The organism is Brevundimonas bullata (genome assembly GCF_014207965.1).
Lineage (GTDB): Bacteria > Pseudomonadota > Alphaproteobacteria > Caulobacterales > Caulobacteraceae > Brevundimonas > Brevundimonas bullata_A.
On the sequence record NZ_JACHLM010000007.1, the window covers coordinates 1 to 52,097 of the forward strand.

The window sequence follows — 52,097 nt, forward strand, 5'->3', positions numbered from 1 at the left end:
AGATGACGGACGGGCGGCGCTTCCGCATCCTGACGGTGATCGACAACTGCACCCGCGAATGCCTGGCGCTGGTGGCTGATACCTCGCTGTCGGGCACGCGAGTGGTGCGGGAGTTGGACGCCGTCATCCGGCAGCGGGGCCGACCGGACACCATCGTCAGCGACAACGGCACGGAGTACACTTCGACGCCGTCCTGGCCTGGGCCGACGACACCGGCGTGGGCTGGCACTACATCGCGCCAGGCAAGCCACAGCAGAACGGCTTCAATGAGAGCTTCAACGGGCGCCTGCGTGACGAGCTGCTGAACGAGACGCTGTTCCGCTCCCTGCCGCACGCGCGCGCGGTGCTCGAGGCCTGGCGGCGTGACTACAACGAACGGCGACCGCACTCGAAGCTCGGCTGGCTGACGCCGCAGGCCTACGCGCAAGCCCATGCTGGAAACGCCGGGCGGCCTGCTGCGCTGGTTGACGGCTGCGCAGGCCGCCCTATTGCCAACCCAACCAATCTCTACCCAGATCAACCTCGGACTCTTGTTGTGGCTGGATGAGAAACGGGGGTCACGTCAGGCCACGCTCACTCGTCTGGCCGGAAGTAGGATCACCTGCATGCGAACTGGGCAAAGCTACCAGCGGGTGACGGCGATCTGCCACAACTCGTCAGGGGTCGAAATAAACTGCGCCATGGTAGAAAGTGGGGTGGCGTTAATCTGGGATCGATTCAATCGACAACAACCGATCTGTCGATCCTGATGCACGAGCGATCAATCCATTAAGGGCTTAGGCGAAAGGCTGTAGCCTCCCCGTGGTGCAGGGTCAGGCCCGCCCGGCTCCAGACGGTGACCCCCACCCGGGGGGTAGAGCAAGCGGGTCCGCGTATATTCGAGACGTCGAGAATGCGGCCCGAAACCATTTGGGCTATGGAGCGCGCTTGTTCAGCAGTTTGGCGATGGCAGTCACGATCTGCGCGGGAACGAAAGGCTTGTCGATCAGGATGCTGTCTGGAACTCCATATGCGGCCCATTCGTCGGCGCTATCGCCCGTCACATAGATCACCGGCAAGGTCGGAAATCTCTCGCGAGCCGTAAGCGCGATGTCCCACGCTTTGATTTCCCCGCCGAGGTTCACATCCGTCACCAAGGCTCGGCATATGTGACCATTGTCCTCGACAGCGCCAAACCTTTCTCCGCCGAGTGCGCTGTGTGCGGACGGAAGCCATTATCTTCCAGCGCAAGTTCGATGGTGGTCGCGACTAGAACATCGTCATCGACGACAAAGGTGCAAACTGAATCCATGGCTTAGCCCGAGCCGAGTGGAGTTCCCCGGAGCCAGAACACGCCCGCCGCAAAATCGATCCCGACTGGAAGCGTCAGTCGAGAGGGACGACGAAAACTCGCTCGTAGCCGTGCGATCCATCCGTTGTGGGGAACGCCACGAAGTCGTCTCCGCTGCGCTCCAAGATTTCTCGGGCAAGCTCGTTGAAACGATCCTCTGCACCATCCAGACGGACAAGCGACAGGCCCTGCTCTTCCACAACTACGGTGTGCGCGGATGAACCTTTGCGAAGACGTTCTAGGAACTGCCCCATGCGTCCAAAGAACATGAACACTTACTAATATGCAAGAAGGGCTGCGTGAAATTCGCGTGACAGGAGAGCCCCCTGCCTCGAAGGGAGGACTAGAACAATGTTCTTACGCCCGTGCCAGTGAAAGGTGCCGGAGTGCATCGACCCTTTGCGGTTATGGACCCAGCCGGTGTGATTGACAGCAGGAAGTAGCTTCCGCTCACACGGTCGATAGTGAATGTCCGTGCATGACCGGGTTGCAGTGCATCACCCCAGAGGATCAAAATTGTTGGCGAGATCTCGGCGATTGTCTGCACCGGCTTACAGGGGTGGGTGCACCATTTCATTGAAGCGGTGTCGATGCTCATCCGAATGGTGCGCTCGTTTTTGGTCTCGGCGCGGTCGTTGAGCTTCACCGACGTTTCGATGTCGCACGAGAGGTCGAAGCTCGCCGCCTGTTGAGCTTGGGCTGGCGTTGCGGCGATCAGGCCGAATAATCCGATTACTGCTGCGTGCATTTAGTGCCCCATTTCAGTGGTCCGTCCTATCCGCTGTGGACGATCCAACCAACCCGCTTGAAATCAGAACAAAACAAGAACGTTATTGCGGGATAGGTGCAGCCGCTCTTGGACTTCGTCCGGGGTGGGCGTGATCGCGATCTTCTTTCCCTTCTAGCGACTGACCACCGCGAAGGGAGAGGCTTGCCGATGCGGAGCTTCAAGGCGACTATGCCGCTGTGGCTAGGAAGTCGGCATAGGCGGTCGCCAGTACGGCCTTGTCGTTTTCGTTGACAAACAGGGCCTGCCCCTGCTCATCGGCGATACGCGCCTGGCGCCGCAGAACGTTCAGACGATGCAGGTCGGTCTCGACCGCGGCGACGGCGGTCAGGACGGTCATCAGGTGGATGAGAACCGTCGGCGAGGTCCCGGCGTTCTGTCTGATCATGTCGAACATCACGCCGGCCAGGGCGGCGTAGTCCAGCGTCGGCACATAGAGCCGGACGACGCCGTCCTGCTCATAAACCCCGTTGTGAAGATGGCGCGGCGCCAGCCAGGCCAGCGCCGCGCCCAGACGATTGAGCACGCTGATCGCCGTCCTCGGGTCGTTGACGCCCGGCGAGAGCGCTCTCACGGCCACCTCGACCAACTGGGCGACAGGAAAGGTGAAGTCAGCCGGAGATCCGCCCCTGCGGCTCAGCGCCACCCTGCCCCAGATCGCCGCCTCAGCCTCCTCTACTTCGTGCGAAACAAGGGCGAAAGGCGCATGGGGGAAGACGAACTCGCCCGGCCGCTTCAACAAGCGAACGCCACACCCATGGGTTTTCGCCCAATCCGCCAAGGCGCCCGTGTCGGTTTGCTGGAGATAGCCCGCCTGGCGAAGGCTGACCTTGGCCGCCCAGCTCCAGTCGACCGGATCCGGATATTCACGGCACGGTTCGTCCAGCGTCAACCGCTCCATGTCCCGCACCACGTCGTCGTGCACCAAGTCGATGACGGTGTCCACGTTGATGCGATTGGCCACGTGATGGATGAAATAGATCAGCAGGGCGACGCAGGCCCCCGCCAACACCAGTCCGATCGTGACGCCCAGGGCCGGGACGAAGGCGGTGTCCTCCCCGCCTCGCACGGAGCGCAGCACCACGAGAGCATAGGCGAAGGCGCCGAGAAAGACGCCCAAGGTCATCTGGTTTCCCCGGTCGCGCATGAAGTTGCGCAACAACCGAGGCCCCATCTGGCTCGAAGCCAGCGTCAGCGCCGCGATGGTGATCGAGAACAAGGTCCCGGCCACGCCGATGGCCGAGGACGCGATCGCGCCCAGCAGCGTGCGGGCGCCGGTATCGCCGCGGCCGTAAATCCAGGTTTCGGGTATCCAGCCGGGCAGTCGCCCCAGCATCTGGATATCAACCACCAGGACGCCAAGCCCCGCGAGCGCCGCGACGATCAAGGCGGGCAGGGCCCAGAAGGCGTCCGTCACATCCTGAATGAAACGAAGCAAGCGCGCCTTCATCTAGTCATCGGGACTTTCGATCGGGTCGGGCTGAGGCGTCAATAGATCAGCCGCCGCATCGTTGACGGCCCGCGCCGCGTCAACCGTCGGTGCGGAAGACTTCGCCTGCGACGCAGAAAGATGGTCGCCCAGCCCCAAGGCCGAGAACGCATCATCGCCTTCTCGGCCAAGCAGACTTCGGATCCTGAGGTCGGTCTGCGGGAAGGGAATCTCGATGCCCGCGGCGTCCAGGGCGTCAGCGATCGCCCAGGTGTAGGCCGCATGCATCGCTGCGGGTCTCTTGACCGCCTGAGGGCTGGGCCAGACCAGAAGCTCGAAGTTCAGGCTGCTGTCGCCGAACCCGACCAGCCAGACCTGGCTCTTTCTCTGATCGGTCTCAGGCATGGTGAAGGGCGAGGCGTTGGCGGCGGCCAGCACCGCCTCGCGCACCTCTGCCCGGGACGCGCCGTAGGCGACGGAAAAGGGAATGTGGATGCGACGGGTGTCGCCCTTCAACGTCCAATTGGTGACCGGCCCCTGGATCAGATGCGAGTTGGGGATGATGACGTTGACGTTGTCATTGGTGCGGATACGCGTGGCCCGGGGGCCGATCTCGGCGATCGCGCCGCGCGTCCCGCTTTCAAGTTCGACATAATCTCCCACCGACACCATCCGATCGAAGATCAGGAAGATGCCGGATACAAACTCTTTCACGACGCCTTGAAGACCCAGCCCCACGCCGATGCCGATGGCCCCGGCGAAAACCGCGAGAGAAGACAGGTTCAAACCTGCCGACGACAGCCCCACGATCACCCCAAATACGATCACGGCGTAGCCTGTGAGTTTCTCCAGCAAATACAGAGCCTGCGCGCCCCTTTGCGCTTTAAGCCGCAGCCTGCGGAGGCCGCGCGTGATGAACCAGGACACGACGATCGCGGCGGCGATGATGATGACCGCCGAAACCAGCCCGCCCAGCGTCAGCACGCTTCCGCCGATATCCACAATCCTGGCGTCGTCGAGCTTGCCCAGATCGCCGATCACATCACTCGCCGCCGTCATGCGGGTCAGCCCCCTCGCGCCGCAGCCCCGATACGAAGGCCGCGCGCTCCAACGTCTTCATGATCAGCCCTCAGCGGCCCAGCGAGCTGGAAGACTCCATCGCCAGACCCGCCGGGGATCAGCGGTTCACCAAATGAATGGTTCCGCTAGGGGAGGCTCGGGCGCCCCCGCTTCCTTCGCGCCCGCGTCAGATCGCGACCTATTTGAAGAGACTCGCCTGACCACGCCCGCAATCGTGCCGGCCTGGGCGATGACCGAGAAAAGCACCACGATATAGGTCGCCACCACCAGCAGGTCCTTCATCGGTCTGGCCGGAAAACTTCAGCTTCGAGGGCGCCAGAAAACGTAGGCGGATCACTAACCCGAGGACTCTAGCTCCGCGTGGATGAAAACTCAGGGGCACGTCACCTGCGTTCAGCTTGGATTTCATCATGCAGTTTCTGCGCAACATTCTGCCAGCAACCGTCTTGTGGGTAGGCGTGAACTACCTCTTTGACAGAATGGTCGGAATGCCACGCTAACGCTATCCCGATCTGCGTCAGGCCGCACGGAGCCACTCACCAGGACCGCTATTGCCACCGATCCTGCATCGACTATCCGATGACCTTCAAGTGGACCTATTATTCCTTCAAGGCCGAGGATCACTATGTTCGCGGAGCGACGGCGGCGGGTGTCGCCCGGGTAGGACGACACCTCCCCCAGCTTGAAGTCCGCGTCTGGTTCTTCCGTCCGACAGCCGCGCCGCCGTGGATGATCCCGAGAACTATTCGGCCTTGGTCGGCTGGGCCGCTTAGCGCCATGAACGGACATTGCCTGGCGGCCCGAAAGCGGACGTCCGGCCGTCGGCAACCTCAGGACCGCTTTCGCCCCAGAGGACACGTTCAGCCTTGGCCCAGTACTGCCTGCGCTAGAGATATCCAAAAACCCATCAACAGCGCTGAAACCGCTTTAGTTAGGCGTCCGATTAGGGATGAACCGTGAGGTACATCCGCAAGAGTTCGGACAAGCTTCCAGCCTGCATCTTGGCCATGAGGTTGGCGCGATAGACTTCCACGGTCCGCGCGCTGATCTCGAGATCATAGGCGATGACCTTGTTGGCGTGGCCCTGAACCAATCCTGCGAGCACGTCGCGTTCCCGTCCTGACAGGGCGTCGAGACGCGCCACCAGCATCCGCTTCTCGGCTTCTGCCGACGCCGTTTCGCCCGCTCGATCCGCCGCACGCTGGATCGAAGCCAACAGCAATTCGTCGTCGAACGGCTTTTCGATGAAATCCACCACGCCTGCGCGCAACGCCTCCACAGCCAGCGGCATGTCGGCATGGCCAGTGATGACGATCACAGGTTCCCCCGAACCGTCCGCCTGTAATCGGCGTGCCAGCTCTATCCCGGTCATGTCAGGCATGCGCACATCGGTGATGATGCATCCGGGATGTCGGTCTTTCACGGCGAGAAAGGCGACGGCGGACTCGTGGGTTTGCACGCATAATCCGGCTGTACTCAGGAGGAAGGCGATCGAATCTCTCACAGCGGCGTCGTCGTCGATGACGTGCATGATCGGAGCGTTTGTCATGCGAGCTCTTCCTCAAGTCGGGCGCGATGTAGCGTGAAGTGAAAATCCGCGCCTCCAGCGGCGTTGGCCTCGAACCACAGGCGCCCGCCATGGGCTTCCATTATGGTCCGCGATATCGAAAGCCCAACCCCCATGCCGGCCCGCTTCGTCGTGATGAAGGGCTGGAACAACTGGACCGCCACATCGGGATCAATCCCCGCCCCCGTATCGGAAACCGTGACCTGGACATGATCCTCATCCAGCGTCGAGGCGGATATGGCCAGGTCCCGTGTCCCGCCGTCCTGCATGGCGTCCATGGCGTTTCGGATCAGGTTGAGCAGGACCTGCTGGATTTGAACCCTGTCAACGATGACGAGGTCAGCGGACGGATCGAGGGCGAACCGCACCTGAACGCCGTGCTCCCGCGCCCCGACCAGCGCCAGGGCGCTGGCCTCCTCGATGAGCGAGTGCAGGTTCTCGATCCGCCTTTCAGTCTCGCCCCGGGCGACGAACTCTCGCAGGCGCCGGATGATCACGCCGGCGCGCAGCGCCTGGTCAGCCGCCCGGTCCACGGCGTCGGAGACGCGATCGACCGACGCATTCTCCAAGCGAAGCAGTCGCCCCGCGCCCTTCAGGTAGTTGGTGATCGCGGTCAACGGCTGGTTCAGCTCATGGGCGAGCGCTGACGCCATTTCGCCGAGGGCCGTCAGACGCGACACCCGGATCAGGTCTGCCTGAAGCTCCTGCATCCTGGCCTCAGCCTGTTGGCGTTCCGTCAGATCCCGCACAAACCCGGTGAAGAAACGCCCCTCCTTGGTCCGCATCTCCCCGACTGCGAGTTCCAGAGGGAAGTCGGACCCATCCTTGCGACGACCGACCACGACGCGCCCTACGCCGACAATCCGGCGTTCTCCGGTTCGATAATAGCGTTCAAGATAGCTGTCGTGCGCTTCGCGATGAGGTGCGGGCATCAACAGGCTGACATTCTGCCCGATGGCTTCGGCCGCAGTCCAGCCGAATAGCCGTTCTGCAGTGGGGCTGAAGGCTCGCATGGCCCCCTTCTCGTCGATGAGAATCATGGCGTCGGGCACGGTGTCCAGGATCAACCGTAGATGGGTCTCACGGGAGGAAAGCTCCTTCAGAACCCGTTGGAACCACTCGCCGCCCCAGGTCACGGCGCCCGCGACGACAAGGAATAGCGCGGCCTCCGCCACCTGCGGCTGAGCGTCGCCCAGAAGCAGTCCCGTCGCGACGCCCAGGCCGGCGGCCAGGGCGCCGGGCCAGACGCCGCCCAGGGCTGAGCCCGCCACCACGGCCGGCACAAAGACCAGAAAGGACAGCCGGGCGTCGAAGAGGGACGGCAGGCCTGCTCGCGCCCAAGCGCCCATGAGGATCAGTACCAGAACCGTGGCGACTGCTAGCCAAGGCGAAGAGGGCCTCACAAGGGGAGAAGACGAATGAAAGACGCGCATCGTCCGCTTTCTAGCCTTGTTCACCAATGGGCCGCGCCTCCGGAATTCCCCCTAGGGTCAAGACCCGGATACCGCGTTCAGCCCGCCTCTTCTACATCGGCCTCATCCTCTTTCGCCGGACGAACCGGCCCGGGACTCCCCGGTTTCAAGGACCAAGGCCATGAGCGCCCCACTCGTCGATCTCTCCGTCCACCATCAACCCAAAGGGTTGTCGGACCGCGTCGCCTTCGGCTTCACCAAGCTGCTCCGCTTCTGTGCGGATACCTTCTTCGCCAAGCGATACGGACATCGCGCTGTCGTGCTGGAAACGGTCGCGGCTGTGCCGGGCATGGTGGGCGCCACCATCAACCATCTGAGCTGCCTGCGTCGGATGTGCGACGATCGGGGCTGGATCAAGACCCTGATGGACGAGGCCGAAAACGAACGCATGCACCTGATGACTTTCATCGAGATCTCGAAACCGACGCTGTTCGAGCGGTTCGTCATCGTCTCGGTCCAGTGGGTCTTCTACCTCTTCTTCTTTGGTCTCTATCTCGTGTCCAACAAGACGGCCCACCGGGTGGTCGGCTATTTCGAGGAAGAAGCCGTGATCAGCTACACCCACTACCTCGCCGAAATCGACGAAGGGCGCTCGCCCAATGTCCTGGCCCCAGAGATCGCCAAACGCTACTGGAACCTTCCTGACACTGCGACCCTGCGCGACGTTGTCCTCGTCGTTCGTGCCGACGAGGCCCACCACCGGGACGTCAACCACGGCTACGCCAACGAACTCGGGGGATTGCCGGTCCAGGCCGTGGCGCCCTGCCCGCCTCACGCTGCGCTGGAGCCGACCTGGAAGACTGCGGCCTGAAGCCTCGCCGTCTCCACCGAACCGTCTGCCCCCTCACGCGCGTGGACATCTAAGAAGCGCCGCGCGCGTCCGACCGACCTGACCCGGCTTGGCCACGCCGCCAAAAAATCCCGCGGCCTGAACGACCGCGTTTTCCAGTTTCCAGTTTACCGAGGACACCTACTGATGTCGCAAGCCCTCAGCGAGCGGACGGTCACGATCGTCAAAGCCACAGTTCCAGCCCTTCAGGCCCATGGCTTGGACATTGTCCGGGAGATGTACGCCCGGATGTTCCAAAATCCGGAAATTCGCGATCTCTTCAATCAGTCGCATCATGGGGATTCTGGCTCTCAGCCCCGCGCGCTCACAGGCGCAATCCTCGCCTATGCCGCCAATATCGACAATCTCGGCGCCCTGACGGCCGCAGTTGAACGCATTGCGCAGAAGCATGTCGGACTGCAGATCATGCCAGACCATTACCCCCATGTCGCCAGCGCCTTGCTGGGCGCCATCGGCCACGTCCTGGGCGAGGCTGCGACCGAGGACGTTCTCACCGCCTGGGGCGAGGCCTACTGGTTCCTCGCGAACATCCTCATCACACGCGAGGCGGCCCTGTACGAGAATCTCGCCGCCGCCGAAGGCGGATGGAACGGCTGGCGCGCCTTCGAGGTGGCGGAAGTTCAACCCGAGAGTACGGTCATCACCTCCATCATCCTGCGGCCGGTCGATGGTGGCCCGGTGCTGGCTCACAAGCCTGGACAATACCTCACGTTCTGGCTTGACCTACCCGGGCATTCGCCGATCAAGCGTAACTATTCGATCTCCTCCGCACCAAACGGGGAGACCTATCGGATCTCGGTGAAGCGGGAGCCACATGGTCTCGCCTCGACCTGGCTCCACGAAAACGCCCGCCCCGGCCGAATCCTCAAGGTCGGCGCGCCGGCGGGCGACTTCTTCCTGCCGGATGATCCGCAACGTCCCATCGTGCTCCTGTCCGGCGGCGTCGGCCTGACCCCCATGGTTTCCATGCTGGAGGCGCTGGCGGCCCGACAACCACAAGCCCGGGTTCACTATGTTCACGGCGCGCGCGATGTCGCCTCCCACGCCATGGGCGATCATGTTCGCCGACTCGCCGCCGCCATTCCTGCCAGCCGCAACACTGTCTTCTACGAAAGCGTGCCGGAGGCCGCGAACCTGGCCGACCACGAACGAACTGGACGGATCTCAGGCGCCTGGCTGGCCTCGGAAACACCGGTGAAAGAAGCCGACTACTACTTGTGCGGCCCCCGCCCCTTCTTGCGAGCCCTGGTCTCCGACCTGGTCGCCATCGGGGTGTCCGCCGATCGCATCCACTATGAGTTCTTCGGCCCTGCCGACGAAGCCCTGGCGGCCTGAGGGCCGCCCCCTCGTGGTCTGCCGATGTCAGACGTCCTCGACCCGGCGCTTTTCCGATTCATGCGCCGGTAATCGGACGACTGACAGGCCGTCGAGCCCCATGCCGACAGCTGCGTCAAGTCGATGCTCGGTTACAGGGCGTCGGCGCCTGCTGTTACTCTCGCCTCAATCATAACGATACTCTTCGAGTTAGCGTTGAGGGCGAGCGAACATGACCGCTTGCCATACGTCGAAGGAACGATTGGAAAGCGGGAGTTGGGTCGCCTACGCGCCAGATGCGGACATTCCGAAATCTGCAGCAACAGGACATTCAGCTGGCGGCGCGGCCTTGGCCAGCCGAGATAACAGATCGAAGCTTGGCTCGGCGAGGGCCGCCGCCCCCTGATCGAGCCGCCGCATAAAGGGCGGGTATCTGTAAAGTCCCACCCCGAGCTGGCATCTGGGCAAAGCTATGCGATCACTGGAAGGCGTTCATGAACGCCGACGTCCTCAAAAGTGAGGCCCGCACACTTGCGAAGAAAGGAGCGGACTTTGAGAAGAAGCTATTCTCGGTCACGCCGCTGGCGCGGTCGTTCGACCGCGGTCCCAAACTCGGTTAGGGAACGACCTGTGGGACGTCGCTAACACGCCTCTTTTGAATACGTCGAACGGAGTTACACTGTGCGTTGTTGAACTGCTTCGGGGCCGCACACTTTGCCGACTGATCCGACCTACCTCGGTCTCACCGCCACCAATTGGATTCTGGTCGCTGCGACCCTGATCGGTCCTATCGCGGCCGTCGTCATCACCATGATGGCAGAGCGAAGACGGGCGAAACATCAGCACAGATCGAACATCGTTCAAACCATCCTGAACACCCGCATGCGGGCGAACGACGTTCAGTATCAAATGGCGATCATGGCGGTCGCAGTCGAGTATCGAGACGATGCTGAGGTCATGGCCGCCCATCGCGCCTACATGAACCACGTCGCCATCGAGCCCGGCGAAGGCCACGAACAAGCCCACAACACGCAGACGGGCCAGAAACTGGTCGCGCTGCTCAAGCTACTGTTCGACAGGATCGGGACTAAATTCTCGGAAGCCGATATCGACAAGATGTCCTACCACACCAAGGGCGTCGGGATGCAGGACGACCTGCTGCATGCCGCCCTCTTCGGGATGGTCCGGGTCGCCAATGCTCTGGAGCGTCAGGAGCAAATCTTGGCCGCGTCAGTCGGCAAAGACGACGAGCCGGAAACCAAGCAATGACCGACGAGTCCAACACCTTCCGCGAAGACTCGCTCTGGCAACGTCTGATCCATGACAGCCAAGGCTTGCTGGGAATGGTCGGGATGGGATTCGCGTGGTTGATCGCCCTTGGACCGCTGGGGATGCTGGGCTGGCAATGCCTAACTTGGCTCCAGAACGGCTACTGGGATCGCTGGCCGATCTCTCGCACCCTCGCCGGTTTTGACATCTATGAACCGGAAACCACATGGGGCGGCGTCCAGAAGATCACCCACTTCCTGTTCGAGTTGCCGACAGCCCTCGGGCTGATGTTCCTAGGGCTCGCCGGGATGATGGCCTTCGGCGGTTTACTGGTCCTGATCGAGAAATACGCGACCGCTGACGTGAAGGTCTCCTACACGCGAGACGGCCGGTCACAGTCTAGGCACTACAGGTCGGTTATCCGTAACAGCGAAGAGCAAGTCGTCCGGTTGCTCTACCGTGACATTCCCGATGGCCTGTGGCGGATCACGCAGATCGAATGGTTGCCCCGCGCATGAATTGGAATCCGTTCGCCAAGCTTAGGGCGACGCCTCTCTGTGACGCTCTGTCCAAGGTTACGACGGACAAGATCGCCAACGAGTTGGCAAAGCCTCCCGAGGATCACGCCGTCCTTGCCCGGATCATCGCCTACCGATCCATGCGAACGGCGAGCGGCTACCTCGAAATGTTCCCAAAGTCGGGCGTCAAAGTCCCCAATCTCGACGTCGTCGCTTTCGAGACATTGGCCTTCAATGCCTACGCGATCCGCCACGCCTACAACCCCATACCAAGGCTGGGAGCCGAGGATCACGACGAGGTCCAGGAGAAATACGAACAACTGTTCGACGAGGACGTGAGTGAAGCATTCAAGCTCGCGGCAGGAATTTGCGCCTCATTGGCAGAACGCGCCACTGGCTGGGATGACCTGATCGAGATCACGAACCGACGTCAGATGCACTACGCCATGGCCAAGTCGGACGACGACATGCACAGCCGGTTCCTCGGCTATGTCCGAAATTGCCAGACTTCGGCACGGGCCAAGATCACCTACGATGTCGCGCCGGTTCAGCCGGGCAAGCACGGAGACAAGCTGCTCATGCTGACGATGGGATACGCCTACGTGCACATCCCCCCCCAAGCTCGCGAGATCGACAAGGTTATCGAGGACCACGGATTCCGCGCTTACTAGCGGAATCGGAAAGCCCCGCTCCTCATGCCGCGCGCTGCCTAGCTAGGGCCAGCTGCAGATCGTCCCACGCGGACTTGAGGAAAGGCTCGAGGCGGGTTCTGGCCGCCAAAATGTTCACCTGAGACGTCAGGAGTTCTCGCGGCCCGGCCTGCAGTCGGTCCACGAGCTGCTTTCGCCGGGTCTCGATCATTTCCTCGACCCGACGGGTCTCGCGCGGATCGACAGGCGCAGCGGGGTTGAACCGGAACCGGCTTTCATGTTGCCGGCGCCAACCGACGAGCGCATCGCAGAGCGAGGGGCCGAACCCCCGCAGATTGAGGATCTTGTAGCGCTCGACATCGGCGGCGGTCTCGATGCCGAACGACGCCAAAGTCGCGGCCCGACCGGGACCGACGCCGGTAATCTGCGCCCGGTCGATGCGGAAGCGGTCAAGGTACTGAACCTTCTGGTGCGCTTCGCGCTTCGCCTGGAGCTCAGCCAGAAGCTTCACCCTGCGCGCGGGAAGACCCTTGTACTCGGTATGGGAGTCAGACAACTGACCCTTCAGGCTCAGGAAGGCGGCGACGGTCGCCTGGTCCCTCCACCGCCCTTCCAACTGGTTCCAGGTCGCCTGAGCTGCGTTGACGGCGGCGGCCAGCGCCTGGCGCCTAGCCGCCGATACGCGGGGCCAGACGGCGAACGCCACCCCTGCACCGATCATGCCGCCCATGGGCCCCACGCCGCCGTCGGATCCGCACGCGACAAGGCCGATGCAGGCCGCCGCCACCGAGGCCGCAATCCGCACCTGCTTCAGGAGGGGAGACGGGACGTCCATCCCGGCTGGCGACTTCCAGAGCCCGGCGGACGGGAGCGCCGGGTCGGGCGGCGGCGGCGCGACGCGCTCGATCTGGCTCCACAGTGCGGCGATGTTGATAGTCTGCCCGGCCTCACCCCGGATGCGCTGGCCAAAGAGACGCGCTCCGGTCTGGCCTTCAATCACGCACCAGGGGCATGCAGCCAGATGCGAAGGATAGAAATGCGCGCCTGAAGCGGTGCAGGGTTTGAGGGCGGCTTTCAGCGTGTCGAGCGCCGAGACCCAGTCCGCCGGGGTCGGCCGGGGGCGTCCCGGCGTCGGGGCGAACGCCGCATCGAACAGACCCGAGATCCTCGGGCCGAGGACCGCCAGGTCGATCGTGCCCGGCGGCCGGTCCATCATCATGGTCTTGCGGTGAGGGCCGTAGGCGAAGCGCCGCTCGGCGATCGCCCTTTCGATCGGCATCTCCCCGCGCCCGGACCAGACCCCCGCGTAGGGATGACGCCCCATGCAAAGCAGATGGAAGATCAGGACCGCCATTCCGAATGCGTCATGGTCCGGGGTGCGGACCAGACCCTTGAACGACCGGCCGTGGAGCTCGGGCGGCGTGAAGAGCGCGACCCCGACATCACAGGTGAGGACGCCGTTCGGCTTGGGCGTCTGGAACGAGTCGCAGTCGATAAGGACGACACGGCCGTCACGCCCGACCAGAAGATGGCCGTGGTTGACATCGCCGATGATGTAACCGGTCCGGTGAACCGCTCTGAAGGCTCTGGCGACGTTGGAGGCGACGTGAACTAGGAAGCGGAAATCGGCCTCCGGGAAGGACCCGGCCCTGCTCTTTGGACTGTAGAGCTCATGCGCATCGGAATGCGCCGCGACTCTGGGCATGATGAAGCCCGTCACCTCCCGGCAGCCATTGAGGACCAGATCCAGAGGCCAGGCCGCGACCTTGGACAGGTCTCCGCCGGGCATCGCCGCCATGAGCCGAAGCTTCTCCACCTTGGCGGGGCTCGGCGGCTTCAGATAGATCTTGGTGACGCGATCGGTTGCGTCGGAGAGCGACCACACCGCGCCTTCGCCGCCCTTGCCGATCTCCGCGAGGAGTCTCAGAGGCTTTCCGGTGCTGGCGACGACCAGGTTCGACATCGAACTTACGAGACCGTCCGGGTGGCGATGACCAGGGTCAGATCGTCATCGGCCCGCTCGCTGACGCGGGGCGAAGCCAGGAAGCCGGCCAGTCCCGTCGACAGACGCTCCACCTCGCCGACCGCCTCCGCCGACCGAAGCGGCGCCAGCACCCCTTCGAAGAAGGGATCGTGGGCGCTCCGCTCCGAGTAGTTGAGCGCCAGGGCTTCGAGACCGTCCGTCATCAGGGCGATCTCGAAGACGGACGGACGGATGCCGGCCAGGTCGGGCGGGCTTGCCCCTTCCGGATCGGTCAGAAACCGCGTCATGTTGGCGTACTCGCCCTTCTGGGGCCAGAAAACCCAGGACCAGCCCTCCTCCGCGTCGTCGCGCAGGGCAATGACGCCGTCGCCGATCTGCCCCGCCGCACCGCCATCGCGCGTCAGGGCGACAAGCAGCAGGGTGCAGGCGAAGTCACGCGCGGGCAGGTTTTCAGAATCCGCTTGGGCCAGCACGGCCGCACGGGCCTCATCGAAGGCGGAAGCCACCAGCGCCGGCCAGTCTGTCGCCTCCTGATGACCGGCGCGCATGGATGCGAGCGCCTGCCGGACAGCGACCTCGGCCCCGACTTCGGCGCGTTTCGCACTGCCCGCCCCATCAGAGACGGCGGCGAGAAAGACACCGTCGGCGGACCAGACCTCGAACCGGTCTTGGCAGACTTCGTCGCGCTTCAGATGGGACGAGCCCGTCGTCCTCGCCGCAGCATGGCGCCACATCAGCCGGCTACGGCCCATCCGTCTGGAGCCGTCGGGTTGTCGAGTGGGACCGCATCGCCCGGCTGTGACCTCGAGACGCTGCCCAGGGAGTTTGAAAGCCAGACGAAGAGCTCCCGGAAGGCCAGCCCTTTGAGCTTGAGGGGCGTGCGCGTGGTGAGAGCCTTCAGCCGCTCGACATCCGCCCCCTCGACCGCCACGGCATAGAACATGAACGCCTTGCTCTCCTCGCCGGCGCGGATCGCGGCTTTGGCTGCCGAGACGTCGTCAGTCGGTTCGCCGTCCGTGATCAGGAAGACCCAGGGGCGGTAGTAGCCGACCCCATTGGCCCGGTAGGCTGACTTCCGCTCTTCAATAAGGGAAAGGGCCGTCTGGACCGCGGCGCCCATGGGGGTGTCCCCGGTCGGCCGCAGATCATTAAGGTAGAACTGATCGGGCGTCACGAAGGTCTGGACCACCTCGACTGGGCCGAAGGTGACGACGGCGAGCTCGACCCGTTTAGCGGCCATGCTGTCGCTCTTCATCTCCTCGATGAAGACCTTCAGGCCCTCGTTGAGATGCTGGATCTTGGCGCCTGACATCGACATCGACGTGTCCAGCAGCAGCACGCACGGGCAGCGCGGTTCAGGATTGTCCGCGAACTCCACACCCGCGAATGGCACTTGATCATAGTCTGACATCAGATCCCCCGAACTGCAGTGACAACGTTGGCCCGACTTGCAGCCCCTCACCACCACACGTCATAGTGGGATTAGTGGGGAGATGGCGATGAAATTCGGATTGAGAAAGCCGAGCTTGCGCAAAAGCTTCGCGGCGCGGACATCCCTCAAGCGGGTCGTGCGACATAGTCTCGGCGTCAAGGCACCGCGCGTTGCAGCTGGCTAACGAATCCCAAGAAAGCTGCCTACAATCGCGTCTATGCTCGTTCGACGGTCAGCCTTTGGGCGCTGCTGTCGCGCCTATTCAAATAGTGTCAAACGGGTCGAAAAAGCCGTGCTCTAAAGCGGACCTTTGTAAATACCGATAGGAGTCATCCTCGGTCGTTCAGTAGCGTGGTTTAGCGCGCCTTAAGGGGCTCCAGCGTAGGCGCGCCCGGCGCGATTCGAACTTCTATATCGACATGTTGAATCTATCCGCGATCGACAGACGCTTGAGTCGCCCCGACCGCTGTGAACACCGTCTGCATGGAGCTCACGGTCAAAGGGACGGCACAACTAGAAAGCTACCGGGAGCAGCTGCCAACGGCAGCGGACGAAGCGCGGTCTCCGTGGGCCGCCGAGTCATTGACGTGGGAATTCGTGCTCGTTCGCGAGAACGAAAAGGAAAGAAAACCAGAACTGCGTGTGCAAATTTTGCACACGTCGCCCCACAACCTACTGATTACACACCATAATCAGCACCATCCATCATCGGGGCGACGGACAGCCTGTGGGCGTTATTCATCGGCATTTTTTAGCAAGATCAAAAAGTTGGAAGGCGGCGTGGGCACTCGAATTCGCGACGTCTTGCAACGTTTTTCCGGGTTCTCGACACCTCAGCGCGCACAGGACGCACACGAAATGGCGACGTACTCGAAACTCCCGTCAGGAACGTGGCGGGTCCAGGAGAGACCGAAGGGGCGCTATATAGGCGAGACCCTGCTCAAATGCGATGGCGCGCGCCGCTGGCGACCGGGGGCCGGGGGCCGGGGGCCGAGGGCCGGATGAATCGCCCCCTTCTGGAGCGCCCGATGAGAACCATCGTGCCATCCCGCCCTTACTCAAATCAAGTAATAAAAATCACTATCAATCACCCCGCTGAGCGAAAGCTAAAAACTAGCGGCAACTTTATTTATACTAATAAATAAAGCGGTAAACGGAACAAAACCGAATATCTATCGCTATACATGAAGGACGCATAATTTTACGCCTCCACCCCTTCAAGCGCCCAACCCGCCACGGCGCCTAGCCGCGGCTTTAGGCCCGAGTTTGGGCGTCTGTTCTGAAATCACATAGCAGGCGATCGCTCCCCTCCCTCACAGGCTCTCACCCGTCGCGACAACCTCGACGGCGCAGAGCAGAAGGCCGCACATGACTCCATTATCCGCCGATGTGTCGTTCCACGACCTGATCGATACCCTCCCCAGCGCCCTTGTGGTGCTGGACTCAAGCCTGCACGTGACCTCAGCGAACCGGTCCTTCTATCACCTGTTTCAGGTCCAGGCCGATGAGACTGAAAATCGGATATTCTTCGATCTTGGGGAGGGTCAATGGGACATTCCCTCCCTTCGCGACCATCTCGAAGGCGGCCTCACGCAGGATCGTGCAATGGGGGCCTTCGAGGTTGAGCATGATTTTCCCAGGATTGGGCGCCGCGTCTTTCGTTTGAATGCGGGAAAGCTCCCCCCAGTTGAAAACGGCCCCGCCAACCTTCTATTGGCGATCGACGACATCACGACGGAACGCGAAGCCTCGCGCGAGAGCGAGCGCGCCTGGCGTCTGGCGCAGACCATAGTCGACACCGTGCGCGACCCGATGGTGATCCTTGAGGGGGACATGAGAGTCGCGAGCGTCAATCGCGCCTTTCTGACCCTCTTCCAGGTCGCGGAGGCGGAGGTCATGGCCCGCCCGCTCAAGGATCTCGGCGAGGGCCAGTGGAATGTATCAGCGCTGGGCGCCTTGTTGGACAAGGTTGTGCCCGACGAGACGGCGTTCGACGGGTTCGAGATCGAAGACGAGTTCCCTGCATTGGGACGCCGCATCTTCAAAATAAACGCTCGCAAGGTCTACCGGCCGGGCAATCATGTCACCCGCCTTCTGGTCGTCTTTGAAGATGTGACAGAGGCCCGGCTGCTGGAACGCCACAGGGACATCCTGGCCGCTGAACTCGCGCACCGCATCAAGAACAGTCTGCAGATCATCACCTCCCTAGTCTCTTTCGAGATTCGAAGAGCGGCGGAACCCTGCATTGACGGCTATCGCGCGATGCAGGCCCGGATCGCCGCCGTTGCAGAACTGTACGACGTCATCTCCCAGTCTTCAGCCCTGGGCCCCGTTCCAGTTCAACCCTACTTGAGCGGCATCGCGGCCAGCATCCATTCCAGCCTCATTGGCAAGGCCGCCGACATTGAAATCCAGGTGGAGGCCGAGCCCCTGCTGATCGATGCCGACAAGGCCGTCTCCGTAGGCCTGATCGTCAATGAACTGGCGACCAACGCCGTGAAACACGCCTTTCCCGGCGGCGCGGGGCGCATCCTCCTGTCGTTTGAACGCCGAGACGACGAGGTTCTGCTGACCGTTCAGGACAATGGCGTGGGTCATGACCAGACCCGCAACAGCGGAGCGCGTTCCGGGCTAGGGTCCCGCTATGTCGAAGCTTTCGTGAAACAACTGGGAGCCACCTTGGCGCGCGCGACGGGCGCCAACGGCACAACAATGACCGTCAAGCTGCCAATGTCGATCCTTGCAGAGGCCGCAGACGAAGACGCGACGCCGCCGCTCACGCAGGCGATCAGACACGAGCATGAATGAACATCATCATGAAAACGATTTAGCATTCGCCCCAGCGATTGCTCGATCCGGATATCAAAAATCTGGAGAGAAACCAAAAGCAGGCCGATATTCGAGCCTAATTATATTTATATAAAGCAATACTATATTGCGCTTACCCTCGGCCGTCCCCATGTAGGCATTCTAGCGGGTCTGTCAGGACCTCACGCCCCGGCCTCGCCGAGACGCATCCCACCGAATCCGAGGTTCCAGATGATCGAAGACGCTTACGTCCGACTTTACGCCAATGACTTCGCGCAAATGGCAGGCCGCTCCGAGCTAGGCCAGGATGTAGAGGGGGCGGTTGAGAAGCGCCTTGCCGATGCGCGCGCCCACGCTGTCATTATGGACTCCCGCAAGGGGCCTGGCCATCTGGACGCCCTGATACGACGCATTCGAGACACGGCCCCTGAATTCACGGGGCGTGTGATGTTGAAGGATGCAAACCCGCAGGAGGCGGCTGCGCGCCGTTTTGTCTTCCTGACAAGAATCGCCGACGCTCTCACGGGTGGCGCCGCACCGCAAAGGGTGTGATGCACGCCTGTTTTCGCGCCCATTGAGCGCTTCAGCTATAGTTTGCCGCCGAGCGGTTTGGTTTTGAGTTCTTGATGTCTTCTCAGGTAAATTCGCCGCGGCTCGCGGTGCTGATCGATGCGGAAAACGCCTCCGCCCGTATAGCCGAGGCGCTTTTCTCAGAGATAGCCACGCTTGGAGATGCTTCGGCGCGCCGGATCTACGGCGACTTCTCCAGCGCGCAATTGAGCGGATGGACCAAGGTTCTGGCCAGGTTCGCCATTCAGCCGCAGCAGAATTTCGCCAACACCAAGGGCAAGAACTCCGGGGACATCGCCTTGGTCATCGACGCCATGGACCTGCTGCACTCGGGACGATTCGACGGCTTCTGCCTGGTGTCCTCGGACGCCGATTTCACCCGCCTGGCTTCGCGTATCCGCGAGGAAGGCGTAGCCGTCTATGGCTTCGGCGAGCAGAAGACCCCCGAGAGTTTCCGCCAAGCCTGCAGCCGCTTCATCTACACTGAAAACCTCAGCGTCGCGGCGGCCCTGGAAGGGCCTGCGCCAGCGGACAAGGCGTCCAGAAAGTCCACCGTTCGACGTCCGGCGTCTGAAGCCGCCCGCCTGGTCGCGACTGTCATCGCCGACATGGATGAGGACGGCGACGGCTGGGTGGCGGTCGGTGGTCTTGGTGATCGTCTGCGCAACGCCTACCCCGATTTTGACCAACGCAGCTATGGCTACCCCAAGCTGTCGGATCTTGTCCGCGCTACGGGACGCTTCGACGTCCAGACCAGCAGCGGCGGGTCCATGAGAATTCGCGACAAGGCCTAGGCGCCCCGCACCTACGACTGAGGCGCCGACCCGCGCGATATAGCGACAGCCGCCGGCCCGCGCAGCGAGCGGCGGCTGCTCCTTCTCATGTCTGTGTCTCAGTCCGCCGGAAGATGCTGGCGGATGGCGGCCATGGCGCAGCCCTCGTCGCCGGCCGCGCCGCCCGCGCCCGCCACGCCCAGGGCGCCGATGACCTGACCGTCGACGATCAGGGGCACGCCGCCGCCCAAAAGCAGCAGTTCGTTCAGGGTGTTGAGGTTCTGGGACGTCGGGTCATTGCGCGCCCGTTCGGCCATGACGCTGGTCGCGGTCTTGGTCGACAGCGCCGTATAGGCCTTGCGTTGCGCCGCCAGGGTGTTGTGCGGACCGACGACGTCGTCGCGCTGCAAGGCGACCAGGTTGCCGCTGCGGTCGACCACCGCCGCCACCGCCGACCGGCCTTGGGCGTGGCAGGTGGACAGCACGCCGTCCAGCAGCCGGTTGGCCAGGTCCAGAGACACGTCCTGACGAACCAGAACGCCGTTGGCCGCCGCCGGGGCGTCCTGCACCGGAGCCGCGCTGATGAAGGCGGCCGCCGCCAGAAGGGAAAGGGAAAAGGTCATTGTCTGGTCCTTTGAATCAGAGCGGCGGCCATGCCCCGCCATCAGGGTCAGGAATGAGGCAGGTCGGCGCGAATCTCGTGTCCGACCACGTCATTTGAGATCAGCAGCCCGTCGCTGAGCATCAGGCGGCGGGTGCAGCGGGCGGCGACGCCCTCGTCATGGGTGCAGATCAGGAAGGTCGCCCCCTCCTCCCGGTTCACCTCGCGCATCAGGTCCAGCACGCGGTCGGCCGAGTCGCGATCCAGGTTGCCCGTGGGCTCGTCGGCGATGATCAGGTCCGGCTGGTTCATCAGGGCGCGGGCGATGGCGACGCGCTGCTTCTGGCCGCCCGACAGGCGCGTGGCCGGATAGTCGATGCGATCCTCAAGCCCCACGCGCGCCAGAAGCCCCCGCGCGCGGTCGCGCATCTGGCGCGAAATGCCCCCGGCGGGCGCGGCGGCGGGGAAGGCGACGTTCTCCATCGCGGTGAAGTCGGGCAGCAGATGATGAAACTGGAAGACGAAGCCCAGCCGCTCGTTGCGGAACCGCGCCCGCCGGGTCTCGGACAGGCCGTCCACGGCTTCGCCGCTGATCGACAGGGCGCCCGCCGACTGGCGCAGCAACAGGCCAATGATCGACAGCAGGGTCGACTTGCCCGACCCCGACGCCCCCAGAAGGGCGACCAGCTCGCCCCGGTCCAGATCAAGGTCGACGCCTTTCAGCACACGGGTTTCTTCCTCTCCGTTGCGGAAGACCTTTTCGATCCCCCGCGCCTGCAGCACGCGCGTCATTGCTGAATCGCCTCCAGCGGATCGACCTTGGAGGCCGAACGGGCGGGCAGGATCGAGGCGATCACCGCCCCCAGGGTGGTCAGCACCAGGGCCGCGACATAGCCCCCCTGTTCCGGCGCGATGGGCAGGGCCGAGGTTCCGTCAGGCTTGACGATCCCTTGCAGCCAGAGACACAGGCCGTAGCCGCTGGCGCAGCCGATCAGGGCGCCGACCAGCCCGATGATCAGCCCCTGAAGCAGGAAGACCCACAGGATGAAGCCGCCCGGCACGCCGAAGGCGCGCATGATGCCGACCTCGCCGCGCCGTCGGTAGGCGGACAGGACCAGGGCGCTGGCCACGCCGATGATGATGGAGATCAGCGAAAAGATCTGGATCAGGGTTCCAGTCTGCCCCTGCGCCGTCAGCGCGTCCTCCAGGCTCAGGTTCTTTTCCTGCCAGGGCGTGGCGCGCAGCCCCGTCGCATCGGCCAGAAAGCGCGCGACCGCGCGGGCGTCGTCCGGGTTCTTCAGCTTGACCTCGATATTGGTCACCCCCTCGGGCAGGACGAACAAGGGCCGCGCCGTCTGCAACGACATGAAGGCCACCCGTTCATCCAGGCTTTGCAGGCCGGTGCGGAACACGCCCTTCACCGTCAGTTGACGCTCCACGCCGCGGTCGGTCCGCAGCAGGATGGTCTGCCCTGCGCTCAAACCCAGATCCTCCGCCATGCGCACCCCGATCAACAGGCCGTCCGCGCCCAGATCGCCGTCGCCGCTGACGATCTTCGGCGTGATCTGCGAGATGGCGTCGATCCCCTGCGGGTCCACGCCCAGGATCGAGACCGGCGACACCGCCTCGCTCTTCACCAGGAAGGCGCTGCCCGAAATCTGGGGGCTGATGGCCGAGACGGCGGGGTTGGCCCGCAGCAGTTGCACGATCATCGGCCAGTCGCGGATCTGCTTGCGCTGGAAGGTGGACACCAGGGCGACCGATTCCACCGGCAGGTCCGGCCCCGCCAGGACCCGCGCCACGCGCGTCGGCGGCTCCAGACTGACATGGGCGCTGTCGCCCGTGACCTGATCGGTCAGCCGCACGGCCAGGCCGGCGATCAGGGCGGTGATGAAGACGAACACCGTCACCCCCAACGCCACCCCCGCGATCAGCAGCAAGGTCTGGCTGGGGTTGGACAGCAGATACCGCCGCGCGACCTTGAGGGCGAACACGGCCTCAATCTTCCGTCTTGGGCGCCACGGGTCGAACGCGAGCGCCGACGCGCGCCGAGGCGGGGTCCAGAATCACGCGGTCTCCCGCCGTCAGACCGCGCTCGATCAGGGCGTTGACCGTGGGCCAGCGCGCCACCACGACCGCGCGTTCGCGCACGACGTCGTCGGCGTCGACCACATAGACCTTGGGCGCGGCGGTGGCGTCAGCCACGGCGCTGCGCGGCAGGACGACGGCGCCGGGTCGCTGGCCGACGACGATGGTCACGTCGATAGAGCGACCGGGAGACAGGGACGGGCCCGCCTCGGGCGCCAGCTTCACCAGCCGCCCCCCCGTGGCCGCATCGACCTGGGGCGAGACCTCGGTCACGCGGGCGGCGAAAATCGTCGAGGCTCCAGACAGGGCCGCGCGGGCGGACATGCCCGGCCGAAGGGCGTCGGCGTAGGCCTCCTCGACCTCGGCGCGGATTTCGACGCCTGTCGCCGATCCCAGTTCGAACAGGGTCTCGCCCGCGGCGACCACCTGGCCGTTGTCGATGGGCCGCACCAGCACCACCCCGCTCATCGGGGCGCGGATGGTGAACTCCCGCGCGCGTTCGGCGGAGGCCCGCACGGCGGCGGCGGCGGCGGCGACATTGGCCTCGGCGGCCTGCAGTGTGGTTCGGGCGGCGTCCAGAGCGGCTGGCGCGGCGAAGCCCCGCTCGCTCAGCGTTCGGGTGCGCTCGTATTTCAGGCGAGCGTCGGCGGCCTCGGCGCGGGCGGCGCGTTCACGCGCCAGATCGGCCTGGGTCTGGGCCTGCTCAACAGCAGCCAGGATAACGGCCAAGGGCTCGCCGGCCGCAACGCGGTCGCCGTCGTCATGCATCAGGCGCACCACCTGCCCCGGATTGGGCGACGCCACCTGAACCAGATCCATAGGCCGCGCCCGCCCCACCACCGACAGCGCCAGCTCCACCGTCTGCAGCTTGACCGTCGCCACCTCAACCTCGGGCGGTCGGCGCCAAAGGATCACAGCCGTCACGGCCAGTCCGACCAGGACTGCCACGGCGAGGACGATGAGTTGTTTTCGATTGGGCCGCATGAAGGATCTCTGACGGTCGCGATCCGCGACGAACCAATCCTGCGGCGGTCGCCATGGATCGGCAAGCCTGTGGAGCCCCGGAGCCGATCATCGACTCCGGGGCCTGGACTCAGAAGGTGAACTTGGCTCGCAGGGTCACGGGCACATAGGTACGGTCACCGACGCCGTTGATCGACGCCAGCCCCAGACCGCCGATGGCGCTGTCGTCGTCGTTCAGGCTGGAGATATAGCGAATCCCCGTCTCGGCCTGCACCGAGACCTGCTCATTGAAGGCATAGGACAGGCCGACATCGACACCCGCCGTGAAGCTGGTGGAGCTGTCATAGAAGGGCGCATCAGCGATGGTGATGGCGGCGTCCGGGATCTCGAACGTGGCGTTGATCTTGTCGGTGAAGACGGCGCCCAGACGCCCGGCGACGTAGGGCTTGAGCGCGCCGGAGCCAAAGTACTGGCGATAGCCCGCTTCCAGGGCATAGGCCTTGTACTCACCGAAGGTCCCGTACACCGGCAGGGTCGTAGCCAAGGCCGGCACGAAGGCGCCGCCCACCTGCACCCGGCCCTCGTCGGCCTGCATGTAGCGCACCGATCCGAAGACCTCGGCGTTGTTGCTCATGCCATAGGCGAACTCGGCGCCCAGGTTCATGCCCTCGCCATATATGTCGTCGAAGCTGCGCGACTGGATGCGCAGTTCGGCGTTCACGCCGGCCAGGTCGGGATTGAGCGGACCAAGGTCCGGCACGGCAGCGGTCGCCCCGCCATGCACGTCGCCCCCGGTCGGGAACTCGGCCCCGGCTTCCAGGCTGACGGTCCAGCGACCGGGCGCGGTCTGAGCCTGAGCCGCGCCGGCGGCCGAAAGCGCGACGACGGTGGAAAGCAAAATCGTCCTGAACATTCTTCATCCCTCTTTCATGGCGCCGACGGCGCCGCACCGGCGCCCGTTCGCCGCGAGGCGACGGCAGGACGCCATAGACGAGCCAACGTGACATCTCGTTGGCACACAAAACGAGCTGACCTTGTCAGACAGCGGCCGATTTACGCGGCATGGGGGCGAGCGGATCAGCCCCCACGGATTTTCTTGCACGAGGATGCGGCGGTCCAGCCTCGCCTAGACCGCAACGGCCAGCGGCTGATCGTCCGTGATCCTGAAGCGCCCGATCAGATCAGTCAGCTCGGCGCAGTCGGCGCGCAGGCTCAGGCTGCCCGATCTCAGCTGCTCGACCATGCCGGCGTTCTGGCGCGTCACCTGGTTCATGTCGGCGATGGCGCTATCGACCTCGACCAGGCGATGGGCCTGATCGGCGGTTGAGGCTCGCACCTCGGTCATCAGGTCGCTGACCTCCTTGATGCCGGAATTGATGGCGGTCAGAGCCTCGCCCGATTGCCGCACCAGGGCCACGCCGTCATCGACCTTGGCGGTGCTTGAGGAAATCAGCAGCTTGATTTCCCGGGCCGAGTCCGCCGAGCGCTGGGCCAGGGCGCGCACCTCCGCCGCCACGACGGCGAAGCCGCGACCGGCCTCCCCGGCCCGCGCAGCCTCGACCCCGGCGTTGAGGGCGAGCAGATTGGTCTGAAAGGCGATCTCGTCCATGACGCCGACAATATCGCCGATGTGGCGCGACGCCCGTTCGATCTCTTCCATCGCGCCCACGGCCCGGCCCAGCACCGCGATGCCGTTTTCCGCCAGGGCGCGTGTCTGCACGACCACGCCGTCGGCGGCGCGTGCATTGTCGGTCGTCTGGCGCACGGTCGCGGCGACCTGGTCCAGCGCGACGGTCGTCTTCTTCAGGCTTTCGTCCTGGCGCTCGGTGCGTCGCATCAGGTCTTCGGCCGAGCCGCTGATGTCGATAGCCCCGGACTGCATCGCCCCGGCGCTGGACCGGATCACCCCCATGGCCGAATCCAGCGACGTGATCGCCTTGTTGAAGTTCGTGCGCAGCAGACGGTAGTTTTCGGGGAAGGGCGTCGTGATCAGATAGGTCAGATCGCCCGCCGCCAGCGCCTCCAGCGCGCCGCCGGCGCCCGACACCGCCGCCGCCTGATTTTGCGCCGCCAGACGATCGCTCTCGGCGCGTCGCGCCCTCTCCTCTTCGGCGGCGGTCACGTCGGTCGCGAACTTGACGACCTTATAGGGCGCGCCCTGCTCGTCGAGGATCGGATTGTAGGTGGCCTCGATGACGACGCGCCGGCCGCCCTTGCCGAACCGGGTGAATTTGTCGGCGATGAACTCGCCGTTGTTCAGGCGCGCCCAGAAGGCGGCGTAGGCCGTCGAGCGCGCCTCGTCCTGATCCAGAAACATCCGATGGTGACGGCCGCGAACCTCGTCGAGGGCGTAGCCCAGCACGTTCAGAAAGTTCTGGTTGGCGGTCAGGACATGGCCCTGAAGGTCGAACTCGATGACGGCCTGGGAGCGTTGCAAGGCGGAGAGCATCGCGCGCATCTCGCGCATTTCCGTTTCAGCCAGCCGTCGGTCGCGCCTACGTGCAAACATGGTCGCCTCGAAACTTCAGCCCGCAGGGCGGACATGGGGCGCGGCTTCTAGGAGCGGGTTCGTTAAGGAAACGTGCTTGTTTCGTCTGGCGTTTCGGTCTGCATCCTGTTCATTTTTTCAGCCCGCCGCCGCCGACTGCAAGATTTCGTAAAGAGGCTCAGCCCTACGCATATATCCAACCAGTAGGGAGCGTGAGCGGATGGCGACGGGATGCGAGGGCTGCCGCGACGGCGCCGGATTCGATCTGCCCTTCTCGATGGCTTTCCAGCCCATCGTCGATATCGCCAACCAGACGATCTTCGCGCACGAGGCCCTGGTGCGCGGCGCGGCTGGCGAAGGCGCCTATTCGGTTCTGAGCCAGGTCGCGGACGACAACCGCTATGCTTTCGACCAGCAGTGCCGGGTCAAGGCCATCGAAATGGCCACCGCCCTGGACCTGCCGCGAGACGGCGCGCGGCTGTCGATCAACTTCATGCCCAATGCGGTCTATGAGCCGCGGGCCTGTATTCGCCTGACGCTGGCGACGGCCATGCGCACCGGCTTTCCGCTCGACCGGATCATCTTCGAGTTCACCGAGGACGAGAAGCTCGACACCAACCACCTGCTGAATATTCTGCGCACCTACCGCGCCATGGGGTTCAAGACGGCGATCGATGATTTCGGCGCCGGCTACGCCGGTCTGGGCCTGCTGTCGAAATTCCAGCCCGACATCGTCAAATTGGATATGGAGCTTATCCGCGACATCGACCGCGATCAGGCCAAGCAGAAGATTGTCAAATCCATGCTCGCCCTGATGTCCGACCTGGGCATCCAGACCATCTGCGAAGGGGTCGAAACCCAGGACGAACTGCGGGCGCTGGAAGACCTGGGCGCCACGCTGATCCAGGGCTACGCCCTGGCCCGACCGGCCTTCGAACGCCTGGTCGGCGCCGACGCCCTATCCGCCCGCACAGGCGCGCTGGGGTTCCAACCTGGGGTGATGGCCGGTTCCGCGGCCTGATCGCAGATCGGTCTCCTGATGCAGGCTTCTTCGGGATCGGCAGGAGTTTCCTGATCGGGAGGCCTTCAACACCCCAAACGAACACGGGTTGCATTTAGGGCTTTTCCTAATTAGCCCTCTCCCTATGAACAGCCTGTTCAAAGCCCTGTCGCATCCGGTGCGGCGACGCATCATCGCCATGCTGCGCTCCGGCCCGCTGTCCTCGGGCGACATCGCAGCCGCCTTCGACATGAGCTGGCCGACGGTCACCGGACACCTGAACGCGTTGAAGGAGGCCGAACTGGTCAGCACCGAACGCGAGGGCCAGTCGATCCGCTATCGGCTGGAGATCTCGGCGGTGGAGGAGGCCCTGGCCTTCCTGATGGACCTGAGCGGAACAGGCAAAACGGATGAGGAGGACAAAGCGCCATGATGAAGAACCCCACCCTGGCCGACACGGCAGCCGCCATCGTCTCGCTTCTGATCCTGACCGGCGCGGTCTGGATCGCAATCTATGGCCCCGAAACGCCGATCCCTGTGCATTTCGACGCCGCTGGGCAGGCCAATCGCTACGGCAGTCGCTACGAGGTCGCGGCGGTTCTGGCGGGACTGGCCTTGCTGAACCTGCTGGTCGCCTGGATGACCGGCCGTCAGGCCGCGTCCGTCGCGGACCCGGTCCGCCGCAAGGGGCTTCAACGCGGGCAATGGCTTTCGGTCCTGATCATGGGGGCGGTCGCCGCCTTCATCGCCTGGGCCAGCCTCGGTCCCGCCGCCGCGTCGGGGGTGAGCCATCCGGGCGTCGCCATGGCCTTCACCGCATTCATCCTGCTGATCACCGGCGCGGTCCTGGGCCGCGTCAGCCCCAACCCCTTCATCGGGGTGAAGACGCCCTGGGCCTACAAGTCGCGTCTGGCCTGGGACCGCTCCAACCGTCTGGCCGGCCGCCTGATGTTCTGGCTGGGGGCCGCCGGCCTGATCGCCAGCCCCTTTGCGCCGCAACCCGCCGGGATGATCACCCTGCTCGCCGCTGTTCTGATCGCCGCCGTCTGGTCTGGGTTCGAGAGCTGGCGCGTCTGGCGCACCGCCCCCGACCGGCAACCCTTCTGATTTCACCTCTCTCAAGACGGAGACGACCATGCTGACCCTCGCCGCCGCCCTGCTGCTCTCGCCGGTTTCGACGCCGGTCCAGTTGGCCTCGACCCCAGCGCCCCTGCACGGAACCCTGCTGACGCCGGAGGGCCAGACGCGCGCCGCCGCCGTCATCCTGCCCGGCTCGGGGCCCACCGACCGTGACGGCAACAGCGCCCAGTTCGGCGTCCGGGCGTCGAACCTGCGTCTGCTGGCCGAGGGCTTGGCAGAGCGCGGTGTCGCCACGATACGCATCGACAAGCGCGGCATAGGTGAAAGCGGCGCCGCCGGTCCCGCCGAAGCCGACCTGCGTTTCAACGCCTATGCGGACGACGCCCGCGCCTGGGCCGCCGAGGCGGCGGCCAAGACAGGCCAGCCCTGCGCCTGGCTGATCGGCCACAGCGAGGGCGCGCTGGTCGCCCTGGCTGCTGTCGCAAACGGCGACGACAAGGTCTGCGGCCTGGTCCTGCTATCCGGCGCGGGGCGTCCGGCGGGCGTGGTGCTGCGCGAACAGCTGGCGGCGGGCCTGCCCGAACCGCTGAAGGCCCGCGCCTATGAGGTCCTGGCCGAGCTTGAAGCCGGCCGCACCGTGGCCGATCCCCCCGCCGAACTGGCCGCCCTGTTCCGCCCCTCAGTCCAGCCCTACCTGATCTCCTGGCTGACGCTGGACCCGGCCAGGCTGGCCGCCGCCTACGACGGCCCGATCTTCATCGGCCAAGGCACGACGGACCTTCAGGTCACGGTGGCCGACGCCGAAGCGATCAAGGCGGCCCAGCCCCGCGCCACGCTCGTCGTCTGGGACGGCGTCAACCACGTGCTGAAAACCGCGCCCGCCGACCGCGCCGCCAACATCGCGACCTATATGGATCCGGCCCTGCCCCTGGCCCCCGGCGTGGTCGAGGCGGTGGCGGGGTTTGTGTTGAAGTAGGCAAACACCTCTCCCTCCCCTTCATGGGGAGGGTGGTCGACGCGAAGCGGCGAGCGGGTGGGGAGGGCATGGCGATACGGAACGCGGTGCTTGAGTTGCCGAAGCGCCCCCACCCGGCTTCGCCTGACGGCTCAGCCACCCTCCCCATGAGGGGGAGGGAGATTGTCGCGCCCTACCCGTCCAGCTCCGCCCTCGCCTGCTCAGCCAGGTCGAAGAACCGCCGCCGCACCTCGGCGGCGTAGGGGTTGTCGTGTTCGATGGCGCGGAACACCGCCGCGCTGTCGTGGCGGACCATGTCGACGCCCTGCATGACGCGCTCAAAGCTGGCCGTGGTCATCCGCGTCGGCAGGGGCTCCATGGCCAGCAGAACCTTGGCGATCAGGTGAGTCAGGCCCTGGACCGTGGCCGCCTCGCGGTCGTGATCCTCGGGCGTGACGACGAAGACCTTCAAACCCAATGCCTTGCGGCAGAAGGCGGCCACGCGCCACGCCGCCTTGTCGCCGCGCACCGGACAGACGCCGATGCGCAGGCCCGCGATGCCGTCCTTGCCGCTCTGAGGCCCGAACAGGGGATGGGTTCCGACGATGCTCACGCCCTCGGGCAGGCCGTCCAGCATGACCTGCGCCGGCTTCACCTTCACCGACCCCACGTCGAGGATCAGGGCGCCCGGCGTCACGGACGGCGCAATGGCCTCAACCGTCTGGGCCAGAACCCCGACCGGCACAGCCAGCACCACCACCGGACAGGCGGCGGCCTCCTCCAGCGGGGTCAGCCGCACTAGCCCCTCGCCGTCGCTGACCGCCGGATCATGGGCGAGGATGTCGAACCACGGCGACAGATGCTTGGCCGTCAGCCGTCCGAAGGCGCCGAAGCCGATCAAACCAAGCTGGGGTTTGGGGCTGGTCACCCCGCCAGCGTTTCCTGGAACCGCACCGGCTGGCCGTGCGCCTGGCCGATCAGTTCGCCGTCCTTCATCACCACCCGGCCGCGCACGATGGTCGCCACCGGCCAGCCCGTGGTCTCGAAGCCGTCGAAGGGGGTCCAGCCGCAGCGCGTGGCCTGCTGGTCGTGGGTGATGGTCTTCTTCGCCTTCAGGTCGACGACGGTCAGGTCGGCGTCATAGCTGACCGCCATTCGCCCCTTGTTGGCCGTACCGAACACGCGCTGCGCTCCACCGGAAGTGAGGTCGATGAAGCGTTCCAGCGACAGACGGCCCTCGGCCACGTGGGTCAGCATCAACGGCACCAGCGTCTGCACCCCCGGCATACCCGACGGCGAGGCAGGATAGGGCTTGGACTTTTCTTCCTTCGTATGCGGCGCGTGGTCCGAGCCGAGCACATCGGCCACCCCCTGCTGCATGCCCCACAACCACAGGGCGTCCACATGCTCCTGCGAGCGGATCGGCGGGTTCATCTGGGCGTAGGCGCCGAGGCGTTCATAGGCCTCGGGCGCGACCAGGGTCAGGTGCTGCGGCGTGATCTCGACGGTGGCGACATCCTTGTGGAAGCGCAGGAACTCCATCTCATCCTTCGTCGTGACGTGCAGGACGTGGATGCGCGCGCCGGTCTCTTTCGCCAGCCCGACCAGACGGCGGGTGGACATGATGGCGCTCTCGGCGTCGCGGACCTCGGGGTGGCTGGTCCAGTCGCCGGTGCGGGCCAGGCTGCGCCGTTCAACCAGTCGGTATTCGTCCTCAGAGTGGAAGGTGGCGCGGCGGCGCACGTTCGACAGGACCTTGCGCACCCCCTCATCGTCGGCGATCAGCAGGTCGCCGGTCGAGGCCCCCATGAAGACCTTGACCCCGCAACAGCCCGGCAGGCGCTCCAGATCGGCCAGATGCTCGGCGTTCTCATGCGTGCCGCCGACGTAGAAGGCGTGATCGGTCCACATCCGGTTGTTGGCCCGGACCAGCTTGTCGGCCATGGTTTCGGGATCGGTCGTGTTGGGGTTGGTGTTCGGCATCTCGAACACGGCGACAACGCCGCCCAGAGCCGCCGCGCGGCTGCCGGTCTCCAGGTCTTCCTTCCATTCCAGACCCGGCTCGCGGAAATGGACCTGGGTGTCGATGACGCCCGGCAGGACGGTCAGGCCCGTGGCGTCGAACACCTCGCCCGCCGACGCCTGGCTCAGGTCGCCGATGAAGGCGATGCGCCCGTCGATGACGCCGACGTCGGCCATGCCGCGTCCAGCATGGTTGGCGACTTCGCCGCCCCGCACGATCAGGTCATAGGTCTGGGTCATTGGCGCATCTCCTGAGGTCGAGGCGCTTATGCGCGCCTGACGCCTCATGGGACAACCCCTCGCCCACTCAGGAAGGGTCAGTCGGCCAGTTGCGCCAGCAGCTTCTTCGACGCCTTCAGCACCCGCTCATAGGGCAGGTCCATCATGTGCTGGATGTGCTGGTTCAGGCGCGGGTCCATGTCGATGAACTCCTGCAGGCTGCGCGGGCCGCGCACCGCCACCCCGGTCCAGGGACGACGCAGGGCCTCGTCCGAGGGACCGAACACCCCCACCGCCGGCACGCCCGCCGCCACCGCCAACTGGGTCCACAACGAGTCGCCGCCGATATAGAAGTCCGCCCGCGACAGGGCCGCCACCGTCTGCAGCCGCGTCAGCCGCCCCTGCAGCTCGATCACCCGCTCGCGCTTGACGGCGAAGCGGATCGAGTGGGCCGCGTCGCGGTCGGCCTCTTCGCCGACGATCATCAGCCGCCCCCCGGCCAGAGGTCCGCCCTCGCCCAGCAGCGACAGGGCGACCTTGGCGTAACGGTCGGCCGGCCAGCGCTTGCCGATCCAGTCCACGCCCGGCCCGATGGCCAGGATCGGGCCGTCGCCGGGCGGGATCAGGGCGTCGGCGGCTTCCTGCGTGTCGCGCCCGACGAACAGTTTCGGCGCCGGAATCTCGTCCAGTTGCAGCACCCGCGCCGCCTGCTCGACCAGATGGACGTCGGGCAAGACCTTGCCCTTCACCGCCCGCTTCTGGCGCCGCAGCTTGCCCGACAGCGTCGAGCCGCGCATGTCGACCACCAGACCCCAGTGGGTCTCGCGCACCTGGTTCCACAGGGCGATCCAGTCCCAGCGCCCGTCGCGGTCCAGGACGATCAGCCGCTCCAGCCGAGGCAGGTCCGCAAACAGGGGGGCGCTGGCCGCCGAACCGACGACGGTGAAGGTGGCCTGCGGGATGGCCTCGACCAGATGGGCGAGCGCCCCCGACGAGAGGACCGCGTCTTCTGCGTCCGCCTCGGCGATATAGAGGATCGGGAAACGCCCATGCATGAGACGACCCTAGAGGGATTCTCTACGGAATTCAGCGTAGATAAGACGTGACGCGGGTTCCGTGAGCGAAGTTCGCCCTGACCGCTGGCCTTTGCGCCCTGCTGTTCACCTGGCCTTCGCCTGGATCTCGCTGAAGCTGGAGAGGAAGCGGATCGACCGCGAAACCCTGCGCACGCCGTTTTTCGCCCAGTGCTACCTCTCCGGCGCCACCGCCATCCTGGTCAGCCTGGGCGCCGCGGGCATCCGCTATCCCAGCGAGACGGCCACCTTGGCCGGGCTGGCCGTGATCGCGGCCACCACCCTCTGGTACCTGGTCATCCAGCAGCGTTGGCTGATGCGTCTGGACGGCGTGGGCGCCGTGCGCGCCGGGCTCTGGGGCCTGGGCGGGTTCACCCTCTCGACCTGCCTGGTTTTCGCCTTCGGCTGGCTGCTGTCCTGACCACAGTCCCGCCTTGCGCTCCCACGGGCGCGATGCGATCCATGCGGCAAGCAGCGGGGACCTCATGAGCGAACAGGAACAGTCGGCCAAGCCGACGCCGGCACAGACTGTCCACGACCTGTCCGAAGACGCGCTGGGCTTCGGATCGACGGAGTTGCGCACCGTGCGCGATCTCCTGCTCCGCCCTCGTATCGTGCTCGAAAGCTGGATGACGTTGGGCGCGACGGGCGGCGGGCTCTACGCCCGGCCTCTGCGCCTCTACCTGGCGCTCAACGCCATTCTCATGCTGGCGCTCTTCCTCAGCGGCGGATCGGGTCACATGATCACCGCCCTGCCCCCCGAAATGCTGAACCCGCTGATCGAAACCTCGGGCAAGAGCCGCGACGCCTTCCTGGCCGACGCCGACGGGTGGATGACGCTGTTCATGGTGCCCCTGCTGTCGGCGCTATACGTCATGGCGATCGCGCCCCTGCTGCGCTGGTGGGACCCGGAGAACCTCGGCTGGCGCCGCGGACTGCGCGCCGGCTTCGCCTTCCTCAACGCCTGGACCCTGCTGCTCCTGCCGATATCCTGGCTGCTCTACGGTCAGGGATGGGCCGCCCTGATCGCCTCAATCGCCATGTGGGTGATGGGGATCGCCACCTTCCTGCGCATGGGCAAGGGTCGCTGGTATCGGACGACGGGGCCCGGTGTCGGCAAGGCCCTGGTCGCCCTGATCGCCCTCTATGCGATCAGCCTCGTCGGCGGCATGGCCATCACGGCCATCGGGCTGGCGGCGGGTCTGTGGTTCTGACCTCGGATCGGCGGGCGCATTTCCGAACGCGATAGGCTAAGGCCGCGTCATGAGCCTTCCCCTTCTGCCCGACCGGACCTGCGGCGGCTGCGTCGAGTGCTGCCGCATGATCCCGCTGAACCTGCCCGAACTGGCCAAGCCGACAGGCGAGCTGTGCGGCTATTGCGTCGACGGCGCGGGCTGCTCGGTGCATGAGGTCCGGCCCCAGACCTGCCGCGTCTGGTTCTGCCTGTGGCGCGCGGTGGAGCTGTCCGACGACTGGCGGCCCGACCGCAGCGGCGTCATCATCCGCCCCGACGGCGTCGAGCGCGGCGAGATCACCCTCTATGTCGTGCGCCGCTCCGACTTCCTGACGGGCATGGATTTCTTCGCCACGGTCGCCGGCTGGATCGCCGAGGGGATCGAGGTGGCTCTCAGCGTGCCTGGTCCGGTCGGGACCTATCCGGCCCGCGCCGTCGTCACCGACTGGCTGCGTCCCGCCGTCGAGGAGGGCGATCCTCAGGACTTCGTCGCGCGCGTCGTCGCCTCGCTGGACAAGCTGGCCGAGCATGACTTTCAGCCCGACGGCGTCACGGCGCGGTATGCGGTGGTGTGAAGGCCTCCTCCTCCCTATCTTGGCCGCATGTCCATCGCCCGCCTCGACAGCCGCGCCCTGATCCGCGTCACCGGCCCTGACGCCCGCCCCTTCCTTCACAACCTGCTGACTCAGGACGTGGAGACGCTGGAACCCGGCGCCCTGCGCTTCGGCGCGCTTTTGTCCCCGCCCGGTCGGCTGCTGTTCGACCTCTTCATCTGGGGCGAGGAGAACGGCGTGGTCCTGGATGTCGCCGCCGAGCGGCGCGACGCCCTGGTCCAGCGTTTGTCGATTTATCGGCTGCGCTCCAACGTCGAGGTCATGCCCATCCCCGACGCCGTCTTCGTCGCCTGGGGCGGCGACCTCTCCGAGGGCTTCATCCCCGACCCCCGCCTGCCCGCGCTCGGCGGTCGCCGCTGGGGCGATCAATGCGAGACCGACGCGACAGAGGCCGACTGGCAGGCCCACCGCCTGAGCCTCGGCGTGCCCGATCCCACGGCGGACACGCTGCTGGACAAGACCTATCCCATCGAGGCCGACTTCGACCTGCTGAACGGCATCGACTTCCACAAGGGCTGCTTCATCGGTCAGGAGACGACCTCGCGCATGAAGCGGCGCGGCACGATCAAGAACCGCATGATGGCCATCGCCTTTGACGGCCCCGCCCCCGAGCGCGGCGCAGAGGTGCTGAACGGCGAACTTCGGGCCGGCGAGGTCATGACGGGCGCCGACGGGCGCGCCATCGCCCTGATGCGTCTAGACCGTCTGGAGGGCGATCTGAGCGTCGATGGCCGCGCTGTCACCGTCGAAAAGCCGATCTGGATCCCTGAATTTCAAGGCTAACTTCAGGAAAACGGAAAATCTGCTTGTCATGATGTAAAAGTCGCTTGACGAAGAACGCGGCGTTGGTAAAGTTCACTTGTCACAGAGACAGGGGAGCTTGCCATGAACACCGCAACCAAGGCCGCCGCCGCCAACAAGAAGAAGATGGACGACCTGACCGTGGGCCTGTGCGCTCTGGTGGTCGTCTCCTCCGGCCTGACCGTCGCCACGCCCTTCTGGCCCGCCCAACTGGGCAACGCCCCGCAACTGGGCGTGGTCCTCCTGGCCGCCGCCGTCGCCGTCTTCTCGGCCATCCACAGCCTCCACTGGTGGCGCGCCCTCGATGAAGCCGCCAAGGAAGCCCACAAGTGGGCCTGGTGGTGGGGCGGCAACTTGGGCCTGGTCGTTGGCGGCGCCGGCGTCGTAGCCGCGACCTTGATGGGCTTGGACGTGAACCTGCTGCCCGCTTTTGTGCAGCGCTCGGACGCGGCCCTGGTCGCTACCGGCGTGCTGGGCGTCTTCGCAGCGCAAGCCGTCGGCTACGGCCTCGCCTGGTGCGGCTGGTGGATGGCCCGCCGATGACCAGCGAGTTCGTCAACCGCCTCAAGGTCTGCCGCGCCGAGCGCAACTGGACCCAGGCCGATCTCGCTGAACAACTCGGCGTCTCCCGTCAAACCGTCCAGGCGCTGGAAAAGGGCCGCTACGACCCCTCCCTGCCCCTGGCCTTCCGCATCGCCCGCCTCTTCGGCCGACCGATCGAAGCCATCTTCGTTCAGTGATTTCGGCGAGCCCCGCGCTCGCCAATCCTCAAAACACACAGACATTCAAAGGACTAACCAATGACCTGCGCCAACCGCATGGGCCAAGCGGCCAAACACGTCTCCGATTTCGCCCTGGGCGTCTGCGGCGCCCTGCTGATCAGCCTCGCCGTCATGCTGATCCCCAGCCCTGGCCAGGCCGCCGCCTGGTTCGACGCTCCCGCCGCCTCCGTCGCCGCCCACTAAGCCCCACAGCTCATTTTCAGGATCAGACCCATGTTCAACCTCTACTCCGCCATCGTCGAACGTTTCTCGGGCTTCGCTCTCGGCGTCTGCGGCGCCTTCCTGATCGCCACGGCCATCGAGGCCGTCCCCACCTTCGGCCACAGCCAGCCCGCCGCTGTCATCGCCGCTGTCTCGACCCCGCACTGATCTTTCAGCCCTCCGGCTGACGTATTCGCCGACCTGATCGGCGCCCTTTCCAGACACCCCGCAATCCAAGGACGATCCAATGACCCTCGCCAACCGCATGGGCCGTACGGCCAATCACGTCTCGCGCCTGGCCTTCGGCGCCTGCGCCGCCCTGGCCGCCAGCGCCGTGCTGGCCGCCTTCCCCGGCGCCGCCCATGCCCAGAACGCCGCCGCTGTCGCTGTCGCTGCCGCCCCCATCCCCCGCGCCGAGGGCGCCGGTCCGCCGCTGTGGGTGGTCAAGGACGCGGACTCCACCGTCTATCTGTTCGGCACGATCCACTATCTGCGCCCCGGCACGGCCTGGGGTTCGGACAAGGTGGACGCCGCCTTCGCCGAAGCCGACCAGTTCTGGGTCGAGGTCGCCGATCAGGACGATCCCACCGTCGCCGCCCGGGTGGCCCAGCAGCACGGCGTCACCCCCGACCGCCCCCTGTCGTCGATCCTGTCGGCCGAGAACTTCGCCGCCTTCGACAAGGCCGCCCAGGGCGTGGGCGCCAGCGGCGCGGCCATGGACGCCTATCGCCCCTGGCTGGCCGCCTTCGTGGTCGCCGGCACCGCGCCGCTTCAGGCCGGCTATCGCCCCGACGCCGGGGTGGACAAGACCCTGATGGAGCGGGCCCGCGCCGAGGGCAAGACCATCCACGGCTTCGAGACCGCCGACATCCAGCTACGCCTGATCGCCGGCATGAGCGAAGAGGCCCAGATCGCCTATCTGAACAACTATGTCCGCCACGGCGGCCAGATCGTGCCCAAGCTGGATCAGACCGTCGCCGCCTGGCTCAAGGGCGACGCCGCCGAGGTCGGACGCCTCAACCGCCTCGACACCCGCGACATCCACGAAGACGTCCACCGCGCCGCCCTGATCGTCCGCAACGCCGACTGGACCGACCAGATCGAGACGATGATGAAGGGCTCCGGCAGCGCCTTCGTCGCCGTCGGCGCCGCTCACCTGGCCGATCAGGACAGTCTCATCGACATGCTGAAGGCGCGCGGCTTCACGGTCGAGCGGCTGTAGGTTTCGCCTTCGACCAAGCGACAAGTCCGGCGGAAACGCCGGGCCTTTTCGCGTCACCCCTCCTTCCGTCATCCCGGCCGGAGCCTCGCGGAGCGAGGCGCAGAGCCGGGACCGCCCAAGACGCTGACCGTCCGCGTTTCTTGCGGTCCCGGATAGCGGCTACGCCGCTTCCGGGATGACGGGGGTTGTTGCTTTCGCCCTTGCGCCACCAGAACATTCCAGCAACATCCTCCCATGACCGAATCCGAAAAGGCCGAGGGCCGCTGCGGCTGGTGCGGGACGACCGACCCGCTCTACATCGCCTATCACGACACCGAATGGGGCGTGCCCGAGTACGATCCCCGCGCCCTGTGGGAGAAGCTGGTGCTGGACGGCTTTCAGGCCGGACTGGCCTGGATCACCATCTTGAGAAAGCGCGAGGGGATGCGCGAGGCCTTCCACGGCTTCGATCCCGAGATCATCGCCCGCTACGACGACGCCGACCGCGCCCGCCTGCTGGCCGACCCGCGCATCATCCGCTCACGCGCCAAGATCGAGGCCGCCATCAACGGCGCCCGGATATGGCTGGAGATGAGGGACAAGGGCGAGGACTTCTCCGCCTGGCTCTGGTCCTTCGTCGACGGACAGCCGCTGGTGAACCAATGGAGCCATTTCCGCGAGGCCCCGACCCAGACCGCCGAAAGCGTCGCCATGGCCAAGGCTCTGAAGGCGCGCGGCTTCAAATTCTGCGGCCCGGTCATCACCTACGCCTTCATGCAGGCCGTCGGCATGGTCAACGACCACCAGACGACGTGCTTCCGCCACGCAGAGGTTCGTGGCACTGACGCGTGATGAAGCCGTCCAAAGCCTCCGCCAAGATCGACCGTCCCTTCCCCACCCTGATGCTGGAGCTTGAGGCCCGCGCGACCTGGAACGGTCACGTCTGCGGCGTGGACGAGGCGGGGCGCGGGCCCTGGGCCGGGCCGGTGTCGGCCGCGGCGGTGATCCTGAACCCCGACGACCTGCCGCCCGGTATCGATGATTCCAAGGCCCTGACCGAAAAGCGCCGGGCCGCGCTGGAACCCGAGATCAAGGCCCGCGCCCTGGCCTGGGGCGTCGGCTTCGCCTCGGTCGAGGAGATCGACGAGCTGAACATCCTGCACGCCACAGGCCTGGCCATGCGCCGCGCGGTCGAGGCCCTGGCCCATGCGCCGGTTCACGCCCTGGTGGACGGCAACTATCGCTTCAAGCTGCCCTGCGCGGTGACGCCCGTGGTCAAGGGCGACAGCCGCTCCCTGTCGATCGCGGCGGCCTCCATCCTGGCCAAGACGGCGCGTGATCGGCTGATGATCGAGATGGATACGACCTATCCAGGCTACGGCTTCGCCAGCCACAAGGGCTATAACGCCCCCATCCACCAGCAGGCCCTGAAGACCCTCGGTCCCTGCCCCGCGCATCGCCGCAGCTGGGCGCCGATCAAGGCTCTGCTGGAAGCGGCTTAAAAAGCGACCGTCATCCCGGCCGCAGCGAAGCGGAGAGCCGGGACCGCTGCACACTCTAGGGTCAGCGCTTCTTGCGGTCCCGGATGGCGGCTGCGCCGCTTCCGGGATGACGAAGGGGGAAAACGCCTAAACGCCCAGAGCCCCGCCAACCAGCAGGGCGATCACCAGCACGACCGCCGCCACCGCCAGCATGATCGCCCAGTTGGGCAGACCGGTGGAAGCCCGGTGGCGAGGAGGCGCATCCTGGGAAGATCGGCGATGGGACGGCATGCTCATGCTGCCGGTAACCACGTCGCCGCGCCTTGGTTCCGCGTCAGGCGGCGACCGGCAGAACCAGTGGCTTTTGCGTCACGACGAACAGATGCTCGACGTTGCGCAGCCGCCCGACGGCCCCGACCTTCTCGCCCTTGCGGTTATGGATGCCGATGCGGGCGCCGACATAGCGGGGCCGCGCGATCTCGACCACCTGCACATGGCCGCGCGCCGACAGCATGGCGGTCAGGTCATCGCGGCTCAGATAGCCCTCGTCGTTGAAGCTGACGATCAGGTTCGGCGTCTGCAGTCGCTCGACCACGGATTGCAGGGCCGGGCCGATGCCGGGGCGGCTGTTGAACGGGCTCTTGCGGGTCCGCACGTCGATCCGCTTGTTGGCGATCCCGTAGGTCTCCGGCTTGTCCCACAGGACCAGGCTTTCCCAGCAGTGGTAGTTGGCCAGATAGGAGTGCTGGTTATAGGGCGGGTCCAGATAGACGAGGTCAGCCTCGACCTGATCGGCGATCTCCACCGCGTCGCCCTGCGTCGCCCGGCAAGCCCCCTCCGCCACGCCCGGCCGCAGGTCCGGCAGCCGCAGCTCCAGCGGCTTCAACGCGCGCGGCGCCCACTGCTTCATATAGGCCATCTGCAAGCCGGCCGTGGAATCCACCCGGTCCGCCGCCTCCATCAGGGCGACCAGAACCACGGCCTTCAGTTCCGGCTCCAGCCCCATGGCCTCGATCCGCGCGCGCATGGCGTCGATGCGGGCGCCGTTGTCGGGATGGAAGAAGCGGGCGTCCTCGCAGAAGGCCTTGGTGAACCAGCCCGCCTCGGGCGTGACCGCCCGCAGCTCGGTCAGGATCACCTGGGCCTGCGTCTCCCAGCGCTCACGGTCCGCCTGGACATAGGCCGTGGCGAGCGTGTGAGCATAGGCGTTGTGGTCGTTGGACCAGACGCGGAACCCCTGCCCCTTCAGGGCGTGGCCGACGCGGGCCGAGCCGGAAAACAGGTCGCAGACCGCGCCGCCGTCCGGCAGGGCGGCGCGCACCGCACCCGTGACATGGCCCAGAAGCGCACGCTTTGAGCCGATGTATTTGATCATTCGTTCTCCGATCCTCCCCCGTCCCTTTGCGGGGGAGGGGGACCATCCGAAGGATGGTGGAGGGGGCGGAAGCCGGGCTCTGCGTTTTGGGGTCGCCCCCTCCACCGCTGCGCGGTCCCCCTCCCCCGTTTCGCTGACGCTGCACAGGGGAGGATTAATACCTCAGTCCTAGCCGCGCTTCACCTTTCCCGGAACATGGGCCGGAGCATGGGCCAGACGCAACAGATTCGCGGCCCCCGGCGCGCCGAAAGGCGTTCCGGCCAGGATCAGGATGCGCTGACCGGCCTCGGCCAGGCCATAGATCATGGCGCTTTCGACCGCATCCTCGGTCAGGCCTTCCAGCGAGGTCGGCTGCTCGCCCAGACGCGGCTCCAGTCCCCAGACCAGGGCCAGACGACGCGCCGTCTCGGGCTTGGGCGTCAGGGCCAGCACCGGCTGCAAGGGCCGCTCGCGCGACATCCGCCGCGCCGTGCCGCCCAGGGTCGTGAACACCACCATACAGGCGGTCGAGGCGGCTTCGGCGGCCTTCCTCGCCGCCGCCACCAGGGCGTCCACGTCGTGGATGTCCATGCCCGCGTGCTCGGCGTCCATCAGGCCGGGCCACAGGGGGTCGCGTTCCACCCGCTCCATGATGCGGTTCATGATCTGCACCGCCTCCATCGGATAGTCGCCCGACGCCGTCTCCGCCGACAGCATCAGGGCGTCGGCCCCCTCATAGACGGCGTTGGCCACGTCGGACGCCTCGGCCCGCGTCGGGGCCGGCGAACTGGTCATGGACTCCAGCATCTGGGTCGCGACGATGGCGGGGACGCCGCGCTGGCGGGCGGCGCGCAGGATCTTCTTCTGGGCCACCGGCACCTCTTCCGGCTCCATCTCCACGCCCAGATCGCCGCGCGCGACCATCACGCCGTCGCAGTAGTCGAGGATGCTCTCCAGATCGTTCAGCGCCTGGGGCTTCTCGATCTTGGCCATGCAGGCCGCGCGCCCGTTCACGATCCGCTTCAGCTCGGCCATGTCCTCGGCCTGCTGCACGAAGCTGAGGGCCACCCAGTCGACGCCGAGGCGCAGCGCGAAGGCCAGATCCTCGCGGTCCTTGGGCGTCAGGGCCGACACCGGAATGACGGCCTCGGGCACGGCCACGCCCTTGCGGTCCGACAGCTTGGAGCCGCTCTCGACCGTGACGTCGGCCCACTCATCTGAGCGTTCCCCGACCCGCAGGCGGATGCGCCCGTCGTCGATCAGCAGCAGCATGCCGGTGCGCAGGGCCTTGAAGATCTCCGGGTGCGGCATCTGCACCCGCGTCTCGTCGCCCGGCTCGGGGTTCAGGTCGAAGCGCATCTTGTGGCCAGGCTTGATGGCGATCTCGACATCGGCGAACCGGCCCAGCCGCAGCTTGGGCCCCTGCAGGTCGGCCAGGATGCCCAGCGGGCGCTTCAACGCCATCTCGGCCCCGCGCACAGCCTTGAAGTTGGCGGCGTGGTCTTCGTGCGAGCCGTGGCTGAAGTTCAGGCGGAAGACATCCACACCAGCCTGAGCCAGCGCCTTGACGGTCGCCGGTGAACGGCTCGCGGGTCCAAGGGTCGCAACGATGCGCGCGCGGCGGGCTCTGTTCATGGTGTTTCCTCAGGCGGCTCTAACGGCCATGGCCTCCCCTCAGAGGCCTTGATCCCTTGTGCCAACGAAACGCCGGGGACGTAAGACCACGCCCCCGGCCGGAAACACGAGTTTATGAGCGCCGAAACACGATGTTACGGCCGCCGGACCTATTTGGCCTCGCAGCGCCCCGTCGCGAACTGCGGCATGTCCATGCAGCGGCCATCGACCGTGTCCGTCGGCTTGACCCCGATCAGGTGGGCCAGGGTGGGGGCGATGTCGATGGTGCGCATCGGCAGGAAGCGCTCCTGACCATTGGCGCCCGGCCACCAGAAGATGATCGGCACGCGGCGGTCATAGTCCCAGGGCGAACCGTGGCTGGAAATGGCGCCGCCGACCCGGCCCGATCCGGTCAGGCCCGGCTGATAGGACCGCATGATGTCCGGCGAGCGCCCGGCCACCGCCGACAGGCGCAGACGCTGGCGCACGCTCAGCTCCTCGGGATTGTCCGAAGCGGGCAGAGGCTCGGCCAGCAGCTCGTCGCGCGACACGGCCAGGGCGACCTGGGGCTCGGCGTTCAGCAGCTCAACCGCGGCGGCCAGGACCTGGCTGCGCAGCGGCTCGGCCAGCGACTTCTTGTCCCTGTCGACGACGATCAGCCCGCCCGCCGAGGAAACCAGCGGATTGGCGTCCAGCTTGAACCGGGCCTTCAGCGCATCATTGACGCGCGGCATCAGGGCGCGGTCCACGCGGCCCGCCGCCGGATATCCCTCGACCGAGGACCGCTCGGGGAAATCCGAACCGCCATGGTCGGCGGTCAGCACCACGACCACCCCGCCCGGCACGGTCGCCAGCTTGTCGAGGAAGACGCCCAGCGCCGCGTCGAGGCGCAGCATCTGCTCGCACATCTCCGGCCCTTGCGTGCCGTATCCGTGGCCGATCCGGTCGGTGGCCGACAGGCTGACGCCCAGCATGTCGGTGACGCCGCGACGCCCCAGTTGCTGCTCGTCCAGCAGCACGGCGGCGCCCTCCAGCGTCAGCTCATCCAGCATCGGCGAGCCGTCGAGCGCATCATCCGCCGGCGGCAGGGTCGAGTTGAAGGTCTGGCCGCCGATGACCCACTGGCCTTCCAGACGGCGGCAGGCGTCGTTGGTGTAGTTCCACACCGGCGCCTGACGCGAGAAGCGGTCGATCACCCGCGCGTTGATGGCCGCGACGGGCGCCAGCTTCGTCTCGGCCGACTGGCCCGGCTCGACATAGGTGGTGAAGCCGAAATCATTGGTCAGCCAGAAGGCGCCGTCGCCCTTGTGCCCGGCCAGGTTGATGGCCCCGCGATCCTTGCCGGAAATGCCGAAGACGCGGCTGTTGGGGCTAACCGTCTTCAGCCAGTCCCCCAGGGTCGAGGCCTTCAGCTGATCCGGGCCGACCGGGCCGTTGTCGGTGTTCTTGCCGTGCGCCAGCGTGTTCTGCGGTGCGGCCAGGCAATAGGTCTCCTCGCCCGTCGTGGTGTCGATCCAGTCGTTGGCGGGGATGCCGCTGTGCGTCGGGTGGACCCCGGTCAAAACGGTCGAGTGGCCGGCGCAGGTCACGGTGACACCGTGCGTCTGATAGCCGTTGATCGACACCAGACCCTGATCGGCCAGGGTCTTCAGCCCGCCGGTGAACTGGCTGCGGTACTGATTGAACAGGTTGGCGCTCAACTGATCGACCACGATCGTCACCACCAGAGCCGGCGCCGCGCGCTCAGCGGCGGCGGTCGCCGCGACCGGCAGAGCCGCCTGCTGCGCCATCGCCGGAAGGGCTGCGCCCGCCAAAAGGGCGAGCGCCAGGGTCGGGGCCAGTACGCGGCTGAAGATCATCTTGAACACCGGAACGCTAAAGGATGTTGGGTGACTACCCCCCCAGCGTAACGGCGCCAAGACAACGGCACAGATTGATGGTGCGAGCGGCGGGGGTCGAACCCGCAAGACCGAAGTCGGCAGATTTTAAGTCTGAGACGCCGTGAGGGAAAACAACGGCTTGCTGGATTTGCGGCGCTGGCGCGGCGCTCTCAGTTGATGAGCCGTTCGCTGGCTTGGGCGATGGCGTCGTCCTCTTCCTCGTCGCGCCAGAGGTGGCCGTAGGTGTCCATCGTCATCTTCAACGTGGCGTGTCCGACGAGCTCCTGAACCTTCTTCGGCTTGGGCTGCGGCGTCTGCGCGAGCCACAGGCTGACGGCGACGTGGCGCAGGACGTGGGGCTTGAACTCCGCGACCGGGCGGTTCTTGCCCTTGCTGTCGGGTAGCATCATCACCAGCCCGGCGGCGCGCATCAGCGGCATCCAGCAGTCGCGGATGAAGTCTTCATAGCCCCAGACGCCCTCGCCGGTCTTCGGGTTCGGGAACAGCCGGCCCGGCATCAGTCGGCGCTCCCGGCGGCCGTCTACGTGCTGGAAGTGGCCGACCGGCCCGCGTTTCAGGCGCCAGGCGCGAACGGCCAGGGCTGTCGTCTGCCCGATCGGCACGTCGCGTTGCCCCTTCTTCGTCTTCGGAGGGTCCAGCGTCCGATGCGTGCGGTCGAGCCGCTCCTTCACGCGCAGCTTGCCACCCGTCGTCCGAACCGCTGCGGCGTCGTCCGCCATGCCGAGAGCTTCCGATATACGCAGCCCGCCAAACATGAGGATGCGCACCACGGCACTGTCGCGTTCAGGGTTGGTGCTCTCGGTAGCGGCCTTAACCAGTGCGGCGAGCTGATCCTTGGACGGGAGGGAGAAGGGTTCGCTATCAGCCTTCTCTCCATCGCCCTCCACGGCGCAGGCCTGAGCCGGGTTCGCCAGCAGCCACCCGCGCCGCGCGCCGAACCGGCACCACGTCACCAGAGAGCGCCTGATCTGGCGCGCGAGGTTGATGGAGCCGCCGCTCTGCACGACCTCGTCGAGGAAGCCTTGAATGTCGGGAGACCGCAGGTTGGAGAGCCGGGTGCGTCCGATCTTGTGGTCGCGGATATGGGTGTCGAGGATCGACTGATAGCCGTCCGCCGTGCCGGTACGCCGGGCGCCCGCCCTGACAAGGCCGTGGAAGTTGGCGATATGGGCTTCGGCCAGCTGCGTCACTGTCATGGTGGACGACCCGCCGACCAGCCCTGCCGACACGCTGTCGAGCCAGGCCTTGGCCTCGCCCTTCAGGTCGAAGTTCTTGGACTGCCTGACGCCGTCAGGGCCAGCCCACGTCGCGCGCCAGCTGACCTTGACGCTGCCGTCCTGGCGCGGCCGGTTCTTGATCTTGCGGACGTTAGCCATGCGAAGCCCCTGAGCGTGCCGCATACAGGCACGTCAAGCCGCCGATGTCATCCGTCACGCGACCCGCACGTTCGGAGCCAGGGTCTCGTCAGCCTCAAGCCATGCGTCCAGCTCGTCGGGGAAAGCATAGAGGCCGATGCCGTCGCGCTTCCTGATCGGGCAGGACCAGCCCTTCTCTCGGGCGTGATAGACCCAACGCTCGGGCCGGCCGAGATAGCTGGCGATGTCGGCGGCGCCCTCCAGACGGACGCGGCGGGTCGGCGTGCTGTCGTTCGCGGCGCTCATTCGTCACCTCTGCGGTCGTCGGCGGCCCTGTCGATCACAAGCAAGACCAGAGGAAGAACTGGCCAGGCAAAACAGAACAGGCTGATCACCACGCCTCGTTCGGTTTTTTGCTCGTCACGCCCGAAGTATCGGTTGTGCAGATACAAGCCCCGCAACAGGCAGGCCATCATGCCAGCGGTGTACACGGCGAGAAGAAATCCGATTGTGAATGCAGCGCTCATCGTCCCTCTCCATCAGGGGGCGTGGTGGGCCTGAGTCGGGCGATTGTCTGTCGCGCGGACTGGATGGCTAGAGCGTGCGTGGTGCCGAACTGGCGAGCTATTGATTCCGGCCCCGCCGCTCCGCACGTCGCCGCGTCGAGTTGATCGAAGGCGCGGATAGAGAGTTGCAAGCGTTCGCGATCAGTCATCGTTCATCTCCCTGTGCCTTGGCTTTGAGAATGGCGATGCAGAGGGCGATGGCAGCTGGCTTCTGAAAACCTTGCAGAGCGTCGGCTTCCTTTGACGAATGCGGCGCCACCTTCACATACCACCCATCAGAATACCGCCGCAGTTCGATCCACCACCCAGGGATGATCCGATCAGCTAGCGCAAGGGCGGCGTCGATGGATTGGCTAAAGCCCGGAATAAAGCCCGTACGTTCATGGCGCTGAATGTCTTCGGCGTGCATCTTGTAGAGCCAGCCAGCCCCGTCGAACCTCACAAGTTCGTATCCGTTGGTCGCCGCCCAGACAACCGCATCCAACTCTCGGCTCCCCACCTCAGCGGCTTCCAGTCGAGCAATCAGTTCCTGCATATCGGCCATCACTCTCCAACCTCCTTTGCTTGGTTAGGGGCGGATGGGAGGGGTTCCGACGGCCAAGCCCCAAGAACATCGCGCGGCTTCCATGCCCAGCAAACCATTGACGGCATCACGCCTTTTCCGATTTGCCGCCATGAGCCCGCCATGAAGTGAGCCATAGTCGGGAACCCTGCGGTCGCTTCGACGTAGCGCCCCATAGCGATTATGACCGTCCCATCCTTCGGAGCCGTAGCAATATTCCGCCACTCCGTCAGATCGCTGAGGGCAGCGGCGGCTTCATTCAGCAGGCCGTAATCTCCACGGTCGGTCTTCATGCTGACGACGCCGTTTGCGGCCCCCTCCAGCCGTTCGATGAGCGCGCTATGGTCGGTCATTGGCGATGGCCCTTCGCTTCCCGGCGCTGACGTGCGCGGCGTTGCTGGCGGTTCTCCGTAGGCGGAGTCCAATCCGTCTCTGGTGGCTGTTTGGCGAGTTGCATCTCAGCAAGCGCCTCGGCCTCCTGACGCGTCACGGGATGGGCCGACAATATCGCTGCCGCATAGGAGGCCAGCAGCATGGTCGTTCTGGTCATTGGTCGGCTCCCTGGTTGGCGAGGGCTTGGCGGGCGAGGCGAATGTCACGGACGGTGACACCCGAGCGGACTGAGTCGTTCCACCGCCAATCGTCCTCAGACCATAGGCCGTCGAGCTTCTCTGCGGCCCTCGCGAACGGCTCCAACGCCTTCCGCAACTCGTCGCGCTGGCGCTCGGCTTGGGTGAGGCGACGCGCGGCTTCATCAGCAATGCTCTCGGCCACGTGATCCCCGACGCACACTCCGTCAGTTTCGGTCGATCCGGGGAAGTTGGCCTGATCGTCTTTGAACCACGGGTAGCCAAGCGCCTTGCCGAGAGACTGGCAAATCTCCTCGTTGGACTTCGACACGGCTGTTCGCAGGCGATCCACCTCACCACGCAGCGCCGCTATCTCGGACAGGAGGGCGGAGGCGGCGGTGTCGAAACCGAAGACGAAATGCCTCACAACCGCAGGGGACAGGCCCGACGCATCGACCTTGATGTGTTCTCGCAACAGAGCCTCAATCCGCGCTAGTTCCGCATGGTCGGCTGTCTCTCGGGTGGTGGGGGCGGTCATGCGACGACCTTCGTGACTGCGTAGGCGTGATCCAGCGCGTGCCTGATGGTATGGTGGAAGGTGACGAGGGGGTGCATCGCCCACGACCCGAGAGGGCGCAGCGAACGCGGCTCAAGCTCCACTCCAGGGACGACGACCAAAACCCGCTTTCCGTTCCCTATGGCCATGCCGACTTCGATCAGCGCGCCTTTCAGCGGGAAATCATCGGGCTCGGCGTAGAGGATAAGGAAGTCCGCAGACCTCACCTCGTAGTCGATCCTGCGCCACAGGTCGGTCATGCAGGCGGTTTCGCCCTCACCGGCCTCATCAATCCAGGTCGCGGTGATCTTCACGCCGCCATCCCGCAACTTGCGCCACATGGCGGGTCGCTCGGGCAGGCTGGCGCGGCTCGCTGTGTAAAACTTGCTCATGGCTTCGCATCCCCATTCAGGGCGTCAGGGGTGGAGGATTGGCCACCATCTGCTTGGACTTCCCACTGCTGGATGGCGTCGGTCAGGCCCTCAGCGTGCGAAAGTGCGTCTCCGGTCCAGATAGCCGGAACCGCGCGGACCTCGGCTACAATGCTGTTCGCGCGATCTGCCCACTCGACCGCGGTCTCATAGTTCTGAGCGGGATAAATGTCGTCTGGGCCTCGAAGATGCAGCATCCAAAGGGCATAGCGAGCGCCGCAGCATTGCTCCCCCTCGCGGGCTTCCGGCGCAGACGACAACAGTCTCGCCACGATCTTTTCAGCCTCAAGCGCAGCCTGTTTGGTTCCGACTTCTAGTGCCCTGTGTCCGCCGTCGCCGTGAATGACTGCCAGCAGGTTTCCTAGCGCTTCCTCGCGGGCTTCCGGCGCAGACGAACGGGCGCGGAGGGCTGCAATCAGTCGTTTGATCGTTGCCGGGTTGGCGGCTGCGATGAACTGCCCGTCCTTAAAGGCGTTGGGGCCGTCCCAGACTTGCGCGATGGCCTGACCTTCACCCTTCGCGCCACCGCGAACCTCGCAGTTCATGTGTTCGTAGATGGTCCCGCAGGCTTTCCACGGCCCCTGCGTCGCGGCATCGGCCAGCCTATCCAGTTCGGACCAGTTATCCTCCCCCGCCCCCTCGGCTGGGGCTTCATGGCGGGGGGTGAGGGCGGCTAGGCCGTAACCGCATCCAGCGAGGGATGAGACCAGCGTCTGTTCCAGAGCGGGCTTGCACCACTCGATGACGCCGTCCCTATCGGTCTCAACCGATCCGTTTGCGATGGCGTCGCCAATGAACTGATCAATGGCGTCCGACAGGCTGCACGCCCCTTCGCCTGTAATCTCGGCAAGCTGGCTTTTCAGGATCGGATCATACCGACGCCGAGCGTGGTCATAGCCAGCCATTACGGCATTGCAGAACCATCCGATCAGCCACCCTTCGTCCATGTCTGGATAGCCGATACGGATAGCGGTGGAGCGAAACTCTTCGGCCCACAGCGCACCATCCATGCCGACGCGCGCGAGGAAATCCCCCGGCAGTTCGTCAAGTTCCCCCACCCCCTCCCGCGCTGGGGCTTCCGGGGATAGGGCGGCGAGACGCGTGTCGTAGAGATAGGCGCGCGCTTCATCCGTAGCGTGGGTGCGGATTTCTTTCGACAGGCTCTGCGCGATCACCAGATTGTCGAGAAGGGTTCGGAGCGTCTCCACCTCCCCACCCGCCAGCGATGACGGGGCGGGGGCGGCTGCGAGACGTTCAGACAGGAACGGCAGCAGCGCTTCGGCAAGTGCACCGGCTCCGAGGCTGTGATTTCCGTCAACGCGGCGGATTTCCTGCGCCAGGTCATCAACCGGCACGACGACGCTCTGGGGGGATGGGGTGACGGTCATGCTTGGCCCTCCGGGGCGTTATGGTTCACTCCGCCGCTTTCAGCGTCTCCGTCCCGGCGGTGGATGGGTTCGGCGTTGCGGGTCTCGCCTGCCGTAGCCTTGGCGATGGCTTCACGGGCCTGATTAATCGTGTCGAAGAGGGCGCTTCCGATCAGCATCCCCTCTTCGGTTCCTTGAATGTGGAACCGGGCGATCTCAGCGTTGCCGAGCAAGTCCCGAAGCGCATCCAGCAGATCAGGCGCGGCAGTGATCAAGGCGGCATCAGCGTCGTTGCTGTTCAGTTCCCAGACCACAATGGCGCCATCGAACGACACGACGGTATCGCCGTCGATGTGCCAAGTTCCCTTCGTATGCCCACCAGCAACAGAACCGCCGGGGGTCACGCTCTTTGCGCCGGAGTGAGGAACGGAGGTCATGCTGCCACCTCAAGGTTGGCGAACATGCCCTGATCGCGAGCGATGCGGCTCCGTGCGATCTCGGCATATTCGGGGTTCAGTTCGATGATGGTGCAGTCGAGGCCCATGCGGTCAGCGACCAGGGCCGTGGTCCCGGCACCGCCGAAGGGGTCGAGGACCTTGGCCGGCGCGTGGCCAGCGCCGCATTTGCAGGATGGCGCGAAACCGGTCGTGGTGACCTGATTGCTCCAGCCGGGAACGTGGCCGTCCTTCTGACGATTGGAGCCCGCGTCCTTTCGGTCGGCTCCGGCGTCGCGGCCATCGACAACCCCACGCTTTGCCGCTTTCGCGGTTGGAACAAGAACCGTCTCGGTCTGCCGATCCCAGGGGGCTCCGCATGCGTCGCAGCACCGCTTAGGCGCCGTCAGCAGGCATCGCTCGGCTAGGTCGGGCGGGAACGTCGCAAAGTGCGCATCACGGAAAGGCTGGGTCGCGATGGGCCAGACTTGAACCGGGGCGGGCTCATAGTTGCGAAGGTTCCGCCCCTCACCTCTCGGCGTCGCCTCGATGCCGGTGTGGGTGATGTGGCCAGCATGACGGGGGCTGGCGAACTCAGACGCCCGGCGCTTTCCGCCCACGGCCTTCATGGTGCCGTTCGACTTCGCGCCGCCGTTGGCCCGGTGGCTACCTTCTTGCGCGTCCACATCCTGCGCGAGGCGGCTGACGGACGTTTCGGCCAAAGCCTGACGGACGGCCGGGGCGTCGTAGAAATATCGCGCCGACTTGGTCAGCAGGAAGATTTTCTCATGCGACGTCGCCGGCCGGTCGTTGATGCTCTCCGGCATCGGGTTCGGCTTGGCCCAGATGATCTCTGACCGAACCCACCAGCCCGCTTCCTGCAGGGCAATGGCGAGCCGGTTGGGGACCATGCACAGGTCTTTCGCTTTCAGCGCGCCCTGGATGGTCGAGAACGGCTTGTCGCGGAACGTCCTGTCATCGGTGCCCGCCGCCTTCGTGTCGGCCGCGCTGCGACCGTTCGGAGACGTGGCATAGCAGTCGCCGTAGTTCAGCCAGAGCGTGCCGGTCGGCTTGAGGACGCGGCGAACCTCTTCGAACACCTCGACCATCACGGCCAGATGCTCGCCAAGGGTCGGCTCCAGGCCGATCTGTCCCTCGACGCCATAGTCACGCAGACCCCAGTATGGCGGCGAGGTGACGACGCAGTCGATGGAGTCCGCGGGCATATCGCGCAGACGATCCCGAACGTCGCCAATGAGGATAGAGACCCCCATCACGCTTCTCGCTGCTTGTTAGGGGTGGACTCGTTGAGGCGCTGCGACTTTTTGGACGGGAGTTTGACCGAACCCTTCGGAGGCCAGCGGTTCGCGCTCTGGATGGATGATCCGCCACGCTTCTGGCGCCGGGCGTGCTGGCCCGTTTCGCCGGCCTGAGCCTTGGCCTTGGCGCGCATGGCGGCTTCGGCCTTGGTCTTCTGGGCGTGGCAGGTGGTGCAAAGCGCGACGAGGTTGGCTCGGACGTTCGTGCCGTAGTTCCAGAGCGGGATGATGTGATCCACGTCCAGGGCTTGAGCCTCGCACCACGAACGGGCGCAGATACCGCCCTGCTCTTCCCGCACGCGGTCTTTCATGGCTTGAGAGACGGCGCGCTCTTCGGTCGAGCGGTCGGGCTCGGGAATGATGGAGAGGTCGGGCTTCATGCGGCCACCCGTTCGGGCTCGGCGTCGAAGTGCTTGATCGTCAGGCCCTGCTCTGCCGTCCAATGCAGGATCAGTTCCAGCAGGTCCGAGAACTGCGCCTTGCTCAGGTGCGACGACCGATGGCCGAGCGGGAAGATGCGCTCACCGTCCAGGCTGGCGCAGTAGTCCACCTCGTGGCCCAGCGCGTCCATGAAGACGGACTTCCAGAGGTCGGCGCTCATCTTGCGGCCGTTGTGGAGCGGGCGCTGTTTCGTGATCTGGCCAAGCAGCGACCAGAGCGCGGCGTTCTGTTCGTCGGTGCGCTTCGGCTCCCGGATTTCAAGAAGGAAGGGCTTTCCGGGCGTCCAGAGGGACAGGGCCTTGTCCACCCACAGATGGGCGTCGCGGCGAGCGCCGGGCGTCAAGCGGAGCAGGTTGCGCGACATCAGACCACCACCCGATCTTCCACGACATTGAAACCGGGGATGGAGCGCTTGCCGGCCCGCACGTCGTCGTCAGCCAGCTTTTGCAGGACCGCGTCGAAGGCTTCGGGGTTCGTCTTCCAATAGTGGACGGCTGCGACTTGGCTGCTGACCCGCTCGGCGCGCCAGACGGAGCGGAGCGTGGTGGCGCGGGCGCCGCCGGTCACATGGGCGCGGTCGGCAGCGGCGCGGTTGGCCTCGGTCGTCGCCTTGCGAGCTTCCGTGACCAGAGCCTCGGCGGCCTCCTTGGCTTCCAGATTGTCGGTCGCGGCGGCGCGGGCGGCCTCGGCGGCGGCCGCCTGAGCGGCTTCTGCCTGAGCGCGAGCCACCTTCTCGGCCTCGCGCTTGGCGTCGTCCTGAGCCTTGAGGAAGGGCGCCAGCGCGGCCTTGCACGCCTCGGCGGCGAGGACCGTCTTGCCCTTGACCCGCGTCGTGTTGCCGATCAGGGGCAGATAGCGTTCCTGCACCTCGGCCTTGCCGTCATCAAACGGCTTGTTCTCCAGCTTGCGAGCTTCGCCTGCGGCCTTCTCGGCCTGACGGATTTCGGCCAGCAATGCGCCGATCTCGTCAGCGACGGCCTGAGACGTGACCG

The 52,097-nt window shown here is 65.5% G+C and carries 61 protein-coding genes and 1 pseudogene (1 of these 62 running past the window's edge); 25 read left to right on the forward strand and 37 right to left on the reverse strand.

Annotated features, from left to right (window positions below):
* Positions 1-547 (forward strand): annotated as a pseudogene (locus HNP51_RS16780) (integrase core domain-containing protein); the annotation flags it as partial.
* Positions 548-914: 367 nt separating this feature from the next.
* Here HNP51_RS16780 and HNP51_RS18375 read toward each other — a convergent pair.
* From HNP51_RS18375 to HNP51_RS16810, 7 genes are all read right to left on the reverse strand, one after another.
* Positions 915-1,133, reverse strand: a complete 219-nt coding sequence (locus tag HNP51_RS18375) for a hypothetical protein (protein WP_260398575.1) — start codon at positions 1,131-1,133, stop codon at positions 915-917.
* Between the two features lie 540 nt (positions 1,134-1,673).
* On the reverse strand, positions 1,674-2,078 hold the full coding sequence (locus HNP51_RS16790; RefSeq protein WP_184273624.1) for a hypothetical protein: 405 nt from the start codon (positions 2,076-2,078) through the stop codon (positions 1,674-1,676).
* Positions 2,079-2,286: 208 nt separating this feature from the next.
* Positions 2,287-3,555: a DUF2254 domain-containing protein gene (locus HNP51_RS16795; RefSeq protein ID WP_184273620.1), complete on the reverse strand. Its 1,269-nt coding sequence runs from the start codon at positions 3,553-3,555 to the stop codon at positions 2,287-2,289.
* Between the two features lie 12 nt (positions 3,556-3,567).
* Positions 3,568-4,605 carry a mechanosensitive ion channel family protein gene (locus HNP51_RS16800; protein ID WP_184273617.1) on the reverse strand — a complete coding sequence of 346 codons (1,038 nt, stop codon included), beginning with the start codon at positions 4,603-4,605 and terminating at the stop codon, positions 3,568-3,570.
* 126 nt (positions 4,606-4,731) lie between these two features.
* Positions 4,732-4,908, reverse strand: a complete 177-nt coding sequence (locus tag HNP51_RS18380) for a hypothetical protein (protein WP_184273614.1) — start codon at positions 4,906-4,908, stop codon at positions 4,732-4,734.
* A gap of 661 nt (positions 4,909-5,569) precedes the next feature.
* Positions 5,570-6,175 carry a response regulator FixJ gene (gene fixJ, locus HNP51_RS16805; protein ID WP_178827017.1) on the reverse strand — a complete coding sequence of 202 codons (606 nt, stop codon included), beginning with the start codon at positions 6,173-6,175 and terminating at the stop codon, positions 5,570-5,572.
* Positions 6,172-7,542: a PAS domain S-box protein gene (locus HNP51_RS16810; protein ID WP_255500418.1), complete on the reverse strand. Its 1,371-nt coding sequence runs from the start codon at positions 7,540-7,542 to the stop codon at positions 6,172-6,174. The genes fixJ and HNP51_RS16810 overlap by 4 nt, the downstream gene beginning before the upstream one ends.
* A gap of 244 nt (positions 7,543-7,786) precedes the next feature.
* On the opposite strand from HNP51_RS16810, the gene HNP51_RS16815 reads away from it, so the two are divergent.
* The 6 genes from HNP51_RS16815 (at position 7,787) to HNP51_RS16835 (ending at position 12,287) form a co-directional block, all read left to right on the forward strand.
* Entirely contained in the window at positions 7,787-8,476 is a 690-nt protein-coding gene (locus HNP51_RS16815; RefSeq protein WP_178827013.1) for an alternative oxidase, read from the forward strand.
* Positions 8,477-8,641: 165 nt separating this feature from the next.
* Positions 8,642-9,850, forward strand: a complete 1,209-nt coding sequence (hmpA, locus tag HNP51_RS16820; RefSeq protein WP_184273611.1) for an NO-inducible flavohemoprotein — start codon at positions 8,642-8,644, stop codon at positions 9,848-9,850.
* Between the two features lie 473 nt (positions 9,851-10,323).
* On the forward strand, positions 10,324-10,449 hold the full coding sequence (locus HNP51_RS18710; RefSeq protein WP_260398574.1) for a hypothetical protein: 126 nt from the start codon (positions 10,324-10,326) through the stop codon (positions 10,447-10,449).
* A 94-nt stretch (positions 10,450-10,543) separates the two neighbouring features.
* Complete coding sequence (locus HNP51_RS16825) at positions 10,544-11,098, forward strand: DUF6680 family protein (RefSeq protein WP_184273609.1); 555 nt, start codon at positions 10,544-10,546, stop codon at positions 11,096-11,098.
* Positions 11,095-11,616 carry a hypothetical protein gene (locus HNP51_RS16830; RefSeq protein ID WP_184273607.1) on the forward strand — a complete coding sequence of 174 codons (522 nt, stop codon included), beginning with the start codon at positions 11,095-11,097 and terminating at the stop codon, positions 11,614-11,616. Before HNP51_RS16825 ends, HNP51_RS16830 begins: the two co-directional genes overlap by 4 nt.
* Entirely contained in the window at positions 11,598-12,287 is a 690-nt protein-coding gene (locus HNP51_RS16835) for a hypothetical protein (RefSeq protein ID WP_184273606.1), read from the forward strand. The genes HNP51_RS16830 and HNP51_RS16835 overlap by 19 nt, the downstream gene beginning before the upstream one ends.
* A gap of 22 nt (positions 12,288-12,309) precedes the next feature.
* Here the strand turns inward: HNP51_RS16835 and HNP51_RS16840 are convergent, their stop codons facing one another.
* From HNP51_RS16840 to HNP51_RS16850, 3 genes are read right to left on the reverse strand one after another with little or no spacing between them, the layout of a single operon-like run.
* Positions 12,310-14,229, reverse strand: coding sequence for a helix-hairpin-helix domain-containing protein (locus tag HNP51_RS16840; protein WP_184273604.1), 1,920 nt, complete (start codon positions 14,227-14,229; stop codon positions 12,310-12,312).
* 5 nt (positions 14,230-14,234) lie between these two features.
* Positions 14,235-15,002 carry a PP2C family serine/threonine-protein phosphatase gene (locus HNP51_RS16845; RefSeq protein WP_184273602.1) on the reverse strand — a complete coding sequence of 256 codons (768 nt, stop codon included), beginning with the start codon at positions 15,000-15,002 and terminating at the stop codon, positions 14,235-14,237.
* Positions 14,984-15,589, reverse strand: a complete 606-nt coding sequence (locus HNP51_RS16850) for a VWA domain-containing protein (RefSeq protein WP_221434181.1) — start codon at positions 15,587-15,589, stop codon at positions 14,984-14,986. The genes HNP51_RS16845 and HNP51_RS16850 overlap by 19 nt, the downstream gene beginning before the upstream one ends.
* A 1,461-nt stretch (positions 15,590-17,050) precedes the next feature.
* Here HNP51_RS16850 and HNP51_RS16855 point away from each other — a divergent pair.
* The 3 genes from HNP51_RS16855 (at position 17,051) to HNP51_RS16865 (ending at position 19,854) form a co-directional block, all read left to right on the forward strand.
* Positions 17,051-18,490, forward strand: a complete 1,440-nt coding sequence (locus HNP51_RS16855; protein ID WP_184273598.1) for a sensor histidine kinase — start codon at positions 17,051-17,053, stop codon at positions 18,488-18,490.
* A gap of 231 nt (positions 18,491-18,721) precedes the next feature.
* The gene (locus tag HNP51_RS16860) at positions 18,722-19,042 is read left to right on the forward strand and encodes a hypothetical protein (RefSeq protein WP_184273594.1); all 321 of its coding nucleotides are present in this window, start codon (positions 18,722-18,724) and stop codon (positions 19,040-19,042) included.
* Between the two features lie 74 nt (positions 19,043-19,116).
* Positions 19,117-19,854, forward strand: coding sequence for an NYN domain-containing protein (locus tag HNP51_RS16865; RefSeq protein ID WP_184273591.1), 738 nt, complete (start codon positions 19,117-19,119; stop codon positions 19,852-19,854).
* 98 nt (positions 19,855-19,952) lie between these two features.
* Here HNP51_RS16865 and HNP51_RS16870 read toward each other — a convergent pair whose 3' ends face one another.
* The 6 genes from HNP51_RS16870 to HNP51_RS16895 all read right to left on the reverse strand — a co-directional run bounded on the left by HNP51_RS16870 (position 19,953) and on the right by HNP51_RS16895 (position 25,943).
* On the reverse strand, positions 19,953-20,456 hold the full coding sequence (locus HNP51_RS16870; RefSeq protein WP_184273587.1) for a heme-binding protein: 504 nt from the start codon (positions 20,454-20,456) through the stop codon (positions 19,953-19,955).
* A gap of 47 nt (positions 20,457-20,503) precedes the next feature.
* Positions 20,504-21,226, reverse strand: coding sequence for an ABC transporter ATP-binding protein (locus tag HNP51_RS16875; protein ID WP_184273584.1), 723 nt, complete (start codon positions 21,224-21,226; stop codon positions 20,504-20,506).
* Positions 21,223-22,428 carry an ABC transporter permease gene (locus HNP51_RS16880; RefSeq protein ID WP_184273581.1) on the reverse strand — a complete coding sequence of 402 codons (1,206 nt, stop codon included), beginning with the start codon at positions 22,426-22,428 and terminating at the stop codon, positions 21,223-21,225. The genes HNP51_RS16875 and HNP51_RS16880 overlap by 4 nt, the downstream gene beginning before the upstream one ends.
* A gap of 4 nt (positions 22,429-22,432) precedes the next feature.
* The gene (locus HNP51_RS16885; protein ID WP_184273578.1) at positions 22,433-23,506 is read right to left on the reverse strand and encodes an efflux RND transporter periplasmic adaptor subunit; all 1,074 of its coding nucleotides are present in this window, start codon (positions 23,504-23,506) and stop codon (positions 22,433-22,435) included.
* Between the two features lie 109 nt (positions 23,507-23,615).
* The gene (locus HNP51_RS16890; RefSeq protein ID WP_184273575.1) at positions 23,616-24,398 is read right to left on the reverse strand and encodes an outer membrane beta-barrel protein; all 783 of its coding nucleotides are present in this window, start codon (positions 24,396-24,398) and stop codon (positions 23,616-23,618) included.
* Between the two features lie 213 nt (positions 24,399-24,611).
* Positions 24,612-25,943: a PAS domain-containing methyl-accepting chemotaxis protein gene (locus HNP51_RS16895; RefSeq protein WP_260400780.1), complete on the reverse strand. Its 1,332-nt coding sequence runs from the start codon at positions 25,941-25,943 to the stop codon at positions 24,612-24,614.
* 250 nt (positions 25,944-26,193) lie between these two features.
* Between HNP51_RS16895 and HNP51_RS16900 the strand changes: the two genes are divergently transcribed.
* The 4 genes from HNP51_RS16900 to HNP51_RS16915 all read left to right on the forward strand — a co-directional run bounded on the left by HNP51_RS16900 (position 26,194) and on the right by HNP51_RS16915 (position 29,029).
* Positions 26,194-26,994, forward strand: a complete 801-nt coding sequence (locus tag HNP51_RS16900; protein ID WP_184273569.1) for an EAL domain-containing protein — start codon at positions 26,194-26,196, stop codon at positions 26,992-26,994.
* A 124-nt stretch (positions 26,995-27,118) separates the two neighbouring features.
* The gene (locus HNP51_RS16905; RefSeq protein WP_184273567.1) at positions 27,119-27,406 is read left to right on the forward strand and encodes a metalloregulator ArsR/SmtB family transcription factor; all 288 of its coding nucleotides are present in this window, start codon (positions 27,119-27,121) and stop codon (positions 27,404-27,406) included.
* Positions 27,403-28,080 (forward strand): SdpI family protein, encoded by a 678-nt coding sequence (locus tag HNP51_RS16910; protein ID WP_260398573.1) that lies wholly within the window; start codon positions 27,403-27,405, stop codon positions 28,078-28,080. The genes HNP51_RS16905 and HNP51_RS16910 overlap by 4 nt, the downstream gene beginning before the upstream one ends.
* A gap of 28 nt (positions 28,081-28,108) precedes the next feature.
* On the forward strand, positions 28,109-29,029 hold the full coding sequence (locus tag HNP51_RS16915; RefSeq protein WP_184273564.1) for an alpha/beta hydrolase: 921 nt from the start codon (positions 28,109-28,111) through the stop codon (positions 29,027-29,029).
* 172 nt (positions 29,030-29,201) lie between these two features.
* Here the strand turns inward: HNP51_RS16915 and HNP51_RS16920 are convergent, their stop codons facing one another.
* The 3 genes from HNP51_RS16920 to HNP51_RS16930 all read right to left on the reverse strand — a co-directional run bounded on the left by HNP51_RS16920 (position 29,202) and on the right by HNP51_RS16930 (position 32,304).
* Positions 29,202-29,936, reverse strand: coding sequence for a prephenate dehydrogenase/arogenate dehydrogenase family protein (locus HNP51_RS16920; protein ID WP_184273561.1), 735 nt, complete (start codon positions 29,934-29,936; stop codon positions 29,202-29,204).
* Positions 29,933-31,270 carry a dihydroorotase gene (locus HNP51_RS16925; RefSeq protein ID WP_184273558.1) on the reverse strand — a complete coding sequence of 446 codons (1,338 nt, stop codon included), beginning with the start codon at positions 31,268-31,270 and terminating at the stop codon, positions 29,933-29,935. The genes HNP51_RS16920 and HNP51_RS16925 overlap by 4 nt, the downstream gene beginning before the upstream one ends.
* Before the next feature lie 77 nt (positions 31,271-31,347).
* Entirely contained in the window at positions 31,348-32,304 is a 957-nt protein-coding gene (locus HNP51_RS16930) for a glycosyltransferase family 9 protein (RefSeq protein WP_184273555.1), read from the reverse strand.
* Between the two features lie 61 nt (positions 32,305-32,365).
* Here HNP51_RS16930 and HNP51_RS16935 point away from each other — a divergent pair, with 61 nt between their 5' ends.
* From HNP51_RS16935 to HNP51_RS16985, 11 genes are all read left to right on the forward strand, one after another.
* Positions 32,366-32,743 carry a hypothetical protein gene (locus tag HNP51_RS16935; protein WP_184273552.1) on the forward strand — a complete coding sequence of 126 codons (378 nt, stop codon included), beginning with the start codon at positions 32,366-32,368 and terminating at the stop codon, positions 32,741-32,743.
* 64 nt (positions 32,744-32,807) lie between these two features.
* Positions 32,808-33,536 carry a hypothetical protein gene (locus HNP51_RS16940; RefSeq protein WP_184273549.1) on the forward strand — a complete coding sequence of 243 codons (729 nt, stop codon included), beginning with the start codon at positions 32,808-32,810 and terminating at the stop codon, positions 33,534-33,536.
* Between the two features lie 49 nt (positions 33,537-33,585).
* Entirely contained in the window at positions 33,586-34,131 is a 546-nt protein-coding gene (locus HNP51_RS16945; RefSeq protein WP_184273546.1) for a hypothetical protein, read from the forward strand.
* 27 nt (positions 34,132-34,158) lie between these two features.
* Entirely contained in the window at positions 34,159-34,953 is a 795-nt protein-coding gene (locus tag HNP51_RS16950) for a folate-binding protein YgfZ (RefSeq protein ID WP_184273543.1), read from the forward strand.
* A gap of 102 nt (positions 34,954-35,055) precedes the next feature.
* Positions 35,056-35,514 (forward strand): hypothetical protein, encoded by a 459-nt coding sequence (locus HNP51_RS16955; RefSeq protein WP_184273540.1) that lies wholly within the window; start codon positions 35,056-35,058, stop codon positions 35,512-35,514.
* The gene (locus tag HNP51_RS16960) at positions 35,511-35,711 is read left to right on the forward strand and encodes a helix-turn-helix transcriptional regulator (RefSeq protein ID WP_184273537.1); all 201 of its coding nucleotides are present in this window, start codon (positions 35,511-35,513) and stop codon (positions 35,709-35,711) included. Before HNP51_RS16955 ends, HNP51_RS16960 begins: the two co-directional genes overlap by 4 nt.
* A 60-nt stretch (positions 35,712-35,771) precedes the next feature.
* The gene (locus HNP51_RS16965; RefSeq protein ID WP_184273534.1) at positions 35,772-35,936 is read left to right on the forward strand and encodes a hypothetical protein; all 165 of its coding nucleotides are present in this window, start codon (positions 35,772-35,774) and stop codon (positions 35,934-35,936) included.
* Between the two features lie 30 nt (positions 35,937-35,966).
* Complete coding sequence (locus HNP51_RS16970) at positions 35,967-36,122, forward strand: hypothetical protein (protein WP_184273530.1); 156 nt, start codon at positions 35,967-35,969, stop codon at positions 36,120-36,122.
* A 79-nt stretch (positions 36,123-36,201) separates the two neighbouring features.
* Positions 36,202-37,176, forward strand: coding sequence for a TraB/GumN family protein (locus tag HNP51_RS16975; RefSeq protein WP_184273527.1), 975 nt, complete (start codon positions 36,202-36,204; stop codon positions 37,174-37,176).
* A 234-nt stretch (positions 37,177-37,410) separates the two neighbouring features.
* Positions 37,411-38,007, forward strand: a complete 597-nt coding sequence (locus HNP51_RS16980) for a DNA-3-methyladenine glycosylase I (RefSeq protein ID WP_184273523.1) — start codon at positions 37,411-37,413, stop codon at positions 38,005-38,007.
* Positions 38,007-38,657 carry a ribonuclease HII gene (locus HNP51_RS16985; RefSeq protein ID WP_409360136.1) on the forward strand — a complete coding sequence of 217 codons (651 nt, stop codon included), beginning with the start codon at positions 38,007-38,009 and terminating at the stop codon, positions 38,655-38,657. The genes HNP51_RS16980 and HNP51_RS16985 overlap by 1 nt, the downstream gene beginning before the upstream one ends.
* Positions 38,658-38,783: 126 nt before the next feature.
* Here HNP51_RS16985 and HNP51_RS16990 read toward each other — a convergent pair whose 3' ends face one another.
* From HNP51_RS16990 to HNP51_RS17080, 18 genes are all read right to left on the reverse strand, one after another.
* Entirely contained in the window at positions 38,784-38,933 is a 150-nt protein-coding gene (locus HNP51_RS16990; protein WP_184273520.1) for a hypothetical protein, read from the reverse strand.
* A gap of 37 nt (positions 38,934-38,970) precedes the next feature.
* Positions 38,971-40,011, reverse strand: coding sequence for a DNA adenine methylase (locus HNP51_RS16995; protein WP_184273517.1), 1,041 nt, complete (start codon positions 40,009-40,011; stop codon positions 38,971-38,973).
* 168 nt (positions 40,012-40,179) lie between these two features.
* Positions 40,180-41,625 (reverse strand): pyruvate kinase, encoded by a 1,446-nt coding sequence (pyk, locus tag HNP51_RS17000; RefSeq protein ID WP_184273514.1) that lies wholly within the window; start codon positions 41,623-41,625, stop codon positions 40,180-40,182.
* A gap of 149 nt (positions 41,626-41,774) precedes the next feature.
* On the reverse strand, positions 41,775-43,463 hold the full coding sequence (locus HNP51_RS17005) for an alkaline phosphatase family protein (protein WP_184273511.1): 1,689 nt from the start codon (positions 43,461-43,463) through the stop codon (positions 41,775-41,777).
* A gap of 191 nt (positions 43,464-43,654) precedes the next feature.
* Positions 43,655-44,881 carry a tyrosine-type recombinase/integrase gene (locus HNP51_RS17010; RefSeq protein ID WP_184273508.1) on the reverse strand — a complete coding sequence of 409 codons (1,227 nt, stop codon included), beginning with the start codon at positions 44,879-44,881 and terminating at the stop codon, positions 43,655-43,657.
* A 54-nt stretch (positions 44,882-44,935) separates the two neighbouring features.
* Positions 44,936-45,166 carry a hypothetical protein gene (locus HNP51_RS17015; RefSeq protein ID WP_184273504.1) on the reverse strand — a complete coding sequence of 77 codons (231 nt, stop codon included), beginning with the start codon at positions 45,164-45,166 and terminating at the stop codon, positions 44,936-44,938.
* The gene (locus HNP51_RS17020; RefSeq protein ID WP_184273501.1) at positions 45,163-45,387 is read right to left on the reverse strand and encodes a hypothetical protein; all 225 of its coding nucleotides are present in this window, start codon (positions 45,385-45,387) and stop codon (positions 45,163-45,165) included. Before HNP51_RS17020 ends, HNP51_RS17015 begins: the two co-directional genes overlap by 4 nt.
* A 184-nt stretch (positions 45,388-45,571) precedes the next feature.
* Positions 45,572-45,970 carry a hypothetical protein gene (locus HNP51_RS17025; RefSeq protein WP_184273498.1) on the reverse strand — a complete coding sequence of 133 codons (399 nt, stop codon included), beginning with the start codon at positions 45,968-45,970 and terminating at the stop codon, positions 45,572-45,574.
* Complete coding sequence (locus HNP51_RS17030; RefSeq protein WP_184273495.1) at positions 45,970-46,341, reverse strand: hypothetical protein; 372 nt, start codon at positions 46,339-46,341, stop codon at positions 45,970-45,972. Before HNP51_RS17030 ends, HNP51_RS17025 begins: the two co-directional genes overlap by 1 nt.
* Positions 46,338-46,538 (reverse strand): hypothetical protein, encoded by a 201-nt coding sequence (locus HNP51_RS17035; RefSeq protein WP_184273492.1) that lies wholly within the window; start codon positions 46,536-46,538, stop codon positions 46,338-46,340. The genes HNP51_RS17030 and HNP51_RS17035 overlap by 4 nt, the downstream gene beginning before the upstream one ends.
* Complete coding sequence (locus HNP51_RS17040) at positions 46,535-47,095, reverse strand: hypothetical protein (protein WP_184273488.1); 561 nt, start codon at positions 47,093-47,095, stop codon at positions 46,535-46,537. Before HNP51_RS17040 ends, HNP51_RS17035 begins: the two co-directional genes overlap by 4 nt.
* Positions 47,092-47,505 carry a hypothetical protein gene (locus HNP51_RS17045; protein ID WP_184273485.1) on the reverse strand — a complete coding sequence of 138 codons (414 nt, stop codon included), beginning with the start codon at positions 47,503-47,505 and terminating at the stop codon, positions 47,092-47,094. The genes HNP51_RS17040 and HNP51_RS17045 overlap by 4 nt, the downstream gene beginning before the upstream one ends.
* Complete coding sequence (locus tag HNP51_RS17050) at positions 47,502-48,932, reverse strand: hypothetical protein (protein ID WP_184273482.1); 1,431 nt, start codon at positions 48,930-48,932, stop codon at positions 47,502-47,504. The genes HNP51_RS17045 and HNP51_RS17050 overlap by 4 nt, the downstream gene beginning before the upstream one ends.
* Positions 48,929-49,348: a hypothetical protein gene (locus HNP51_RS17055; protein ID WP_184273479.1), complete on the reverse strand. Its 420-nt coding sequence runs from the start codon at positions 49,346-49,348 to the stop codon at positions 48,929-48,931. Before HNP51_RS17055 ends, HNP51_RS17050 begins: the two co-directional genes overlap by 4 nt.
* Entirely contained in the window at positions 49,345-50,571 is a 1,227-nt protein-coding gene (locus HNP51_RS17065; protein WP_221434182.1) for a site-specific DNA-methyltransferase, read from the reverse strand. Before HNP51_RS17065 ends, HNP51_RS17055 begins: the two co-directional genes overlap by 4 nt.
* A gap of 47 nt (positions 50,572-50,618) precedes the next feature.
* Entirely contained in the window at positions 50,619-51,044 is a 426-nt protein-coding gene (locus tag HNP51_RS17070; protein WP_184273476.1) for an HNH endonuclease, read from the reverse strand.
* Positions 51,041-51,469 carry a recombination protein NinB gene (locus tag HNP51_RS17075; RefSeq protein WP_184273473.1) on the reverse strand — a complete coding sequence of 143 codons (429 nt, stop codon included), beginning with the start codon at positions 51,467-51,469 and terminating at the stop codon, positions 51,041-51,043. The genes HNP51_RS17070 and HNP51_RS17075 overlap by 4 nt, the downstream gene beginning before the upstream one ends.
* Positions 51,469-52,097: the 3' portion of a hypothetical protein gene (locus HNP51_RS17080; RefSeq protein ID WP_184273470.1), read on the reverse strand. 109 nt of this gene lie beyond the right edge of the window; only the last 629 of its 738 coding nucleotides appear in the window; the start codon falls outside the window, past its right edge — the gene reads right to left on this strand; the stop codon is at positions 51,469-51,471. The genes HNP51_RS17075 and HNP51_RS17080 overlap by 1 nt, the downstream gene beginning before the upstream one ends.

Bases quoted from the DNA above. Each gene is read 5' to 3' on its own strand.
- HNP51_RS16790 (WP_184273624.1), bottom strand. From the start codon at position 2,078: ATGCACGCAGCAGTAATCGGATTATTCGGCCTGATCGCCGCAACGCCA.
- HNP51_RS16800 (WP_184273617.1), bottom strand. From the start codon at position 4,605: ATGACGGCGGCGAGTGATGTGATCGGCGATCTGGGCAAGCTCGACGAC.
- HNP51_RS18380 (WP_184273614.1), bottom strand. From the start codon at position 4,908: ATGAAGGACCTGCTGGTGGTGGCGACCTATATCGTGGTGCTTTTCTCG.
- fixJ (WP_178827017.1), bottom strand. From the start codon at position 6,175: ATGACAAACGCTCCGATCATGCACGTCATCGACGACGACGCCGCTGTG.
- HNP51_RS16810 (WP_255500418.1), bottom strand. From the start codon at position 7,542: ATGGGCGCTTGGGCGCGAGCAGGCCTGCCGTCCCTCTTCGACGCCCGG.
- HNP51_RS16815 (WP_178827013.1), top strand. From the start codon at position 7,787: ATGAGCGCCCCACTCGTCGATCTCTCCGTCCACCATCAACCCAAAGGG.
- hmpA (WP_184273611.1), top strand. From the start codon at position 8,642: ATGTCGCAAGCCCTCAGCGAGCGGACGGTCACGATCGTCAAAGCCACA.
- HNP51_RS18710 (WP_260398574.1), top strand. From the start codon at position 10,324: ATGAACGCCGACGTCCTCAAAAGTGAGGCCCGCACACTTGCGAAGAAA.
- HNP51_RS16830 (WP_184273607.1), top strand. From the start codon at position 11,095: ATGACCGACGAGTCCAACACCTTCCGCGAAGACTCGCTCTGGCAACGT.
- HNP51_RS16835 (WP_184273606.1), top strand. From the start codon at position 11,598: ATGGTTGCCCCGCGCATGAATTGGAATCCGTTCGCCAAGCTTAGGGCG.
- HNP51_RS16840 (WP_184273604.1), bottom strand. From the start codon at position 14,229: ATGTCGAACCTGGTCGTCGCCAGCACCGGAAAGCCTCTGAGACTCCTC.
- HNP51_RS16845 (WP_184273602.1), bottom strand. From the start codon at position 15,002: ATGGGCCGTAGCCGGCTGATGTGGCGCCATGCTGCGGCGAGGACGACG.
- HNP51_RS16855 (WP_184273598.1), top strand. From the start codon at position 17,051: ATGACTCCATTATCCGCCGATGTGTCGTTCCACGACCTGATCGATACC.
- HNP51_RS16860 (WP_184273594.1), top strand. From the start codon at position 18,722: ATGATCGAAGACGCTTACGTCCGACTTTACGCCAATGACTTCGCGCAA.
- HNP51_RS16865 (WP_184273591.1), top strand. From the start codon at position 19,117: ATGTCTTCTCAGGTAAATTCGCCGCGGCTCGCGGTGCTGATCGATGCG.
- HNP51_RS16870 (WP_184273587.1), bottom strand. From the start codon at position 20,456: ATGACCTTTTCCCTTTCCCTTCTGGCGGCGGCCGCCTTCATCAGCGCG.
- HNP51_RS16875 (WP_184273584.1), bottom strand. From the start codon at position 21,226: ATGACGCGCGTGCTGCAGGCGCGGGGGATCGAAAAGGTCTTCCGCAAC.
- HNP51_RS16885 (WP_184273578.1), bottom strand. From the start codon at position 23,506: ATGCGGCCCAATCGAAAACAACTCATCGTCCTCGCCGTGGCAGTCCTG.
- HNP51_RS16890 (WP_184273575.1), bottom strand. From the start codon at position 24,398: ATGTTCAGGACGATTTTGCTTTCCACCGTCGTCGCGCTTTCGGCCGCC.
- HNP51_RS16895 (WP_260400780.1), bottom strand. From the start codon at position 25,943: ATGCGCGCGATGCTCTCCGCCTTGCAACGCTCCCAGGCCGTCATCGAG.
- HNP51_RS16900 (WP_184273569.1), top strand. From the start codon at position 26,194: ATGGCGACGGGATGCGAGGGCTGCCGCGACGGCGCCGGATTCGATCTG.
- HNP51_RS16905 (WP_184273567.1), top strand. From the start codon at position 27,119: ATGAACAGCCTGTTCAAAGCCCTGTCGCATCCGGTGCGGCGACGCATC.
- HNP51_RS16910 (WP_260398573.1), top strand. From the start codon at position 27,403: ATGATGAAGAACCCCACCCTGGCCGACACGGCAGCCGCCATCGTCTCG.
- HNP51_RS16915 (WP_184273564.1), top strand. From the start codon at position 28,109: ATGCTGACCCTCGCCGCCGCCCTGCTGCTCTCGCCGGTTTCGACGCCG.
- HNP51_RS16925 (WP_184273558.1), bottom strand. From the start codon at position 31,270: ATGACCCAGACCTATGACCTGATCGTGCGGGGCGGCGAAGTCGCCAAC.
- HNP51_RS16930 (WP_184273555.1), bottom strand. From the start codon at position 32,304: ATGCATGGGCGTTTCCCGATCCTCTATATCGCCGAGGCGGACGCAGAA.
- HNP51_RS16940 (WP_184273549.1), top strand. From the start codon at position 32,808: ATGAGCGAACAGGAACAGTCGGCCAAGCCGACGCCGGCACAGACTGTC.
- HNP51_RS16945 (WP_184273546.1), top strand. From the start codon at position 33,586: ATGAGCCTTCCCCTTCTGCCCGACCGGACCTGCGGCGGCTGCGTCGAG.
- HNP51_RS16950 (WP_184273543.1), top strand. From the start codon at position 34,159: ATGTCCATCGCCCGCCTCGACAGCCGCGCCCTGATCCGCGTCACCGGC.
- HNP51_RS16955 (WP_184273540.1), top strand. From the start codon at position 35,056: ATGAACACCGCAACCAAGGCCGCCGCCGCCAACAAGAAGAAGATGGAC.
- HNP51_RS16960 (WP_184273537.1), top strand. From the start codon at position 35,511: ATGACCAGCGAGTTCGTCAACCGCCTCAAGGTCTGCCGCGCCGAGCGC.
- HNP51_RS16965 (WP_184273534.1), top strand. From the start codon at position 35,772: ATGACCTGCGCCAACCGCATGGGCCAAGCGGCCAAACACGTCTCCGAT.
- HNP51_RS16970 (WP_184273530.1), top strand. From the start codon at position 35,967: ATGTTCAACCTCTACTCCGCCATCGTCGAACGTTTCTCGGGCTTCGCT.
- HNP51_RS16975 (WP_184273527.1), top strand. From the start codon at position 36,202: ATGACCCTCGCCAACCGCATGGGCCGTACGGCCAATCACGTCTCGCGC.
- HNP51_RS16980 (WP_184273523.1), top strand. From the start codon at position 37,411: ATGACCGAATCCGAAAAGGCCGAGGGCCGCTGCGGCTGGTGCGGGACG.
- HNP51_RS16985 (WP_409360136.1), top strand. From the start codon at position 38,007: ATGAAGCCGTCCAAAGCCTCCGCCAAGATCGACCGTCCCTTCCCCACC.
- HNP51_RS16990 (WP_184273520.1), bottom strand. From the start codon at position 38,933: ATGAGCATGCCGTCCCATCGCCGATCTTCCCAGGATGCGCCTCCTCGC.
- HNP51_RS16995 (WP_184273517.1), bottom strand. From the start codon at position 40,011: ATGATCAAATACATCGGCTCAAAGCGTGCGCTTCTGGGCCATGTCACG.
- pyk (WP_184273514.1), bottom strand. From the start codon at position 41,625: ATGAACAGAGCCCGCCGCGCGCGCATCGTTGCGACCCTTGGACCCGCG.
- HNP51_RS17005 (WP_184273511.1), bottom strand. From the start codon at position 43,463: ATGATCTTCAGCCGCGTACTGGCCCCGACCCTGGCGCTCGCCCTTTTG.
- HNP51_RS17010 (WP_184273508.1), bottom strand. From the start codon at position 44,881: ATGGCTAACGTCCGCAAGATCAAGAACCGGCCGCGCCAGGACGGCAGC.
- HNP51_RS17015 (WP_184273504.1), bottom strand. From the start codon at position 45,166: ATGAGCGCCGCGAACGACAGCACGCCGACCCGCCGCGTCCGTCTGGAG.
- HNP51_RS17020 (WP_184273501.1), bottom strand. From the start codon at position 45,387: ATGAGCGCTGCATTCACAATCGGATTTCTTCTCGCCGTGTACACCGCT.
- HNP51_RS17025 (WP_184273498.1), bottom strand. From the start codon at position 45,970: ATGGCCGATATGCAGGAACTGATTGCTCGACTGGAAGCCGCTGAGGTG.
- HNP51_RS17030 (WP_184273495.1), bottom strand. From the start codon at position 46,341: ATGACCGACCATAGCGCGCTCATCGAACGGCTGGAGGGGGCCGCAAAC.
- HNP51_RS17035 (WP_184273492.1), bottom strand. From the start codon at position 46,538: ATGACCAGAACGACCATGCTGCTGGCCTCCTATGCGGCAGCGATATTG.
- HNP51_RS17040 (WP_184273488.1), bottom strand. From the start codon at position 47,095: ATGACCGCCCCCACCACCCGAGAGACAGCCGACCATGCGGAACTAGCG.
- HNP51_RS17045 (WP_184273485.1), bottom strand. From the start codon at position 47,505: ATGAGCAAGTTTTACACAGCGAGCCGCGCCAGCCTGCCCGAGCGACCC.
- HNP51_RS17050 (WP_184273482.1), bottom strand. From the start codon at position 48,932: ATGACCGTCACCCCATCCCCCCAGAGCGTCGTCGTGCCGGTTGATGAC.
- HNP51_RS17055 (WP_184273479.1), bottom strand. From the start codon at position 49,348: ATGACCTCCGTTCCTCACTCCGGCGCAAAGAGCGTGACCCCCGGCGGT.
- HNP51_RS17065 (WP_221434182.1), bottom strand. From the start codon at position 50,571: ATGCCCGCGGACTCCATCGACTGCGTCGTCACCTCGCCGCCATACTGG.
- HNP51_RS17070 (WP_184273476.1), bottom strand. From the start codon at position 51,044: ATGAAGCCCGACCTCTCCATCATTCCCGAGCCCGACCGCTCGACCGAA.
- HNP51_RS17075 (WP_184273473.1), bottom strand. From the start codon at position 51,469: ATGTCGCGCAACCTGCTCCGCTTGACGCCCGGCGCTCGCCGCGACGCC.